The sequence below is a fragment of the Olavius algarvensis spirochete endosymbiont genome (assembly GCA_900608495.1).
Classification (GTDB): Bacteria; Spirochaetota; Spirochaetia; order DSM-2461; family DSM-2461; genus UBA2779.
On record UWYT01000239.1, the window covers coordinates 1 to 57007 of the forward strand.

The following is a 57007-nucleotide window of genomic DNA, read 5'->3' on the forward strand; positions in this document are numbered from 1 at the left end:
AGATTCGCAAAGTGCTGGTTATCAAGTAGGTTCAAGGTTAGTTCGATGCTCTAGTCCCGCGGTTATTACTGAAACGTCCAGCGATAGCCTGCAAGTTGCCTGTCCGAGCGAGTGTGAGTACTCGTGATAATTTCGGCAGGCAGGTGGTTATCCATTGTCTTCAAGCACTTGCCAGGCCCCAGGGCTCCAAAACTTTTCTAAGCGCCTTATCTCCCTGGATATAAGACAGTAACAAACCATAGTTTGTAAACGGTATCTGCAAGTTCTCAACATCTCTTATTCTCGCATTTAATTCCTGAGAGCTTATCATGCAGCCCCCGCAGTGAATAATCAGTTTATACTCACTAAGCTGCTCATTCTCCTGAAACTCCCTTCCGAAATTATGCTCCAGGACAACCCCTGGAAACTTCTCTCTGAAATAATTAGGAATCTGTACCGTACCTATATCCTCCCCTACTCTTGAGTGATTGCATGCCTCCACAATCAGAACTCTCTCTTCCTCTTCAAGTTCTTTTAAAACCTTCAATCCCTGCACAAAAAGCCTTAGCTTTCCTCTGCTGAAATAATTAATCATCGCTATCGAAAATGTGGTTAGCTTGATATCAGCAGGAACCCACTCTGCCATTATATCCATCGCCTGGGAATCGGTGATTATTGCTTCCGGCCCTTTCTTGAAATTGTCTATGAAGCTCAGAAATCTCTGCTTCTCTTCTTTCTTCCTTTCGCTTCTTGCCTTGTTTAAATCCATCCTAAAAGATACGGGATAGGCCCAATTTCTTGTTATATACTCCTCGGTCATAGCCTGCGGCCTCAGATACCTGCCAGGGGGAGTCTCAACATCCATTGGTATATTCAACACGTAGTATTCTTCCCTTTCCACAAAGGGCAGAAGTGCCTGCTTCTTGTTCCTGGATTCAAAATTATCGATTACAAAATTCAACAATCTTTGCCTGTAAGAATCATCATTTGCCTTGATGGCTATCTTCTTGTAGAATTTGAGCAGGGGAATTCCAACCTCCTTATCTTCAGAAAATAAGTTCTTGATAATGAGTATCTGCTTGTCCATATCCCTTGCTCTTTCTATCAACTCTTCCTCAACCTCAAAGCTGTAACTGGAAGGATCTATAACAACGAGGGCAAGATCGCATTCTTTCAAATCGGAATACACCTTCTTCCTCTTCTTGTTCCCCAGTTCTCCTTTTTCGTCCAGTCCAGCAGTGTCAAAAAGCTTTACGGGGCCTATCCCATGAATCTCCAGCAGGGATATTTTCGTATCCGCAGTGGTTCCAGGAGTAGCATCTACAAGCGATGTGTTCTGCTGAGTAAGCAAGTTCATCACAGAACTCTTACCCACATTCATCTCTCCAAATATCCCTATATAATCTCTCTCAACTAACATCGCCAATGTCTTGAATCCCCCCATTCATTAAACCCAATCTCCCTTCCCATGCTTCTTATCCTCTCTGACAGAGAGAGTTTGGAGTCGGCAGTCTGCTCATTTATGCACGGCCTTCCATCATAAAGTTGATAATGCTTCCTTACTTCGGCGGGAGTCACTAATGGCATTATGATATTGGCTCCAAATGCAAGCGCCTTCTCTCTGCCTATGGGGTCTATGGCCTGCAAGGCAGTTGCAGCTGCGATATTTATATTCTTCATTGCTATTCTTACAGCGGCCACCATTTTCAGACTTAGCTCTATACTGCCACTTCTGTTGTCTCTCATAGGCGTATCCTTATGCGGTATGTAAGGCCCCATCCCTATCATGTCTATGTCATACTCTTTGAAAAATTCTATATCTTCTGCAAGATCTTCCTCGCTTTGCCCGGGCAGTCCTATCATAACTCCAGTCCCCACTTGATATCCCACTTCCTTCAAGTCCACCAAGCAGGCCTTTCTCTTCTGCAGAGAAACTGAAGATGGATGTATCTTGTTGAAGAGTTCTGGATTCGTGGTTTCAATTCTCAGCAGATATCTATGCGCCCCAGCATTGAACCAGGTTCGATATGTTTCCTTGCTCTGTTCTCCGCAACTTAGGGATATCCCCAATCCCCTGGGCAATTTTTCGGAAACAGTTTTCTCCTTTGTCGTTCTGACGATATCCTCGACAAAACTTACAAAGTCCCTACTCTCTCTTTCTCCCGATTGCAGCATCAGGGAACCATAGCCTTCCCCGGCGCACCAGGAGGCAATATTCACAATTTCTTCTTTGCTAAGTTCAAATCTTTTTACATTTGAGTTACTCTTCCTTATTCCGCAATAATTGCAGTCTCTCCTGCAAATGTTCGAGAATTCCAATAGTCCTCTGTAATATACTTTTTCTCCCACAGCCTTTTTCATTACGGCATATGATTTCTTCCTCAGCTTCTCAATATCCGTTCTCAGCAAACTCAGTGTATCCATTTCAAAAATAAAGATCTCTCACTCCATTTCTTATCTTATGGAGATATTCCTCTGTCTTTTTTTTCCTTTCCCTGGGAACGTATCGCATCATCTTCTCTATGAGCTCCTCGCCCTTTTCTTTAGTTTCCGCATCGGCATAATCCTCAAGATATTCCTGCAGTGTCGTAAGAGAATTAGGCAGACAATGGACTTTGATTAAACCAGGTTTCGCAAGATCCATGAAATCCTTCCCTACTCTTCCAAGCCTGTAGCATCCTGTACAGAAAGAAGGGACAAACCCTCTATTTATCACATCCTTGATAACTTCCCCGGTACTTCTTGTATCGTTTAGGGAAAACTGCCCCCACTCTTCCCTGGAATAACCCCCCGGACTTGTCTTTGACCCGGCGCTTATCTGTGAAACCCCGAGATTAAAAAGCTCTGTTCTTAATTCCATTGGTTCCCTAGTGGAAAGTATTATCCCTGTATAGGGAACCGCCAATCTCAATACAGCAACCAGCTTCCTGAAGTCGATATCTGAAACTGGTTTCGGTATGTTCATGGAGGCAAAAGCATTGTTCGCTGGTTTTACTCTTGGGACAGAAATCGTATGAGGCCCTATGCCATAGGCGGTATCAAGGTGCTTCGCATGTTGCAACAGGGCCAATACTTCGAATTTATAATCGTACAACCCAAAGAGCGCCCCTATGCCAACATCATTAAGACCACTCTCCAACGCCATATCCATGGTGTTCAATCTACGTTCATAATCAGCCTTCATTCCCTCCGGATGCATCTTCCTATAGGTTTCTCTATGATAGGTTTCCTGAAATACGGTGTAGGTGCCTATCTTCGCCTTGTTTATTTCTCCGAACTGCTCCTTTTCCAAGGGAGCTATCTCCAAGTTCACCCTGCGTATGCCACTACCTTTGGAGTCCTTCACAGAATATATGGCCTCTATGGCTTGGATAATCAGTTCAAAGTTATTCTCATCCTCTCCGGAGAGCAGCAATATCCTTTTGTGGCCTTGTTCCAGGATAAGCCGGGTTTCAGTTTTAATTTCCTCTATAGAGAGTTCTCTCCTGACTATCTCCTTATTGTCTTTTCTAAATCCGCAATAAAGACAGTTATTGGAACAATAATTTGAGATGTACAATGGAGCGAAGAAAACAAGCCTCTTCCCATATATCTCGTTTTTTATCTTCTTTGCAGTTGTAAACAACCCTTCCAGCAGTTCCATATCCTCCATTTGCAATAGAACCGCTGCTTCTTCCAAGCCAAGTCCATCGAGCAACAAAGCCTTCCCCAGGATATCCTCTGCTTCTTTGCTGGATGCGCCTTCAGTTTTTTTCAACACCCCTACCAGCTTGCTCTCATCAATAAATCTCATCATAAGAACCTGCTCTTATTCTATTGTTTCACTGGGGCAGCATGGCCCTTGAGTTTATCATTCCCTGTTCATCCATCAATTATTCGCCAACAAAGCACGCATCTCGATATCAATTCCCTCCAGAGAACTGAATTTAGGTTGATATCCGAGTTCTCGAGCCTTGTTGTCAGTACTGTAATAATTCGATTTCCTTCCCGTAACAGCAGCATAGTCAAAATCGTCCTCAACGCGATAACGGAGGCCGAAGTTCTTCTTCATATAATTCAGCACATCAAATTTAGACACCTCACCTCGACTGTAGAGATTAAAGGAATCATTGAGTGGGGTGCGTTCCACACATAGCATAACCAAGGAGAACAAATCATATGGAGTAACGTAATCCCTAAGCATATCAGCCGGGTTTGTCTGGAACACAGAGTCTGCTCGCAGTGCCCGAACGACATCAGACAAAAAAAATCCACTTCCCAGATCAATGAATCTACTGAAATAAGAGAACACTCTGATATCGACAATATGATATTCGTGCAATGCACGATGCTTTGCCTCCGAATTGATTTTTGCTATCATATAAGAGTGCTCTACAGATAAGTTGTTAATAGGTACATGCGAAACTGTGGCTTCATCCACAGGAGAAGGAAAGTCTCTGCCATAAACCGCTCCGCTTGAGAAGTTTGTATACCGCGTCCCGGGATGGCGTTTCAGGTAGTGAATCACCCTCCGATCATACTCTTCTGTCAAAAAGAATATCTCCGATCCGGCGTGACGAAGTTTTGCAGGATCTCCAATACCTACGCAGTTTATAATCACATCATAACTTGATTCTGAGTCTTCAAATGAATCTAAATCGCGAACCACGAAAGTGACAGAGCCCCTGGACACAGCCAGCGATTCCAGGAACTTCCTCACGCCATCAGTATTTCTTGCGAACAGATGACATCTGCCTGTTAAACCCCTGTGCAGAAACGTATATACCAGCCCCTTCGCGATATGGCTTGTCGCTCCGAGTAAGGCAATTCGCATTGTCAGTCTTTTTGCAGTGGCGATACAAGCATTTCCTGCATAAACTCCTCTCGCTCGAGAAAAGGAAACATATCCTCCATTGGCTTTGACACCATGCGCCCATCATCCAGCTTGAGGGAGCTTACCGTTGGAATTATTGCCTGATTTTCAGGAGAGAGAAATTCGCAAATAACTGGGCCATCGTATCCAAGTGTAATATCTAAACCTTCTTCCAAATCTGAGACATCGTGTATCCTCACAAACTTAATCCCATAGGCTGCGGCAATCTTTTCTGTTGAAGGGAAGGAAACCTCGTTTCGATTATCTGTCCCTATGGTTCTTCCGTCAAAGAATTTGCCCTGTGTTGCCCTGATAGATAAGTAACCATTGTTATTGATAACAAAGAGTTTAACCGGGAGTCTGTTATGAACAAGTGTTTGAAACTCCTGAAGATTCAGTTGAAGTGATCCATCTCCAGTGATTCCTATCACTTCACCGTTTCCTTTTGCGATACTTACCCCCAAGCAAGCAGGCAACGTGAATCCCATATCTGCCTGAGCACCCGAGGTAATATGTTTTTGATCGCCATATATTTTAAGTCCCTGGGCTGTAGCATAATATGCCGATCCGGCATCAGAAACTACCACTGCTTCCGGTTTAATCTTTTTTGAGAGCACGTCAAGAAAGTGATAGATGTTGACTCCCTCAGTCTCCTTGCAGTATTCAGGGAGACAAACCGGCCATTTGCTCCGCCAGGTTCTACATTTTTCTGCCCATGGTTCAAAAGAACCTTCCTGCATTGATAGAGTCGAAAGGCATTTCTGCATAAAATCCTTCACATCCGCATTTATGAAGTCATCTATCGCAACAGTGTCTTTTTTATGCTCCTGCGGATCGATATCAACAACAAATACATGTGCTTCACGGGCGAATTGGTTATATTCAAATCCGGTAGAGGGTACACTCAGCCTGCTTCCCAGAGAAATGACAAGATCTGCATTCTGCAATGCGAAATTTCCAGCACGATCGCCCTTGATACCAATTCGCCCGATAGCAAGATGATGATCGCTGGGAAGAATATCAATGGTTAGAAAAGTGCACACCACAGGAATATTCCATGTCTCCGCGAATTTCCGAAATAAACTGTTCGATTTGGATAGTTTTATTCCATTTCCAGCTATAATAACCGGCCGCTTCGCACTTTCAATACAGTTCGCAAAACGCTTAATCCCATCTTCGCAGGCTTCCAGCTTGTACGATAAGCTGTTTCCCGGAGGGGTGTATCCTTTCAGGTTAGCTATTTCAACTTCAGCCCCCTGGACATCCAGTGGAATATCCAACCAAACCGGCCCCGGCCTCCCCGACTGAGCCATCCAGCTTGCCTTTTCAAAATGATAACGAATTTCGTCGGGATTGTTCACCATTGCAGCATACTTCGTTATAGGCTTTACTATAGATACAATATCTGCCTCCTGCACACCGAATTGTCGCAGTTTCGCCGCGCTATTTGCTGAAGTCTCCTTTCTTTTTACTTGCCCTGAAACGAATATGCAGCTAACACTGTCTTGCCATGCGTCAAGTAACCCGGTAAGGGCGTTGGTTCCTCCACACCCAGTAGAAACCATGGCTACCCCAAAACTGTTCCGGTACTTCGCGTATCCCACTGCCCCAACAGCGCATGCCAATTCGTGATGGTTACACAGCGCCTTAAGCTCAGGATGCTTAGCGACTCCATCGTTAAGGAACATCGCCCCCCCTCCTGTTACCATGAAAACATGGCTCACGCCCAAGCTATATATATACTCTGAAATATAATCGGCTACTCTCAACTAATTCTCCCTAATACAATAATTTATAGACTTTGCACAGCAGTTTTCAGTCGCGCCATTCCTCTGCGAATGTTACTCTGTGAATTTGCATAGCATAATCGAACAAATCCTTCCCCATACTGCCCAAAATTCGTTCCGGGCAACAACGCCACTCCTGCCTCCTCAAGGGCAAAATCAGCAAATTCCTTGCTGCTCAAACCAGTGCCTACGACACTGGGGAACACATAAAACGCCCCTCCTGGCATTAAGCATGTTACACCAGGAATATTGTTCAGTTCCTCGACAATGATATCCCGCCGTTTCCGGTATTCCCGCATCATAGCCCGTGTACCCTCTTGATCGCCGATCGCCGCCTCTATCCCCGCACGTTGAACAAAAGGAGAAACGCAAGAGGATGTCGTCTCAAGTAAAAGTGCCATCTTCTCGGCAACATCCGTCGGCGCAATAACTGCGCCTAAGCGCCAGCCAGTCATAGCAAACGCCTTACTGAAACCATTTGCCAGTATGGTTCTGCGTTTACATGAATCATACACCGATGAGCTGCAAAAGAGCGCATTCGCAAATAGCATGCGCGAGTAAACCTCATCGCTGTAGATGTATACGTCGTGCTCTTCTGCAATCTGATATATTTCGAGAATCTCCTCCGGGGTAATCACTGCTCCTGTCGGGTTTTGAGGAGAATTGAGTATGATAAGGCGGGTACGCTTAGTTATTACATCTCGAAGGTCTTGCGGGTTCATCCGAAAACCATTTTCTTCTCTAAGAGGTACGCGAACCGGCTTAACACCACAAAAATCTATCACTGAGTAGTAGGTTGGAAACCCAGGATCCGGAACAACCACCTCATCTCCTGGATTCACAAGACATCGAATTGCATAGTAAACAATGATGTTAGCTCCTGGAGTTATCACAATCTGCTCTATAGCAGGGGTGAATCCTCGACTATTCTGGGTAACACTAGCCACAACTTCACGAAACTCATACATTCCATAAGAACTTGTGTAGTGTACTTCTCCATTAACCAATGACTCTATTGCAACGTTAGTGATATTTTCAGGAGTGGAAAAATCCGGATCGCCAATCTCGAATTGTATAATCTCTTTCCCTTCTCGCTCAAGCTCCTGGATGCGCCCCAGCATTTTGAACATGGGCTGCCCATGCAGGTTATGCGCCGCATCTGATAACCGGTATTCCATAGCAAGCACCTCCACTCATCGCCTAGGCTTACACACATTTTACCGTATAACAGAGTTAATGGGAAGAATTTTACGATACACAGGCTGTGTTCTGGCTGCAGCGGGTGTTCGGCGCCAGGTGTCAAATCTGGTTATCGACAGTACATCGGCGTTCCTTCACATTGAGGCGTGGGGAGAAGAAAGCAGGAACATGGAAGCTATGAGAGCTCTATTTCAATAAGAGTCCCATCAGATTCGAGTAGTCGTTCTCCACATCACTTGCATCCAGAATCTGCGCTATCGCACCGCGATGGTGGGTTTGATGATTGAACAGATGCATTAGTATTTTTCCGAACGTGAACGTATAAACTTCTCCTTTCGGGTTCTTGAGATCGATATCACCTTCAAACAGTTCCGATGGAGCAGTTTCCACTAAATGAATAATCAGGCTGTCAGTGCCCTGACGATGTTCCCACAGTTCGGGAAGATTATCGTGCAAAATCTTCCCCCACCCCGGATGCTCAAATTGAAGAACCGGCGAGTTTAGAACCGGAAGTTCCAGATTTCCATCTCGATAAGCAGTCAGCCAGCTTAGATCTGACACCAGGACGTGATTCAGCACTCCCAGTATGTTGTCAAAATATGATCCGGCATCTTGTGTGACAAGAGTGGAATTCCGGCCTTGCAATAATTTATAGAGCGCACGATTTGTAACCTGGTTGTATAGAGCCATCAGCTTCAGCAGTTCTTTCATAACCTGATACTAGCGCTACAGTTCCCGCTAAACAACAAAAATCCAACCAAACCTTGATTCGCCCGCGATTAATCCTTTAACTCCACGATTTTTGCCTGTTGCTTCAATGATTATCTCTATCCGAACTTCTCCTCTTGCGCCCCCGAAGTAGAGAGAGGCTTCCGAAACCGGCAATCACGGCAATGTAGTAGCCAAAATCATACCACCAGCCGGTATTCACAGTTTCATAAATCCGTATTACCCTTTTGAACAAACTCACGATGAGCGTGAATGGCGCTATCCAACCATGCCAAATGCCATGTAAAAAATTTGCGGGCTCGGCATCTGTGAACTTGCCGCTTCCCGGAGCACAGGCACTCAGCACCAAAACGGCGAGGACCAACAGAATTACAAATATCTTTCTCAATTTAAATCTCCTTATAATTCCTCATTTTATTCTAAATGAGACTGTGTTGTAAGCTCTCGAAGCCCATTCTGGAGTACATTCGCTGTCGCAAAAAGCTTACTCCGATTCACCAGAGAACGGGGCCACACCTGTTTGCAGATAAAACAATGGCTGCCACTATCACAACCACAAGAATAGTGACAATCATAGATTTCATAAGTTACTCCCCCAACCATACCGCATCAGCTATCTGACAATTCCTTGAGTTGCCAGAAAATCATCGTAACTTACAATTTCAATACCGAGTTCACGGGCCTTCTTCAGTTTAGTGGTTTTGCCATTGATATTGTCAGAGACAACCTTAGTCGTATTTCCTGTTACTATGACTGCCACTAACCACCCAAGTTCTTCAAGAACCGCTGTCAGTTTTTGCCTCGGCATTGGCGCCTTACCGGTTAGGCAGATTGTTCCCAGGCGTTCACCAACCGTATCTTCCTCCTGAATCTCCAGAACTCCCGAAAGCTCCTGCAAAAACTCGAGATTGCCCGGGGTGTGTTTCCACTCGATAATCTTCCTACCCGCAGCACGGGAAGAATCAGTAAAACCAAAAAAGTCATCCAGGGTTGATATACCCAGCTGCCTGAGCGTCTTCTTCTGTATCAAAGGGATGCCAAGGCAGGCGATCAGCTTGATTGAACTCAAGCTTCTTGACGATGCCACCTGTCCGAGGAAGCTCTCAGTTTTCTTCTCAGCAAAACCCTCCAAATCCTCGAAATCAATATACTTGAGGGTGTAAAGATCGCAAATTTTTCTTAGTTTTCCCGAATCGTAGAGCGTCTCAAGTGTTTTTAGCGCAATTCCTTCGATGCCATTTTGGCGAACCCAATACAGAATTGATTGCAATACTCGCTCCTTGCAATCGATATTCAAACAAGCAATATTGACGCCGCGCTCAACTGGAATGGAACCGCAGGAATGGCAGTTTTGCGGCCAGATTCTCTCATCTCGAAAATCATCGCCTCTATTTGCAGCTTCCAGGTTATCACGGACATAGGGAATAACATCGTTCGCCCGTTCGACAATTATCATGTCGTCCAGAGCGAGCCTAAGCCTGTGCACATTCTGCGCATTATGAAGGCTGGCCCGCTCCACCGTGGCCCCGCCAATTTCAACAGAATCAAAAACCGCAACCGGTGTCAGATTACCCTGACGACTCACCTGCCACAATACATCCCTCAGTACCGTTCTCAGCATCTTTGAAGGCGGTTTGAGTGCGATGACATAATGATGATGGGCATTCACCACCCAGTGTTGGTCAATCTCATCATGGAGATGGTTGTCATCCACGGCGATGATGAGTCCATCGGTTTCGAAATTCCATTCATCGCGCAGTTTCTCTATGTAAGTCTTGTAAATTCCCCCGATTTGACTGATTAACTGATTCATTTCCTCACCCGTGGATGCGTCAGAATTATCAAGTTGCAGCAACCATTTGTCGAAGGTATAGAATTCGTTCTCTGCCAGGATGTCAATCTTCCCTGATTCAGACCACCAGCGCTCATCGCACCTCCCAGCTTCTTCATAGGCCGCGTTCCGGTGCCACAGAACCTGGTATGCAAGAAATCGTACAAAGTGCAGATCTTCATGCCCATCCTTGCGATTTATCAGGCCCCAGCAATTGTTTCGAAGCGGTTTTCCCCCAGCGTCGAAATCCGTATCTTTGGGAAGATGGAGTTCGCCTCTGATTTCAACAGTTTCCCTGGTGAAGGAAACTGTGTCCGGAATATCTTCAATGAACCTTGCGATATGGGAGATATTCTGGCCTTTCACGCCGTCCCCTCTGCTGCTTACATATCGGAGCACGCCAGATTCGTAGCAAAGACTCGCAGATAAACCATCTACCTTCGGTTGCACCACGATGGATGTTCTGGAGTCCAGTTTGAGTCGCACCAGCCATTTCTTAACCCCTTCCAGGCTCTTAACTTTCCCCATAGAGAGCATTGGGATGCTATGTTCGATTTTATCAGATTCTCCGACAGAGAAACCCACCGTTGAAAAATACGCATGCTCCGGAGCGAGTTTTCTCAGCTCCTCCTCCAGCGCATCAAATTCATCATCGCTCATCAATGGAGAATCGCTGTTGTAATAAGCCTCACTGGCTTCCTCAAGCCGAGCCGCCAGAATGTCCTCATCCAATGACATCGCTCTATTATGGGATATCTTACCCTTGATTCATAGCTAATTCTATCGGCGCCACCAGCCGACAAAATCGCGAGAGGCTAGCTTAGCGGCTTCAACAGCAGCTTCAAAAAGAGTTCCAGCCGCCACCACCATCCAAGTTATGGCTCACATTTCAGGGAGTCACGTTTTCGTCGATATCGTGTTCCTCGTCGCGGAGAATCTGATAGAGAGTGCGATCGCCATCCCCGGGAATGGGTGGAACAGGTGAGGGTTCGAGTTGACGCCAATAATCAACATCATCGAAGCTGCCTCCAGGATTCCAAGCCTCGATTACCGAAGAAGGTATTTCTGTACTTGGCTCGGGGTTGTACATCTGTGGGCTGCGCTGGCGTGCGCAGAGAAAACGGGCGACTGGGTAGTTTCTGCTGGGCAGATTGGAATACCCGGAGTCACGGGCGAGTGTGCGATCGCGGGCAAAGGCGGCGGTGCTCCATGCGAGAGCGGTTCTGCCGGCTAGATCATTCCGCCTGGATGAGTAATACGACACTAGTTTTTTTACGGAATATAAATCCGCAAGCCAGGCGGCCATCATCAGTGGGTCCACGCCCTCCTCATCTTCAATCGGAGTTGCGAAATCGGCGCTTAGCAACATGTCCAGCACCAGGCGATTTCCGGTAGCCAGGGCATAGTAAAGAGGGGAAGCTTCAAAGGAGCCGAGCCCGTGAATATCCTCTGTATTCTGCGAATCGTTTTCCCTGGAACCAGGCTCCGCGGGAGTTGTTTCTTCGATTTCGCGGCTTTCCCCGGCAGCCTCCGGTTCGGACATCAAAGCTGTGTCGGATAAAGGCGCGTTTTTCAGAGGCATCCCATCCCGCTCCAGAAGGAGTTCCAATTCGGCCGCAAAATCCTCCTCTGCAGGTAGATCGGCCGGGGCATCGAACTCACTCGCGATATCGGCGGCATCCCTGCCTAATCCAACTAGCAAGCGTCGAACGATGGCAATATCACCCCCGGCCACCGCGTAGCAAAGGGCATCCCTGCCCATAACATCTCTATCAGCGAGATTCGCTCCCCTGTCAAGTAACAGAGTCACCGCGCCTTGATTGCCATGCCAGGCGGCAACCATAAGGGGGCTAACTTTCTTCGCGTTAAGTCTATTCGGCGACTTGCCTTCCCTGATACTCCTCTCCAAGAGCTCAAAATCATGATCGCGGACAGCGCGATGAAGAATCCATTCATCATTTCCAACATCTGCCGCGGCGTCCCAATCCGGAGAATTCGCAAAATCTCTTAAGGCAAATAGATAGCGCCAAATACGGTAATCAAGTGGAATCTCCACACCGGGCAGGTTCAGTGGATTTGACGTCTCAAAATCAGTTAAGCGCGAGGCTTTTGCACCCTCTGAAATCAACAGGCGAACCACCTCATAGTCGCGGCGGTTAATGGCAAGCGAAAGAACTGAGATGGGAGTTCTCTCAGTCCCGGCCAAATCACTGACAAAATTCGCATTCGCGCCGTAATTGAGCAAGACTACCACCAAGCCATAGTTGGAAGCCTGCACAGCGGTCATCAATGGATTCAAACCCTTCGGGCCGACAAGATTCGGATCCGCTCCTGCTTCACATAGGATATCAATCAGTTCAATATGTCCCAAAAGAGTCGCAAAACCCAAAGCCGTCTGCCCCTCACCATCCGGCTCATCAGGATGAACACCCATGCCAAGCAGGGCCTTCACCTCACTCACATCTCCTCTTGAGGCCGCCTCGGCCAGCATCCCCGATTCCAAAGCGACAGCAAAGCCTTTTCGCAGGCTAAGGACCAGAATCAGAATTGACAGCCCCGAACGTAAGAGAAGCTTCATATCATAGTTATCGGTTTGGAATCTCATTAAAGCCACTTTGGGCACCGTTTCCGTCCGGGAACCAGCAAAGCATTTTATTCGTCATCTAAGCGTAATTCCCACATGCAAACCCGCCGCCCCCCCAATTACAAAAAGATGCCAGATGAAATGCGCCCAGGGGATGCTCATCTTAACGTAAAAAAACACTCCCATTGTATAAAGAAATCCACCCGTCAACATCCACCAGATTTGTCTCAAAGAAGCGACTAACCGAAGATCCTTCCAGAAAAAGACGATAAACCAGCCCATACATAGATAAGAGAAAAGGTGAAAAATTTTGAATCTGTTCCAGAAGAGAATATTTACGACAATGTTAACAGCCGCCAGCATCCAGATTATAATCAGAAGAGAGCGGCCTGAATTCCCCATTTCCGAAACGTATGGAGTATAGGTTCCGGCTATCAGCACGTAAATCACATTGTGGTCTATGAAGCGAAATACTCGCTTTGCTGTTGACGGAGACAATCCATGATAAATCGCCGAGACGGCAAACACCAGGCATATGGATAAGCTATAAACCAGAACAACCCATAAGTCTCGTCGTGATCCCACAGCCTCAAAAACCAGTGGAATAGCGGCACTTAGTGCCATTCCAAGCCCAAAAACATGGGCGAATGAACACATCACATCTTCCGAACGGCTTATTCTCTCCGGAAGAGCAATCCGAGTTTCAAACCAAATTTTGCTCATGGCTGCGAAATCAACGATGTGAAATCCAGCAGCAGTCAGTCAAGAGGAAAAATTCCACCCGAACACTGTCAATAGTTGACGAAAAAATCTATTTGCCATAGCGTGGTAAATCTATTCGCGGCAGTGGTGGAATCGGTAGACACGCCAGCTTGAGGGGCTGGTGACGGCAACGTTGTGGAGGTTCAAATCCTCTCTGCCGCACTGCTTTTTCACCTGCATTGTAAGACATTGATACCAATATAGCTAAGCAGGAACGTTGCCGCATTTTTCTGATTCCAAAGACTTGCCCGTTTGCAGATTTCAGATTTGCCGAATGATGAAAAAACCGGACGATCTATTTCACCAACACCCTTGATGTTTTGCTAAAAATCTCATTTCTCACCTCAATGGAGAATCTGCCCTTCTCGATAGGATGATAATAAGTAAATGGAGCGATCCCTTCGAAAACCTGTTTCCCATTGATACGCAATACTGCATCCTGATTCCCGATAACCCGAATAGGCATAACCTGGGATTCCTCCGGAATCGTTGGATCGAGAAAGAATACTGCTCCGTCACTGGGTTGAACAATCTTGAGTGGAGCACGGGAATCATCCAGCCTGTAATCCAAGCCATAGAAGTGAACCCATTGGGCATATTCCACCGGCAGGTATAGATTGTCTTCCCGGTGCCAGGTACATACCGGGAGCTCTGTCTCTTCGGCATATCTTTCTTGTACTGCGTATGCACATCCCGGACCGAGTTTGTATCCGCTGACGCTGCAGATTGTTTCGGTGTGGAAATCTACCTGCCAATTGAAGAAATTCTCCCGGTGAAAATCCTCAAGAAGGGAAACAACCAGACGGGCGGGAAGAGAGCTGCCGGGTTTTCCAATCACTGTTTCACCGGAAAAATTCCCCATCCAGGCACCGACAGTGATATCCTGAGTTGAACCCAGGGCCCAGATACTGTTGAACTGATTGGAGGTTCCCGTTTTAAATATGGCCTCAAAATTTACATCCAGCGGATTGGATCTTCCAAATCCCAGAATACGATTTTTCCGATTGGACAAGATACTTCGAAGGCTTTCCGCCACTGAAACGGAGTATACCTGACGTCCAACCGCTTTTTCGGTATCCAGTTTGTAACTCAATGGAATGAGTACCCCCCCCCTCGAAAACAGGGAAAACCCCCGAACCAATTCCCAAAGAGTGACTTCTCCATTTCCCAGAACGATGCCGAGTCCAAGATGTTCTTGATGTTCAAGAGAGGTAAATCCGCTAGCCACCAGCTTGCGAATGAAAGGTTTCACTCCCAACCGCTCACCCAGATAGGTGGCCGGAATGTTGAGAGAAGAGCCGAGTGCTACACTTAGACGAACCGGTCCGTTATACCTTTGATTGTAGTTTTTAGGGATGTAGATTTCCTGATGACCGAATTCCATAGGGATATCCGGCAGGGGTGTCGAGACAGTATACCCTTTTTCCAGGGCATAGGCATAAAGAAAGGGTTTAAGCGCCGATCCCGGTTGCCGAAGGATTCTAACCCCGTCAATCTGTCCCTGGATTTCATCATTGAAAAAATCTACCGATCCCTGATAGGCCAGAATCTTCCCGGTGGAATTCTCTATGGCAAGTACCGCACCGTTGCTGATTCGGTTATCTTTGGCTGATTCAACTATCTCTTCGAGCTTGTTTTCCACTGCAATCTGGAAATCATCGGCCAGGCTTGTGAGTATGGGAGCTCCCATCTGCCAGTCTTCAGGCGTTAACTCTTTTCTGATGAATTCGATGAAATGGGGAGCTTTTGACGGCCATAACGGTGCCGTCAGACCATTATAAGCCTCTTCTATCAAGGAAAAAGAGAGGTCTATATCAACTCGGGGGAGTGTTCGGATAATCGCTTCTCTGTTGGCTTCCCGATTTTCCAGGGGATTGAAATCCACCGGTTGCCGGGGAATCATCATCAGAATCATGAGCTCTTCGTTTGTCAGTTCCGCGGCTTTTTTCCCAAAGAAATAGTATGCGGCGCTTTCCAATCCTTCCACATTCCGGCCAAAAGGGAGATGGGTTATATAGCTGTTTAGAATCTCCTTTTTGCTCATCCTGGTTTCAAGGCGGAGAGCGTTTAACACCTCCAGCAATTTTCCTTTGAGTCCAGTCGATCCGGAGGAAATTATCCGGGCCAGCTGCATGGTGATGGTCGATCCACCGGATTTGAACTCGCCGCTTTTCAGGTAAAGGTAACAAGCTCTTGCAAGAGCTATCGGATCAACCCCGGGGTGGAAATAAAACCGGCTGTCCTCGTTCTTCAGTATGATTGAGATTTGCCTGTCACTTAGAGAATTCAAAGAGAGTTTCTGCCGCCTAAGTCCTTCCTCCAACGGGAGGACGGCCAGGAGTGTGCCCTGTCTGCTGTATACCGGCAGACTGTATCTGGAATCTTTGAATTTCAAGTAGTCCGGATATGGGGAAAAACGCAGGATGGAGTAGATTCCGGCCGCCAGAACAAGCAGACTGAGAGTCCACCTCTTTCTAACGGATAACAATCAACTTTCCTCTGTCCCTGCCAAACACTTCCGGTTCAAAGAGAAGATTCGCAGATGCTGGAGGTGTTGGATAGATTCCGGGAGTGGTGCACCGAAACAGGAAGGTGATTTCTCTTTGTCCGTAATAAAGGCTCGACCAGGAATATCGGATTTCATTGTTGTAAATCATCTGATTCGGGCTGAAATGGTAAAAGTAAAGATCCCTATTATGGAACCAGACATATCCTTCTGCAAGGATTTCAATCTCATCACCGTATTTGGTTTCCCGTGTCCAGGTTTCAGACTGAACGCCGCCTTTGTTTAAAAAACTAGATGAGACTGAAAAGCTGGGATCCAAAATCTCAGCTCCCGAGGGAATCGGAACGGACAGATTCACATAACTCCTGGTTTTAGATGTGTTGAGGATAACCCGCATCCGGTAGGTTTTTCCCAGATCAAGTACGTCCTCTTCAACCAAATCCCCCTCCAGAGTTTCAATTTGAGTGTAGATTGATAAACCTTCGTCCCTTGCGGGCGCCACTTCATTGGGTAGCGCATAATTGAGGGTGGTCGCATAGAACAGGGTTCCCGTTCCTTCCTTACGAAATTGGAGACTGTTCAATTCGTTCTCACCGACAATCGGGATAATCTGATTGAAAAGGCTGAAAGCTGCCTCTTCCGGTTTTTTCGAAAGCCCGGAAAAGGCCTCCTTCATCAAAGTTTGATCCTTGAGAACCACTTCGCCGGTAAAATCATTTCTCCCCGGATCTTCTTTTATCAGAAGATCATTCAATGCAATTGCCATCCAGAGGCGATCCTGGGAATCCAGCCAGTTTCTCGGCCCTTTCTGAATATCCAAACTGAAAGTATATCGCCGAATCATCTCCGAATTTTCTCTTACCATGATTCCAAGGCGGAGAAGGTGTGCGAGCTGTTGGTATCCCGAGTCAAAGTAAAATCTGGACTCATAAGTGTCCCGGATATCAACACCCCTGGTTCCAATGGATACAAAGTTTTTTACCTTACTGTAAATCGTCTTCGCCTTACTTCCCCTGCCCTCAAGCTGGTAGATTGCTCCGAGCAGACCATAGCCGCTGATTCCAAGTTCATCTTCATGAGACTCCAGCCAATTCGTTCTCTTTCGGTTGAAATCACCCCCAAGGGTGAATACGTAATGAGCGTAGAGCTGGTAATAGAGGGTCGCATGTGGAAACTTCCCGGAAATGTACTTTTTCAGTCTGCTAAGTTCTGGTGCTTTATTTTTCTCCAATCGCCCCTGATTGCTCAGGATTTGCAGCATATGAAGAGTTACGAGAGAGCAGTAAGGATCGCTTATTCGAGAGAGACGTTTCTCCGAGGAGGTAATTCCCCCGTCGGACATCTGGCGGTGAGAGGTGATTTTCAGGAAGCTCTCAAGCTTTCTTTGGGAATCCCTCTCAAATCTTCTGCCCATAAGGGCAGAAATTTCCGGAGCGACAATACCCGGAACTGCGGCATAGAGGTAATCGAACGTGAAATTGAAGTTTCTGTGGGCCGAAAGAGATTTCAACTGTTCCCGCAGGAAGGGTGCCTGGCTGGAATCCAGAGAAAGTGCCAACGATCCGTATCCTTTTCCGATATTGGAAGGAATCAGTAATCCTTCTTCGGATACCTCTTCCGACACGATTCCCGTTGTAGTGAAGCTCTCCTTGATGATGGGAGCCTCCACAAGCATGGTATCCACGAGCTCTTCGTTTAAAACTTCGCTGTTAATGGTAAAGATAATCTCTCCTTCACCGGCTGTCTTTCCTTCGAGAACAAATGGAACCTCATAGCTCTTTCCAGCCGGAACAATAACAGTCTTTTCAACCGTGCCCGGAAGCCCGATATTATCTGAGCGGATCTTTACACTGACTTCATGATCCCGATCGTCGATATTGGACAAAACCACACCGGCAAAACTGGTATCTCGAACCCGCATCTGACGGGGGAGGGCGGTTTTGACATTGATGGGATTTTTAATGTAGAGTTCATCCTCCGAATAACCGATTTTTTGACCCTTCAGGGCAATCACCGTAGATCGATAGGTAGTCAGTGTATCGGGCCACTCGACGGGAATTCGAACTTCTCCGTTCTGATTAGTGGTGAGGAAGGGTTCAAACACCGCAAGTGGAGTAAAATCTTCCCTCCTCTGCAGTTTCTTTTCTTCTCCGTCTCCACCACGTAGATTTGAAATTTCGTAAGTGACAGGAGCCATAAGAAGGCGTCTGGAATCGTCTCCTGCTCCGTACATATCGAAATTGTCGATATCATAGAAATAACTAAGTGGATTGGGAATGTGGTAATTGATGATATCCAGAACTCCTCTATCTACCGCCAGATATGTGATTTCCGCATTGGAAACAGGTATACCATCGCTGGTGACGCGGACGGTAATTTCCCCTTTGTCGCCCGGACGGTAAAGCGCTTTGTCTGAGGTGATTTCCATATCCAACTCACGGGATCTGGTTGAGATGTTGATGGCTGCTGCTCCGAATATTCCTTTAGGCTTGCCAAAATCCGGTTCATAGTAGGATTGCGGTTCCGCTGTTCTAGTCATGTACCCTGAGAGGGTGACATACATGACAGGCACCCATTCCTCTTTTATGGGGATTTCGATAATGGGGTCTGCGGGATCGAGTTCGATTAACCGTTCTTCCAGAATCCCTTCCCGTTCTATCGTCATCAGATATTTGCCCTTTTCCAACGGCGATCTGACAAGAATCCGAGCGCTGTCTCCTGGGAAGTAGATATCCTGTTCAACTTCAAGAGTGATGTCTTCTACATTCTCTCCGATCCATCTAACCCAGGAGCCTCCGCTGGCGTAGAAACTGATATCCGTGATTACTTCCCTATCGTTATTGTCCCGGCCGGTGATTCTCAACCTGTAGCTGCCCGATTCTTCCGGAGTGTACCTGAACTCGGAATAACCATCCTTCCATTTCACCTTACCGCTCTGAAGTGTTTCTTCCACCCATTCGTACCGGGTGCTGATTCTGTCGCCGATGCTCTTCTGATGTATGGCCTTGTAAGAACCCTTGATCAGTTCAACTTCGCTTTCGCCGGGCTCAGCTCTTAGCAACCCGTCCACGCCAACTTTGGCAAAGCTAATCAGCATCTCCTTGTCTATTGGGACAAACCTGCTCCACCGGTTTGTTTCCACACTGCTACCTATTCGGGCACCTATATACCAAAATGCCGGGTGAACTATCACGGAAGTAGCGGCGCTGATGGACTGACGATCTATGTCCTGAACTGTGCCTTCAACAACGTACCTGTAAGACTTCCCCTTGAGACTGTGATCGGCAGTATCAATTTCCAGGTTTGCAGTTCCCTGCAGGCTCAGTGTATCTTCATTTGAACTTAAAACCTTCTCCCGTTCCCATCCCTTGGGACCGAATACCCAAAACCTCCATCCATCTCCACTTGGACGGAAACGGACAGGTGCTCTGGTCCAGAAATAAGACATATCTCCTTCTGTGAGAGCTCCTCCTGCAAGATAATTGGCTTCTAATGGTATGGAAACCGTATCACCCAGGAAAAAGGCGCGCTCCGGGCGTTTCAGTAGTACTTGGAAATTGAGTCGCCTGAAGAAAGCCACCTGGAATTTTTCATCCCGCCTGACGCCGTATCGTTCATAGCGAATTGTATAGTCCCCCGGTTCCATATCTTCCGGAATATCATAGGTGTCGAAGAATCCTCCGGATTCGCTAGTCCGGCCGTTCCACGAGGTTAGTTCCTTCTTTTTCCAACCCTCATGTTTGAGGATAGATATATCGTGTGAACCGGAATAGGGGGTGAAGACACCCAGTCTTTGGTTCCAGTCCATTCCCCGATATGTCAGAGTCTCTCCGGGACGATATATTCCCCGGTCGGAAAAAAGGAAAACTCGGGGGATTGCTCTTTCGGCAGTCTGGGGTCGGGAAGTGCTTATACTGAACCGATAGCCACTTTGAGTGTTTGATACGGGCAGATCCACCCTGTCGCTGCCGAATTCCGCGGCAAGGCGTATTTCATAACGTTCGGTTTGAGCATTGTAAAAACCATGTCTAAACTCGCCCTTTTCCAACGCTATTTCAGCCAGTCCGTAGGAATCAGTGACAGCTTCTTTTTTGAATTTTCCGACACCCCTCAGGATTACTCTCGAATTACTGACAGGCTCCCCGGTTGACAATCGGTTCACCCAGACAAGAAACTTGTTGTAAGCATATCTCGTAGTCAGTCCGAGATCTGTCACCTGGACAGTCATAGACCGTTTATTCCAATCCTCTACGTTTTCTCCCTTCCAGTTCTTGTACTTTTCGATGAAGCTCCAGGCCAAATCTACCTTCCCGAAGCCCTCGGAATTCATGTAGGGTATCAGATCAATCAGTTTGAAGTTGGCTTGATTCCTGATAGCCTCCTTCAGTCCCGGGTCCTGGCTGATTCCATTAATCTTGAAGGTTCCTCTATCAGTATTCTGAAATTCATAAACAACAGCAGGATCAAATTGCGCTTCCAGGCTGTTTAGACCGTCATTGCCGGGAAAATGGGAGTAGGTCATGGCAGGAGGTACTTCGATTTCAATAGTTCTATCGATTCCCAGAGAACGCCCGTAGATATCCTTCAGTTCTCCGCTGATGGTGAGCTTGTATGTGGATTCATAATCTACCGGCAGGTTCGCCACACGGATTCTTGAACCGAAAATCTTCACATGATCCGACATGTTTAGCCCTTCGAATTCGGTAGATATACTTCTCTTTGAAGATTCCGGATCGACCGAATGGGAGAACTCGAGAAATATCGGGTTCATTACACCCTCAGAATCATATGAAAAATAGTAACCATAATCCTTATAGTCCAGGTATCGGAAAGATGTGAGTGTATGAAAATTCAGATACTGGTTTTCCTTCCGGGGGCTTGATTCCGAATTGGCTCTTGCTCCGGCCAGCAGCCGCACCCTATACCGGCTCTCCGTGCTTAGGTCTTCTTGCACCTCAAGCAGGACAGTCCTTTCTATGAAGCCTCTTTCCCAGAACACTTCAGGTTCTTCCGGCCTTGAAACAGTTATGGGATGAATCTTCCGCCCGTCCAGAATCTGGATGTACTCACCGACGATTTCCGGATCAACAGTCTGATTGAATGTAACTAATACCCGTTTTGCTTTTTCAGGAGGAATCTCAATCGTTGCATCATGAAGTTCTTCCCAGGTGCCGAACATCAGTGAAAGCATTTCCAGGGATTCGCTCAGAATTGTATATTCAAAATCCTCCCTCAGTTCTGAGCCGTGTATGGAGGTAGCCTTCTTGCTTATCTGGACAGAGTAACTCCGAGTGCGATGCATCGGACTGTCAGGTTCAAAACTCAAAATCTTTGTACCGTACCATCGATATGTACCGGATATTTCTGGTGTGACAGTCATGATGGAACTCTTTCGGAGAGGCTCCCCTAACTTGCTGACCGGAACCATCGGTTGATTAAACTGAACATAGATGGTGGGCTTCTTCATTTCTATGGGCAGTTCTCCGGTAGGGCCATAATCGACAATCTTCAGAGGTTCAGCCTTCCCCGATGTTTTCATCAATGAGACGTCGAAATTTCCTATATCGAAATAGTTGGTTGTGATAGAAGACAAATCCACGTTGTCTTTCAGAAGCAATTCCTGTTCGGAGGAGGTTGTTTCATAGAGTTCAATAAAAGCTTCAAGATCCAATTGAGACATCTCTGCCTGATGCAGCAGTTCCGAATCGCTTAGAACTGGGACATCGATATCCTGATCATCGGAAGATATGAGGGCTAAGAAGGAAGTTTCACTTTCAGCAACATCCTCTGTTGGAGCGCAGGCTGTAACCAGGGAGAGAATTATGAGAAAAAGAGTGCCGATACTGATTCTTTTCATTTTGTCCATCCGGATAACAGGTTTGCTATGATGTATTCACCAGTGTGTGTTTTTAAGTATACAACAAATAAGGCCTTTTATGTGAAGGCGGTTGCATCTGCACACGGAATCAAACCCGGCCGATCACGAGAGATAATTCATTCTCATACGACACCAAACTATCCCATCTTGAATACCGAAACCAGAGTGGAAGACCCACCCGAGGCACATCCGTCAGCCAAAAGAAAATGGATTGGGAATTCTCATCCGAGTATGGGAATTAACCAGAAAACAGTATGGGGCGATTTCTCCCAGTCTCCTTGGCTTTATACAGCGCCTTATCCGACTTCTCCAACAGAGCTTTCGGAGAATTGGCATGTGAAGGGCATTGAGCAATTCCAGCACTTGCACTGACTTCCACGAGAGAACTATTGTGCTCATCAAATATACTCATTGCATGAATCGCCTTGACGGCAGACTCACAGAGTCGCAGAGCTTCCTTTCCTTCAGTATTCGGTAGTACAAGGGCAAATTCATCTCCTCCGTATCGTGCAAGAATATCATTTTTCCTGAAGGTGGAATTAAACACCTCCACCACTCCCAGAATTACCCGATCCCCAACAGCTTCGCCATACCTGGTATTAAGCTCACCGAAATAATCCAGATCAAGAATAATCAGTGAAACGGGTTTGTCATTCCGATTCGCCTTTGAAACCGCATCTACCAAGGCATCATCAAAAAAGCGTCTGTTATACAGGCCAGTGAAGTCATCCGTTACGGCGCGAATTCGCGCATTCTCCCCCCATTTCAGCATATCCGAAAGAAACGAGCCTGTTTTCAGAAACCGACTCGTGGCAGTATTGAGCATGTGCTGAATCACCTTAATAGATGCCTTGGGTTGGCGAATCATGAGGGTTCTAAATCCCTTCCAATCGAGCGAAAGCATATGGCAGGAATCAAGAGCTCTGCAAGTTGCGGAGCGGACAGTTTTCTCCAAGATGGACATCTCGCCGAAGAAGCTCCCCTCGCATATTCGAGAAACCTCCACTTCCTCGCCATCGGCTGTTTTAATAGAAATCGAAACCGTGCCGGATAGAATGACATACATCAGCAGCCCCTCGTCCCCTTCCCGAAAGATTGTTTCCCCTGCAGGCACCCTGAGCTCTTTGAGAAAGCGTTGAATCTTTCTTAGTTCCCTTGCATCCAGACTGGAAAAAATATCAAGCTTGCTGATTCTATTATCCATAATCGCGGGCTTCTTCCGGAAACAAAACAACACCGCCACCACGCTGGCGGCCGTCCAGCGGAAGCGAACGAACAGCCTCAACCAAAGTCGCGACATCCTCACCATGAACAGGCGAAAGCCCTAATCCAAAACTAAAAGTAAGTGACACCATGTTGCCATCCAGGAACTCGCTCAAATCCAAATTTTGCAAACCATTTTTAATCTTCTTCGCAAGTTCAATCAAATCAAACCTGTCAGCATCCGGCAGAATAACAGCATTCTCATTGCCCATGTAGCGAAAAAGCAAATCCCTGTTGGGAACAATGCTGCTCGACTCTTCTCCGATTCGCCACAGTGTTTTATCGCCTGCCTCGTGACCGTAAGCATCATTGATTTCCTTAAAATTGTCGGGTTTGTACATTATTAACCCAACCCGTTTCCTTTCGCCTATCAGCAATGTAAGGGTTTCTTCAAAATAGGTTTTATTATTCAAGCCAGTCAGTTTGTCCAGGTAAACCTTGCGCCTTAGTTCTTGAATCAAAGGAGAATTGTCTTTAACCAAGGCGTTAACCTCTCTAATTTTTGCTGAAATTTGCACCAGAAAAGCATGTAAAAGGCGGGCGCTAACCCTGGGCTGCGAATTCAAAACGTCCCTGAATTTGCTATCCCCACCAGGAAACACGAGCAGGGAAACCTCACCAACTGCAATCGCTGAAGCGTTTCTCTTCTCTTCCGTGAACATGTCCAACTCACCAAAGCAATCACCGGAAAGGAATCTGGCAATATCAGATGAGCCTCCTTCATCATCAAATCTTCTAATAACTATTTCGCCGCTATCGATAACATAAAGCCTATCAGGTGAATCACCGGCATTGAAAACTGCCTCTCCATCACTAACCCGCATGAAGCGGCTATAAGAGGCTATTGTGGTTAAATCTTTGTCCGTACAGGTTGAGAACAGAGCTGTTGATTTTAGAAGGGCGTCTGGCTTCATAAATAAAGAGTACCATTATTTAATAACAAGTGATTACAAAGCAATCTCAATTAGCTTGTTTTTTTGGAGTTTTTACTTTATTGTGTCTAGCCAATTGGCTCATATGCCGATCTCGCAGTTACAAAACAAACATTTCGAGGCCCACTTTGGAGAAACGCAGAGTTGTCCGCTATCACCTGGAAGAATTTGTCCGGTTAGAAGGTGAGAAGGAAAAAATCCCCGCAACCATGGTGGATCTCAGTCGCAGCGGCATGCGTGTCATCATCAACAAACCAATTGATTTCAACAAGGTTAAGCGCATTTCGGTAAAACTCCCGGGTATCGGTGGAGAGGGTATCCCCTGCCAGATTAGACGCAATGTCAAAGGTGTGGGAGGTTGGGAATTCGGGCTCGAATTCTCCGGTGAAACAAATGCTCAGGTACTTCTGGTGAATCGCTGGATCGACAGCCTGGAGAAACATACAAACCAAAGTGAACCGATATCGCTTCAATCTCGACGTGCACCTAGAATGCGCTGCACCATTACGGATATCGAATGCACAAATAGAGACTTAGTTATTTACTCGGCGCAAAACATATCCACCAGGGGGGTGTTAATTCAGGGCAGTGGCGAACTGAAGAGTGGAGACATGCTCTCTTTGGAAATGAATCTGCCCGTATTCTCCTGTCCAATATCGATTGAAACACGCGTCGTCTATCTAATAGACAGCGGACCGGAAAATCCATTTCAAGCTGGATTATCCATTGTGAGAATTAACGCGACAAGTCAAGATAAACTTCAACAATTCGTAAGCGATACTTCACACAATCTTGCCATACTCGAGTATCACAAACAAATGATTAAGGATGAATCATCCGAGAGATTTCAAATAAGCGGAACTCAAGCGATAACTATGTTTCACAAGCTGCGAAATGAGGCCAGCACTGTCAATCTTCTCGATGAAGAGAACCTGTGCATTATTGAAACACACATTGAGGAATTCGAAGGCATTAATTTCAAAGTAGCTTCTCCGGAAACTGTATCCAATCCGACATTTTTCTCTTTCACTCGAGATGGCGCATCCTATTTCTTCTCAGCCAAGCGCAAGTCCTGGAACGGTGGATATGGAGAATTTCAAATTCCAGTTCGCGTCTACCGCGGCGAAAAACGCGCGGAAAAACGAAAAACCAGCAGCGACAGAATCAAACTGAGAATTCCCTCCATCAGTGAACCAGTACCCGTGCAGATTTTGAATTCAAGCCGAAAAGGCATGCAGGTGGAAGTATATTCGGAATCCTTACCTGCTATGATTCCGGTGATTGGGGGAACATTGGAAATCGCGGTAGGAGAAGAAACAATACCAGGTGAAATTCGACACATAGTGGAACACCTGGGTAACACGGAAAATCAAATAGTTTATAGAGTGGGTTTGGAAACCGGCATCAGACGCAAAACCGCAAATGCAATCACATACAGCCCAGACAATTGGATTGAAACCTGGCACGGACCGTCAAGACCTCTAAGGAATAAAAGATTGCTTCAATCCGAACGCGTTTCGTATAAGGATTATCAAGGACGGGAAATAGTTGGTTTGCTGCATGTTAACAATCCGAAATTGCCTGCCATTGTCATAATAATTCCTCCCGCCTTTGCCAGAAAAAAGGAATCATTTGCAACCCTGGCCCTTACTCTTCTCACTAATTTTGCCGCTGTCGGCGAAAATATCGCAGTACTAAGATATGATGGCACAAATCGCCCCGGCGAAAGTGCCAATTCCAATCCCGATGTCCGACCAGGTAATGAAATGGTTGGTTATCGAATCAATCAATCATATACCGATTTGGAAACCACCATGAATTGGGTTCATAACAACGGGAAAGTCCAAGTGGATAAAACCGCCCTAATAACCTTTGATATGGCCGCACTTGAAGCGAGACGCCTTCAGACATCACTTGAGAACCCACAGGCCGATCATTGGATTTCGGTTATGGGTGTTGCCTCCGCTCAAAACGCTTTGAAGAATATGCTCTGTGGCTTGGATGCAATAGCCAACCATCGAATGGGCATACCTGTCGGTACAATGAATCTGTGTGGACAGCAAATCGATATGGACAGGATGATTGCCGATATAATACATCTGGGTTATACCACGACTTCTGATGCACGAGAAGCCATGGCTCAAATCGAATCACCAATAACATGGATATATGGAACCCACGACAAATGGACTGATCCGGAAGAAATACGAGATATTATGAGTGTTGCATCTCCCGGTGAACGCGAACTAATCGAAATTCCGAGCACGCACAATTTACGCGCCAGCGACGATGGCATTGCAAGCTTCCAAATAATATCTGACGCAATTCTTCGTCAATTGGCAGGTTCCTCAGGCCCTGCGGTTATGCCGGATAATTCCGAACTCACTGAACTTATAGCCAGGGAGCGGGAGAGCGTTATTGGAGAAAAAAATCTAGATATTCCAGGCTTCTGGAAGTCTTACATGCTCGGCGACCGTATCGACGGGGGATACGACAACTATGGCGAACTCGCTGAGTTTCAAGAATTTGCGCAACTGGAACTCGCCTTGCTTAAACCCATGGTGGGCGAATCCATCGCAGATATGGGCTGTGGCACGGGTTTGATAACTCAGGCCATATTGTTCGATCTAGGAACCAGCATTACAACTCTAGCTGGAACCAAATTAATCGGTATCGATCTAATACCAGAGCTGCTAACAAAAGCCAACGAAAAATATAACAGACTGAGCAAGAAAAACCCGAAATTGAAAGAAGTCGAAATTACATGGAAATCCCTCAATCTCGAACCCTTTCCTCTAGCGGGAATCCGAGATGTACTAAACCAGCCTGGTGCAAAATTTATTGAACAGCTTAGAGGGAAGGTGCAAGGCGTTAGCTGCGAGTGCTTTGATAAATTTCGCGAACTCGATAGAGAACTCATGTCCGAGATTCTGGAAGGAAAAACAATTAATGCCTCCATCAGGCAAATTATCGAGAAGAGCATTGGGCCAAAAGAGTTGCCTCTACTCGAAGATATCAACCTTGGAGCCAGGTTCATAGTAGGTAATCTTACCCAAAAAGATCTAAAAATCAGTCTCGGCAAGGGCACAGAAGCCTTAAACGCTCAGCAACTGCAAAACCTCAGAAGCTCAGATCTTGCCCTGCAGAAATTAGATTTCGGTTCCTGGACGCGCGATGGGAAACTTCCTCTGGAAGATGACAGTTTCGACGCAATATACGGAAGCCTACTCCTTCCCTACCTCTTCGCGCCCGCCGAAGCGGTAAAAGAATTCACCCGTATGCTGAAACCGGGCGGGCGTATTCTACTTTCCACAATGAAACCAGATTTCGACATCCTCAGCATCTTCAGCAGCCATGCTAAGTCTTCAAACGGGAATTTTCACGAAAAAAACTTAGAAAAGGTACACAGTATGTTAGGCGAAGCGGCAAAACTTCTTTCGCTTGAAGAAGATGGCTGGTTCCGATTCCTCAGCGAAGAAGAACTTAGGAACATGATGGTAAAAGCCGGATTGGCCAAAATCCAGATTGTTCAAGGTCTTGGCGCACCGCCACAGGCGATAATTGCAACAGGAAAAAAGGAATTAACCTCCATCACTACGCCTAAAGCAAGCAGAGACTTCCCTTAGCACCATCACCCAATTTCCAGCTATTATAAACGACAAATGAAATTCTTACTTGGTTTTCTCGAATACGAAAATTTGGAGTTATCTCCAGCCAATCTGGAATATCTCGATTCACCGGAAAAAGATAAACTTAACCAATTTACCAATAGGCTTCTCAAGCGTCAGTTCCTGGGTGGAAGAATACTGGCCAAATCCCTGCTGTCCACGCAACTCAACATCGAAATTCGCAATGTCAGAATTGAAATTCATCCAAGTGGGCGCCCGATCAGCACAGCAACTTTCAGCCTTTCCCATTCAAGCGGGCTTACCGCATGCATCACCGGAGAGGAGTTTCTCGGCTTGGATTTAGAACGTCGGTCTCAGAGAAAACACTATATGTCGATTGCTAAAGACTTTTTTCACGAACAGGAACTGGCCCAAATAGAATTCGAAAACAAATCCCTGCAACTCTTTTACGAGTATTGGACCATAAAGGAGGCCTACATAAAGGCCAACAATATGTCCGTCTGGAACCTCAAGATGGTGCCCTCTGCCAAGTTGAGCAACAAGCCCGGTCCCAAAATAACTCAAGGCAATTTGAATGTCGTCACTAGTGATTACAATCACTCACCAATAGAAGCAATATCCTACATGCTGTCCAATGAGTACTTTCTCGCAATAGCATCCTCACCAGCTCCCCGCGAAATCGTAATCAACCCAGACTTCCCCCTCCCAGAGAGATTCAACCTCAATGAGGCTAAACACTACATTTTCGACCTCCTTCAACCCCTTAGCGATGTCAAAGGCTCAAAAACAAGTACGCAATCTCCACCGAACGCTTGACAGGCCACTCAGCTCAATCGATGCAATACCTTTACCAGACTGGATTTATTTTCACCGATATATACCTTGAGCTGCTCAAACGACTCTTTCAATTCGGAATCAGCACCCGCCAGCTCAATCACTCCTTCAATTCGTCTATACCACAGATAATGCTTTTTCACAGAACCAGCTAAAGGCGATTGGCTAAGTTTAAAATTCAACTCGTTATCCAACTCAATATGATTCCCGCTCCCCGCAATAAATCGAATCTCGCCCTCACCACCTATCACTAACACCAAACGACGAAAACCCACCGCCATCGCATCATCCGATCTAAACCCCTTCAGTTGAACATCCAACCACCCCAACTTCAGTTCCCAACCCTCTACCCTTCTTTCACGACGGAAATTAACAATCTCCTTGCGAATTCGCTTTACATTATCTCCAACGTTCTTGAATCGCAGCAAATTTGAACGCCACAGTTTAAGCTGGCTTTCATACTTTCCCAGCAATCCAGCACGGGAAACGAAGCGATCAGTATCCGACAACAATACCCACACATCCGCAAATCTCTCCCCCATTCGGGTCCGAAAACGATCAAACATTTAATTATCCCAAAAATATCCACTATAACTATAATGGATGAAGGGAACCTATGTCTCACTCACCCGTACTAGTGGTTGCCGATATTCACGGCAATTTAGAAGCGCTTGAAGCAGTATTGGACAATACCCTGGGAAGCTTCGAGGAAATCTGGGTACTCGGCGACATAGCCGGGTATGGCCCCGATCCGAACCTTTGCCTGGAACTCCTCCGCAAGTATAACGCCTTAATGATAGGCGGCAATCACGATTTCGCCGCCTGCGGAAAACTCAGCATCGATAACTTCAATTTCGAGGCAAAAAAAGCAATACAGATTCATCAATCCATTCTGTCCGAAGAGGCAAAAAGCTTCCTTCAAAACCTGCCGAAAGTAATAGTAAGGCGTTCAATAACATTAACCCACGGCAGCCTGGAAAACCCGATTTGGGGCTATATACTGGACAATGTCTCAGCCACACAAATCTTAACGGCCACACAGACTCCCCTCACCCTAACCGGCCACACACACATCCCCGCTCTATGGGCCCTTACCCCGGGAACAGGCGCGCAACTGCTGAGAATCGAGTATAACAAAGAGTTCAACTATTCGAGCACTTTCCACTTAGCCAATCCAGGAAGCGTCGGACAGTCAAGAGACGGCATACCCACCGCCCGCTACATAATACTCCAACCCGAATTAAAAACAATCCTCTTCGGAAGCTGTTCGTGGAATCGCGAAGTGACAAGAAAAAAAATGCTGAAAGGTGGCTACCCAAAATCCCTGATTAACCGAATGGTTCCACAATAGCAATTGTTCCAAACTTTTCACCTCCAAAAGACGTCGCTTCACTTGCAAAAACATCCGCTCCCAGCTACTATTTAGCCTATAAGAATCTAAAATTTGGAGGAAATCTATGAATAAGAGAATTCGCATTATACTTGCAGCGGGCTTATTACTGGTAGCCTTACCGTTCGCGCTCATAGCAAACGGCGGCGGAGAAGTACCACTTAAAGGTTCCGGAGAAATAATTGTTCTCCATACGAACGATTTTCACGGTCATCCCATTAAATTTTTTCATTACCCATCTCCCGACGTAGGCGGCTTACCGGCCATAGCAACCCTCGTTGAAGACATACGTGATGAACACCCAAACGTACTGTTACTGGATGCTGGCGATTTGAATACCGGCCGCCCCGAGTCCAACTTCTTCGATACCACACCGGACATAATCGGATACAACTACATAGGATATGATGCCTTGACGCTGGGCAACCACGAATTCGATAAACCTCTAGCGATTCTGGAAAAACAGCAGAGGTTGGCTAATTTCCCCTTTATTTCCGCCAATATCAGCTATGCCGACGGAACACCGGTTGTAGAACCTTACATCATCAAAACCTTTGACGACATTCGTGTTGGAATTTTTGGCCTAACCACAGCCGAAACCCCCACCGTCACCTCACCGAACATAACCGGCAGTCTCTTGTTTGAAGATGAAGTTGAAGCGGCAAAGCGCATCGTTGCCGAGTTGGAACCAAAAGTCGACATAATAATCGCCGTAGGGCACCTTGGTCTTTACGATGACAATACCCTTGGTTCCCGCAGGGTAGTCTCAATGGTGGACGGCATCGATTTATTCATCGATGGTCACAGTCACACAAATTTAAGCGAGGCCGTCTGGGTAAATGAAACTCCAATAGTGCAGGCCTGGCAGTGGGGACTGCATGTAGGCAAGGCAACGATAACAGTTGACAATGGCAAGCTTAGCGCCTTTGATTGGGAAGCACTTCCCGTAAACCTCAAAGAGGTAAGCGAAGATGCCGATGGAAACAATATCTACACATACATCGGCGAGGAATATACCGAAGATCCCTATCTACTAGCCGCGCTTATCCCCTATAAAAACCAAGTGGAAGTAGAACTCGGAGAAATAATTGGCAATTCAACCGCATTCTTTAACCAAAGTGAAGTTCGAATAACCGAGACGGCGCTGGGAAATCTGGTATCCGATGCCATGCTTTGGGAAACCGAAAGACTGGAGGTGGACTTCGCCATACAGAACGGCGGTGGAATTCGCGCAGATCTGCCCGAGGGATCGATCAAGAAAAAACTTATTTACGAGATACTTCCCTTTGACAACACAGTGATAACCGTGGAGATGACAGGCGTCGAAGTGCAGGAAATGTTCGATTTCTTTCCCACTATCCCCAGAGGCAAGGGTGGATTTCCGCAGGTTTCAAAAGGCGTGGAATTTACCGTGGATTTCACCTCCGGCGAAACCCGCGACATCAGCATCAATGGCGAGCCAATCGATCCAGGCAGGACATACAAAGTGGCCACTAATTCATTCCTGGCCACTGGAGGCGACAAGTATGTCATGATGACTAATGGTTACCAATATGACACCTCTAGATTCCAGCGAGATACATTAATCGATTACATACAACATTTGGGTGGCTCAATAACGCCAAAAGTTGAGGGGCGCATCACCGTAATAGAATAAAAAAAACCATGGGGTGGCTTCCGCCACCCCATCATGTCAAAACGATGCAAGCAGTCTGAACAACAGCGAAACGAAACCCTTCTTATCCAAATCAACGGCCACTTTCACATTTGCCCTATTCCCAGTTATGCCGTCCACATCCGTAATAGTCTTACCCCGCGTCAACCCACCACTAATCTCCACGTCAATATGGTATTCCTTGTAAGTTGCCAAGCCCTCGTCAATAACGCAGGCCATCGCAAAAGGATCGTGCAGTGCGATTTCAGCAATCCCCTTGCCGCGATAAAAGTCGGCATATTTCGCTAGCATTCTATGGCAGAACTTCGGGATTTCCCCTCCCATATTCCAAAGTTCAGCCATTTGTATCTCTCCAATAGAAGCTCTATTGGTAACATCAAGAGGATACATCATAATCGGAACACCCGAATTAAAAACAACAGCCGCGGCGTGAGGATCGGCAAAAATATTGAATTCCGCCGCGGGGGTGACATTCCCAGGCCCCACAGCCCCACCCATCAGAAAAATGCTTCTGATGCTCCTCGCCAATTCTGGAAAGGCCAACAAGATTCCGGCAATATTCGTAAGTGGACCGATGGCAATAATATCCAGGTTGTTTTTGTTGAGTTCTATCATCTCCCGAATGAAGTCAATCGCCAACCGGGTATCCTCACCAAAATCAGGCTCGGGCAGCCTCACGCCCCCCACCCCATTTACGCCATGAACACGAGTTTCTTCCCTCCGGGTGTGAATTAAAGGTTTTGCCGCGCCTCTGCACACCGGAATTCTCTTACCACAAAGGCTCACCAAAGAAAGCGCATTGACGCTCACCTGCGCCACATTGACATTCCCCGCAACAGTAGTTATGCCAAGAACTTCAAGCTCATCAGATGCCAGGGCCATGAAAATTGCCAGCGCATCATCAATGCCAGGATCGCAATCGATAATAATTTTTCGTTTATCAACCACTCGGCGTACCATCACAATTATCCGAAATCGCGTTCCATATCACTCTAGTCCAGCGTTTCCAAAGTCGTCACAAGCAAGTCTACAAGTACCTCTCTATCTAAATCCAATAGAACTTCGACATTGGCATCAGGATCCGGAAAATCAACCAGGCTCACTACAGTCGTTCCATTCGAATAAACACCCTCGCACTCAACCTGTACACGCCCTCTTTTTCCCTGAAAAATCTCCGGAGCCGTCAAGACGGCCACTGCGCAAAGATCGTGAAGCGGCGCTCCGAGGAAACCAGCCCTCTCATGCACCTTCCAGAAATAATCAAGCAATCCGGCAACTAACAAGGCGCTTCGACTGCCAATAGAACGAATTCGCTCAATATCCGAAGTGGTTACAAGTGCTCTATGAGTAAGTTCAAGAGGGCTCATAATAATCGGCAACCCCGAAGAAAACACTACATGCGCCGCTTCAGGATCCACTAAGATATTGAATTCGGCTGATGGACTCCAGTTACCGCCACTAAGCGATCCACCCATCAGGCTAATTCGCTCTATTCTTGACTTTAAATCAGGACGCAGCAAGAGCAAAAGGCCAACATTGGTGAGGGCGGCGGTAGCCACTATAGTCAGCGGTTTCTCGCTCTCCTCCAGAACCTTAACCATCATAGAAAATGCCGGCTGTTCTACCGCAGATATATGCACATCCGGCAACACCGGCCCATCTAATCCACTTTCACCATGCACCGACTCCGCCGTGATTAAATCCCTGAAGAGTGGTTTTGACGCCCCCCTGGCCACCGGCGCCTTCATTTTCAAGAAGCTAATAATTCTCTGCGCGTTGAGGGTGGTTTTTTCAACTGTCTGATTCCCGGCTACTGTGCTAACCAGCCTAATATCAATTTCCTTTCTTGCATGAGCAAAAAACAAGGCGACAGCATCATCGTGCCCGGGATCACAATCCACAATTACAGGAATTCGATTAGAGCTCACAAAACCTCTTTTTTGCTCTCAGCCTTAATACGCATCCTATGCATCCTCTTAGTTTTCTGAGTTGTATAGATGACAAGCCCCACAACCGTGGCAACATACGGCAGCATGCTAACAAACTCATATGGAATTTTGAGCAATTGCAGCGAATTGGAAAGAGCGTCAAAAAAACCAAAAAGCAAGGACGACAGCATTGAACCGAGCGGCGTAGCCCCCCCCATGGATTCAGCCGCCAGGGCAATGAATCCCCTGCCTGCCGTCATATCCCTGCTAAACCAGGAAATATATCCCATAGTCATATAAGCCCCGCCGAAACCAGCCATAACTCCGCTGATTATCAGTGCTATGAATCTTGTCTTGACAACACTGATTCCAACCGAATCGACAGCGTGTTCATTCTCTCCTACCGCCCTAATCCTGAGCCCAAGCGGAGTTCTATACAGAAGGAACCAAACTAAAAAAACCGAAATGAAGGCGAAATAGGTAAGAATATTGTGGCCGGATAAAATTGGTCCCAATATCGGAATGCTCTTAAGAATTGGGATATCAATTTTGGGCAGCAACTTGGAAGCCAATGATGAAGAAATTCCCTTATCGCCTGTTAGCAAGAATAACACAAACACCGTGCCGCCCGATGCGATGAGATTTATCGCAATTCCGGCCAGAATAACATCGGTTTTGAGTTTCAGAGAAACATATCCCAAACCGAATGCCACCAGGCCCCCAAAGAACAACGCCATAAAGAGTCCAAAAAAAGCACTCCCACTGATTGCCGAGAAAATCACTCCAGCCAGGGCGGAGATTAGCATTATCCCCTCAAGCGCAATGTTGATTACACCAGCTTTATCCGAGATTAGCGCACCAAGCGCAGCGAAAAGAATGGGAGTGGAAACCCGAAGCACGGAAAAGGCAAAAAGCGGATTCAAGACGATTTCGAAAACAGCATTCATGATATCGCCTCGCGAACTATCATCTTATGTCTCTGTTTTGAAAGAAAACTTGAAGCTGAAATCAGTATTATAATCATTCCCTGAATAATCGCCACAAACTCGTTAGGCATATCGGTGGACCGCGACATAATATCCGAACCAATTTTCATATATGCCAGAAATAAAGCGGCTAGGGGCACGTAAAAAGGGTTGTTGTGAGCAAGGATAGCCACAATAATTCCCGTCCAACCATAACCCGGCAGAGTTTGCCATTCAAAACGTCTATACATTCCCAATAGCTCAATGGAACCACCCATACCAGCAAGAAATCCACCCAGCACCTGACTCATCACAATGGTCCAAGTCGTATTTATTCCCGAATAACGAGCGAACTCAATATTCGTACCAAGGACACGTATCCTATATCCCCAACGAGTTCTATATGTAAACACACCCATCACAAGAACCGTGAAAACCGCTATGAATAGTCCTGTGTGGATTCTGGTTTTAGGAATAATTTTTACTAGCTTCGAGGAGTTGGCAAATGGAAAGGAAACCATCGCCCCCGCAGTTACATCACGCAGCAGATAGTTGATTAGATACAAACCCAGGAAAAAGGCGATGTAATTGAACATCAAGGAGGAAACCAGTTCTGAGCTACCCCATTTAACCTTCAAAGCGCCTGGAATTCCGCAAAAAACGGATCCGATAATCCCTCCCCAAACAATCGCCACCGCAGGGTGCAAAACTGGAGGTAAATTCCAATTCACCGCAATAAACGCCGCGCCGATAGCGCCAAAGAAAAAGGCTCCCTCGGCTCCCAAGTTGAACTGCGAAGCGGTAAACATCACAGTAGTCGCCAAGCCTGTAAAAAGCAGAGGCACAACCATTTCCACCAGGTTCCCGAAGTGCCGAAGACTATCCAGGGGGCCTGTGAGGAAAAGCTTTATTGCCAAACCAGGCATATCGCTCACCAAAACAATGATAAGCAGTGATAGCAGAACAGCGGTAATAATCACTACACCGGTGCGATAAAACTCGAAGCGCCACTGTGCCTTAGTCATGCAGGGCCCTCCCAATCTCATCCACATCTTGAGATTTCAAGCCCAGCATGTATTGCCCCAATTTTTCTTCATTGAAGTTGGAAACATCCTCGATGAACGCATTTATTTTGCCGCCATACATTACAAGAAAACTGTCGGAGAGCTCCATCACCTCGTTCAAATCGGCCGATACCAGAAGCACCGCCGCGCCTCTATCACGCAACTCCACCAGACGTTTCCTGATAAACTCAGTTGCGCCAACATCGATACCCCGAGTGGGCTGATTGGCCACAATCAGTTTGGGATTATCCGAGAATTCTCGCGCAACAATCACCTTCTGTATATTCCCTCCCGACATACACCTTACTTCCTGCTCCGTCGAAGTACAAAGAATCTGATACTCCTTCACCAATTCCGTCGAGACATCTCGGATAGTGCTCATATGCATCAGGAAAAATCGCCGATTAAATTCTCGACGGTTATGCTTGTAGGATAGTAGATTCATCCTAACACTCAGAGTTGGGGCGCAACCATAACTCATACGATCCTCAGGAATATGAGAGCATCCTAAATCACGAATCTCCTTAATGCTCAGTTGTTTTATATCCTCCCCGTCAATTAAGATGCTGCCCAATCCATAACTCCCAAAACCGGTTATGGCTTCTACCAATTCTCGCTGCCCATTACCCTCAACACCTGCCACCCCCAAAATTTCACCACGCCGCAAAGAAAAGGAGATGTCGTCTACAACTCTCTTGTTAAAACTATTGACAACAGTGAGCCTGTTAACTTTCAATACAGACTCTTTGGGTTGAGCCACATCTTTCTCCACCCGCAGTATCACATCGCGGCCCACCATAATCCGGGAAATATCCTCTTCGGTTACATCCTCCACATTGAACACTCCTTGACTTTTCCCCGCACGCATCACCGTAACGCGATTGCAAAGAGCCTTTACCTCAGCCAGCTTGTGAGAGATGAATATGATCGTATTTCCTTCATCTCTTAACTGCCTGAGTTCGTTAAAAAGTTCCACCATCTCCTGAGGAGTCAGAACGGCGGTCGGTTCATCTAGAATCAGTATTTTTGCGCCCCGGTACAGTGCCTTCAGAATTTCAACTTTTTGCTTAAGACCCACAGGCAAATCGCGAACAAGCATGTCAGGCTCCACCTTGAGATTGTACTTCTTCGAAAGTTCCTGAGTAATATGGATTCCTCTGGATTTATCGAAAATAAACCCCCGACGTGGTTCCAGGCCAAGCACCAGATTTTCCGACACGGTCAGCGATGGCACCAGCATAAAATGCTGATGCACCATCCCTATGCCCTGAGCAATAGCAGCATGGGGACTATCGATCTTGATTTCCTTGCCGTTGAAAAAAATCTTCCCCACATCTGCCTGATTCAAACCAAAAAGAATCTGCATCAAGGTGGTTTTGCCTGCTCCGTTCTCTCCCACCAGGCCATGAATTTCACCTGTCCTAACGGAAAAGTTCACACCCTTGTTGGCCACTATCCCGTTAGGATACACCTTGGTGATATCCTCCATACTGAGGACGGCATCGCTTGTCATTCTTAGCTATGGACTTATCGAATAACGCAGTTCGTTTATCGCTTCCGAGTCCATGCCGAAAGCCGAGCTCACTTCAATTTCCCCGCTTCGAATCTTCTCTTCAATTTCATCAACCAGCTCACGTATTTCCTCTGGCACAATGGCCATATAGAATTCATTTTTCGCAATTCCAACTCCTTCCTCGTCAAATCCCAGTATCTCCGAACTGCCATATGGTGCCTTGCCCTCCATATGCATATCTATCGCTCTAAGAAGCGACTTATCCACATGCTTTAAAACACTGGTAGCTATCAGATCCGCGGTAGCTTTGTCTGTTTGTACAAAAAACTCAGCCTGATCGGAATCTACACCAATGGCATAGCGATGCATGTCCTTGGCGGCATCAAGCTGACCCAAGCCCGCCTGGCCCGCAACATTGAAACCGATATCCACTCCTTGGCTGTACTGTGCCAGGGCCATCTCCTTACCTTTAGCAGTATCATCAAACGAACCAATATAAGACACAGCTATCTTTATATCGGGATCGACATAGCGAGCTCCTTCCACATAACCCACCAAAAAATCATTGATAACCGGGATATCCATCCCACCTAGAAAACCGATAAGTTTATCAGGATTTGTAAGTGGCAAATTCGATTTTGTAAGCGCCGTCGCCAAGGCTCCTGCCACAAATGAAGCCTCGTTTTGACTGTAAAGAATTGAGTAAACATTTCCCAAATCGAGTGAATAGTCTACCTCCGTATCGTAGATAATGAACCTTTTATCAGGATTATCTCTCGCCACCTCTTCCAGCATCTCTGTCATCTGCCAAGTCCCCACAATAATAATATCCCAATCCTGATCTGCGATATCCAGAAGAGTCGGCTCCCAGTTTGGCTGATCGTAAGACATCTCAATTGTCTTGGTTAACACCGCAGAGTCGTACTTAGCTTCAATCAAATCCATGCCGGCTGCGGATGAATCAAAGAATGATTTATCTCCCCGAGTACCATTAATCAAATTTACAATCTTCAAAACCCCATCATCGTCCGTTCCTGCTTCTGTCTTCCCCCGACAACCAGCAAAAAACATTGCTACAGATGCCAAAATGAAAATGGGAATTGCATAAAACCTATTCATATACACTCCTTTTGAATAAAAATTTCGGATAATGGTAAATTACAAAGGGTTTTTATTAAAGACATCTTAACAGCAGACAGTACTGGTAGCAGATGACAGAGTTATCAGCCATATGATAATCTGGATTTTGAGTGTTGCATGCTCTGTAAATCCCTGTTTTCCTCATATAGGAGTCATTTATGAACCTGAACACGAGTTCCATCAACGACGATGAGACTGTAAGTAGCGTTAGAAAGGCCATTGAACACCGGGCTACATGGATGGGCCTCATGTGTCTCGAAGCCGAGAAACATGGTGCAGACTGGGAAAGTATAGCCAGAAAGGCGGTAAGCCAAACCGGCATGCTGCATGGTAAAGCCATCTTTGAAGCTATGGCGGAGAAAACCGACATGCCGGAATTTAGCAAGGCATTCCTGTCTGAATTAAATAAAAAACTTTTTGAAATGGAAGTTACTGAGCTTAGTGCAAATAAGCTCGAAATTGAATTTAATTACTGTCCCCTCGTTAGTGCCTGGCGAAAGCTGGGCATCGATGAGGAAAGAATCAAGGTGCTTTGTGATATTGCTATGGATGGCGATCGGGAGATTGCCAGGCAAGTAGGTTTTGATTTTGCCCTCGGTGGAACCATTGCCAAAGGCAACAGCTGCTGCGAGGTTCTTTTTCGCAAACCCCCGGCATAACATTCGAATTCTGACACAATCGTGATCGGCTGGATACTTGAAAAGGATGAAGATGACACAACACCAAGTTGATTCCAGGGAAAGACGAGTGGTCGTAACTGGCCTAGGAACTGTAAATCCCATTGGAAATACCGTGCAGGAATACTGGACGAATTTAAAGCTGGGACACTCTGGCATTCGTATGATTAGAAATATCGAGCTTCATGATTACCATATTCGATTCGGCGGCGAAGTGGACTATCCTGAGAATATTCGAGAGTATTTTGAACAGCCTAAGATGATTAAACGACTTGACCGGTATATCGTTATGGCCCATATTGCAGGAATTCAGGCACTTAGAGATTCTAAACTTGAGAGCGGAGATTTGAGTGAGCGTTGCGGCGCCATTATCGGTTCCGGCGCGGGTGGCGTTCTTGCCCACCAAAACGCCACCAACCTGATTCATGAGAATAGGATGAATGAGATTTCGCCCTTTTACATCGTCAGTTGTATTCCAAGCACTGGAACTGCCTTTTTCGCAAAAGAAGCAGGCATAAGGGGGCCCTGTTTTTCAATATGCTCGGCCTGCTCCACCGGCAATCATGCATTTGGTCAGGCCTATTCATTTATAAAAACAGGGATTGCGGATATTATGTTTGCCGGGGGTTCGGAATCGGCGGTAAACGAAATGGGGCTAGCCGCTTTTGGGAATATCCTGGCCCTGTCGGGTAGAAACGAAAACCCGGAAAAGGCGAGTCGTCCCTTCGATGCAGATAGAGACGGCTTTGTTCTTGGGGAGGGCGCAGGTGTGCTCTGTCTAGAGGAACTTGAACATGCCGAACGAAGGAAGGCCCATATATATGCCGAGATTGCGGGGTTTGGATTCACCAGCGATGCTCACGATTTAGTTGCTCCACATCCGGAAGCAGAAGGTGCGGTTCGCGCAATAAAGGCTGCAATGGATATGGCTGGGCTTGAGGCAGCGGATATCGATTTAATCAACGCGCATGGCACCGCTACACCTGTTGGAGATAAAACTGAAGGCATAGCCATAAATAACGCATTGAACGAACGCGGAAGCCAGGTTCCAGTTCACAGCACGAAGTCTATGACTGGTCACTTGCTTGGCGGAGCGAGTGCAATAGAAGCAATCGCCGCTATTATGGCATTCGAAGAAAATATAATTCATCCAACCGCCAACCACGATCGCTTAGACCCAGAAATCAATTTGAACGTTATTACAACTCCAACTGATGCATCTTCGGTTAATCACATTCTTTCGAACGCATTCGGCTTTGGAGGTTTGAACGCAGTGTTGATTCTAAAACGATATCAGGGCATGCTATAGAAAGGCTACCTCCAGCAGAGCCGTCGTTGCAACCTCGCCGCGAAGCGTCACCTGACCGAGAATCTTTCCTAAATATTCATCATGCTCAATAAGCTTCGCTAAAATCACCATATCGTCACCGGGACGCAGCTCCATCCTGAAAAAAGCGCCACAAACCCGTGTAGCACGAACATCCGGCAGCTTTGCATCTTCGTTTATCAAGTGGGTGTTTTCCCCAACAAAATGGTGTAAGCAAAGACCCAGCTGCCCAATCGTTTCAACCTGAAGGCTACCAGGAAACACCGGATAGTCCGGGAAGTGCCCTTTGAAGAGCGGTAAATCAGGAATGAGGTGTTTTCGGCCTGCCAGGGTTGCATTCTCTAAATCGAGTGCGAACAGACTATCTAAGAACAGAAACGGATCGCGATGGGGAATAAGTCTCTCTATGTCAAACCTTGTATACTCAAACTGGAAGGGAAGAGCATCCGGTTTTGCCAGCACCTTCCTCCGATACAGCCTAAGCAGAGCCGATTCATTCACCGTTACCTGAAACCCTTAATTATTACATCTTCTATTATCGAAAGGGTTTCGTCCATTTCATTCCTGCTCAACTGGGAGGATATCGAAATACGAAATCGTCTGGAATAAGCGGGAACAGCCGGGAAATCCACCGGCTGCAGAAACAAACCTCTTTTCTGCATCGATTCGGCATAACCCATGAGTTTTTCGCCTGAATGTCCGATAATAATCGGTATCACTTGAGACTCGCTCTCGCCGAGATTGAGCCCCATGCCCTTCAATCCATTTCTCATATAATTGACATTTGCCCACAAGGTATCTCTGAGGGAGGAATCTCTAGTAGCCACATCCAAGGCCTTCATCAACCCCCCAATGACAGCAGGCGAGGGGGCGCATGAGAAGTTCCAGGGCGATGAATACCCCTTGAGATATCGTATCAGGGGCTTATTAGAGCAGACAAAGCCGCCTACACCGCCAAAGGACTTACTGAGAGTTCCAAAGGATATTCCGATGCGATCCTCTACTCCAAAATGCTCAGCCACTCCTCGTCCGTTCTCTCCGAATATCAGCGTGGAGTGGGCCTCATCGATATACGAACCAGCCCTGTAGATTTCACAGAGCTCAAGTATTTCCGTCAGCCTGGGAAGATCCCCGTCCATTGAATAGACTCCCTCAACAACTACCAAGGTTCTCTTGCCTTTGGCTTTCTCAAGCATCAGCTCCAGATTTTTCATATCGTTATGCGTGAAAAAAAGCATTTTGGCGCCTGAGAGATTTCCCCCGTCAATCAGGCTCTTATGGCATTTTTCATCCAGGATGAGATAGTCGCCCTTACGCATTATCCCCTGAATCGCGCCAACGTTAGCTCCCAAACCACTTGAATAAAGAATGCAGTCCTCTTTCAGCTTAAATTCAGCAAGCCGCCGAGCAAATTCAGTGTGAATATCAAAAGTCCCTGAAAGCAGCGGCGCACCTGAAGATCCCAACCCATATTTGTCCAAAGCGGCTTTTGTCGCCGCGATAACTTCCGGATGTGTTGATAGTCCCAGATAGTTATATGAAGTAAGATTGATTACCTTCCGTACTTTGCCATCCAGTTTGCTGCGAATTCGTGTCGATACTCTGGGCGCTTCCAGAATTTCCTGCTCAAAGAAACTGAAGCTCTTCCGGACGTCCGAATGGTTTATCCACTTCTCAAAATCAAGAGGCGTTCCAAGCACATCGGGATTATCGTTATAAAAGAAATCAGCCAAACTGAAATTTAGAATATTATTGGCCACATCCAATACTATGTATCGATGTATTCCATGAACTTATCAGCCAAACCATCGATATCCTGAATTTCGGCCAATTCGGCGCGAGGCACTTTGATATTGAGTTCCCTCATCGAGCAGGAAACCACCTCAATCATATCCAAACTATTCGCACCATAATCTTTCATTGATTTCTGCGGATCGATATTATCCACGTTCATATCATCTAAGTTATCTGCAATAATTCTCTTCATTACTTCGATCACTTCAAATCTAGTCATTTTATTCCTCATAATATGCTTACAAATCGCTTTCCTGGATTTCCCTGTTTCTCATATTAATATAATCCGTCATAACGTTGTCAACGAACGGAAGACCCAAATCAGCCTCTATAATCTGTCCATTCATTGCATCCAGCAACCCACTGCAGAGAGCCAGCACCACCTTACCACAATCCTCGGTACTAAGCAAATCAGACTCATCCACACCCCTGGAATCCTTGAGCCACCTAAAGTATTCATCACCGAATATTGCACTGAACGAGGCAGTTTTCACCATACCAAATCGCACAGAATTCACCCGACAATCTTCCTGATATAAATGAACCGCTAAATAGCGAGTAAAGAACTCCAGCAGTGCCTTCGATGCCGCCACATAGTCATAACCACGATAGTAGTGATCCGGACCGTTGGACGAAATTCCGACTACATATCTGGGATACCTGCCAAAACCTTCCTTTATACGCTTTGTATAGTCGATTATCGGCCATGAACTGTAATCAAAGGTTTTGTACAATGATTTCTTACGGTAATCATCCAGAGTTTCAGCCTTGAGAGCAAAACCCACATTGCTAACGAAGATATCGATACCGTTAACCAAATCTTTCAAGCTGTTCATCAAGGAAACCGTATCTTCCTCACGCGAGACGTCGGCCTCAAATAGCATTGGTTTGGGGGCATCGCAACGCTCAAAGAATTCCAATACTTCCCCTTCCTTCGAAGAGCCCCATTTGAAAGTCAAGACTGTTTGGGCCCCCGCAGCACCCAGGTTGAGGGCGCTGGCTAAACCTATCCCTCCAGTTCCACCGGTAATCAGGGCTGTTTTGCCGGATAAGTCAATCATTTTCATCACAATGCCTATTTAACATAGGCGTCCCTTATATTTTTCAAAGTTTCAGGATAATTGAAGCTTATCCGATGCATCATATCTTCCTGCATACGCGCTTCAACTAATAGTTTTTTCTTCCTTGCGCTCAAAGCATATTTTAGAAGCCGAACTGACTTCGGATTTTTTTCGGCAATCTGTCGAGCAATGTCTTTAGCAACCGGGAGAACTCTGATTTTCGTCACTATGTGGTTGATATTCGTTCCCATCCGTTCCAATTCGCTCACCCTGAAACGCTTAGCCGAAAACATCATCTCCGAGGCGACATAGGGTCCAACCAGTTCAGAAAGCAATGTAGTCATGCCCATTCCCGGCGTGAATCCCATAGACATGAAAACCGCTCCAAAACGGCTTTCGCGGGCGGCAACGACAATATCACAGCAAGTGGCCATAGCCAGTCCGCCCCCCATTGCATGTCCTTCAACCGCTGCGATTACCGGAAATTCAAGGTTTATAAGGCGTTCAGAGATAGCAATATCCCTTACTACAGCCTTGCCCCTCGTGAGCGCTATCAATGTATCTTCATCGGCTCCCGCGCAAAACACATCGTATAAGCCCTGCAACACCATCACTCTTACAGAATCCTTGAACGACTCCAATTCGTTCATAATATCGAGAAAATCCTCTACGAAATTCCTGGAAAAAGTGTTTTTGTTGTGTTCATCGCGCATCTTGATCCAGGCGATTCCATCGTCTTCTATTCGAAGTTTGATTATCCCGCTCATACTTTCTCTTCTTCCCCAGACTCGGTCAATGCCCTGGTAGGCTTGAAGCTCTTAAACCAAACTGGGGCATCACCCTGTAAAAAGTTATGAATGGAGTTCCGAATCTGTGAATTAGATGCTATCTGCACAAGTTTCCCAACCGCGATTTTCCCACGCTCTGCCAATGGTAAATCCTGGATATCAGCAACGAAGGCTTTGTACTGTGATGTTGCAAGGGGTGAAATACGTGACAATCTCCTTCCTATCCTTCTAACGGCTCTTTCCATTTCTATCTTCGGATGCACCTCCTCAACCAAACCCAGAATCAGCGCATCGTTCGCCTTAACAGCTGCAGCAGTCTGAATCAAATAAGCGGCCCGCTTGGGAGAAATGCGACAGGTAAGAAGATATGGTATCACATTGGCTGGTATCAAACCCCAATAAGCCTCACTCAATTCAAAAACTACTTCTTCGGATGCAATCACAATATCGCAGGCCGAAGCCAAACCCACTCCACCGGCCTTAACCGAACCTTCCAAAACCGCAAGAGTGGTTTTTGGGCAGTTATTCAACGCCAGGAGCAACGCCGCATAGGATGTAATTTCCCTTTCCAAAGCCTCCCTGTCCGGATTGGCAAGATAAGCTTCCAAATCCATTCCATGACAAAAATGTGCACCACGAGAGCGTAAAATTATGAAGCGGACATCCGGATTATCAACATGAGCCTCAACGGCATCCATTAAGGAATCGATCAAGCCGGGTGTCAATCGGTTTCCTCCATCGCCATCGCCCATCACTATAATCCCCGCCCCGGATACGATAAAGGTTTCCAATGCTGCAGGTGCTAACTCCACGCATAAGTCCTAACATAGTTTTCCACCTTCTCCAAGGTGAGTAGCTCCCTGCCCCTGTAGGCGGATTCCCACAGACCCCCAGGAAAACTGCGGTCAGGGTTGAAATCAGGCAATTCCACAACCTGACTTCGATGAAGTTCGATTTTCTCATACTCTTCCACCGAGGCATTCATTCGAGCATTGAGACTACTTTGAATATCCATTTTTTTCATCTCAGCCCGGGCTCCATCACATAATCTGGCACTCCAGAATTCGCCTATAGCGCCTGAACCGTAAGCATAGAAACCTATTCTATCCCCGGTTCCAAGTTTCGAATCACCGGAAAGCAGAGCCGCTATACCCACAAAATTGCTCGAACCATAGGTGGAACCCAGACGGCGCGAGAATTGCAGGGTTGGAACAACCCTCCTCTCAAAGTCTTCAATCACCTCGGATTTTCTTCGTGGTGCATTTATATTGCACAGCGTGCGATGTGCTTGAAAGGCAATGCCCGGAAATGGTGTATGATAGCAAAGCCATCGGTGATCCCCATCAAAATCAGTCCCTCCCTCGGCTCTGCTCACATAGTCTCCCCAGGCGCCCTCCAGAGCATCCATATAGGCGTAGAGACTCACCTCATTATTCCCCACTTCCGCCCTCGCACTGGGTCGAAACGTATCATAGATATCTGTTGTCCACGTACCCTTCCTCCTGGGCTCAAATTCCAACAACCTCGGAGTATCGCTTAGCAGCACCGCCGCAGCGGTTCCACCCAATACAAATTCTTCCTTGGTTCTCAAATGCTCCCGTGAAAAATCGGACGAAATAACAAGCGCCTTACGGCCATCGCCAAATCCGGAGGCCAGCCAGTTCACGGCGGCATCCATCGCTGCAATGCCGCTATAGCAGGCGTGTTTTGTCTCGTAGTTCCTGATATTAGGTGGCAAACCAAGCGCGCCGGTGATGTTCGTGCTAATCGGCTTGCCAAAGTCAACCGAACTCTCAGTGCCAACAATCAGAATACCAATGCTCTTGGGATCGATATTCTCTACTATCGGTTTGGCCGCATTTGCCCCCATGGTTACCACGTCTTCCCATAACGGATTAAGCGACCGCGTATCGATCAAAAAATCCTTAACAACTTTTTGGGGATCTTTTCCTCTAGCCTCAGCCAGTTTTCCCTGATCCAGGGCCATGCTGCAGCCATATATGTTCAGGTTTTCGATTCCAATTTTCATCATCGTTCCTTGAGCTTTACGGCACATAGGTGAGTCCACCTGTCACTTTTATTGTTTCACCATTGATGAATCCAGCTTTTTCCGTTGTAAGATAGTGTACCGCATCCGCTATTTCATCCGCCTCGCCAATTCTTCCTATCGGACAGTATTCCAGCCAAACAGATTTAAGCTTTTCCGAGAGCTGACTATTTGTCAATTCGGTTTCCACAAGGCCGACAGTTATCACATTGCAGGTGATGCCTTTGAGACCGTATTCGCGAGCCACGGTCTTTGAAAGAGCCACCAGTCCGCCCTTACTTGCGGCATAACCTGCCTGTCCGCTGGCTCCATCTTCCGCCAGCGACGAGATATTTATGATACGTCCAAACCTATTTCCAACCATATGCATTATAAACTGCCTGATGAGATAGAAAGGCCCCGAGAGATTGGTGCGAATCACTTCATCCCATTGCTCATCTGCCATAAAAGCAATCACATTGTTACAATTAGTGGCTGCATTATTAACAAGAACTTCAATATTGCCGAACGATTCCAATATACTGTTGGAGACCCTTTCCACCTGCTCCGCATATCCCTGATCCATAAGATGCGCTTCAATCTGAAGATTGGAATTAGATTTCCAAGCCAATCTCAGCGTTTCATTCGCCGCCTCCTGGTTGCCAGAATAGGTGAAGGCGCAATTATAACCCTCTCTCACCAGCTTCAGCACTATGGCACGGCCAATTCCCCGCGATCCGCCAGTTACAAGTGCATTCACCTTGCAACCTCGTATCGCTTTATTAACGAACAGCAGTTGATTCCGCCAAAACCAAAGGAATTCTTTAACATCAATTCAATCTGAAAGACACGTGGCTCGAGTACCACATCCAGATCAATTTCCGGATCCAGCCTCCGGATATTGATTGTAGGGTGTAATTCACCGTATTTCATCTGTAAGAGACCTCCAACTGTTTCCACGAGAGGAGAAGCCCAACAAGTATGGCCAAGCATCGATTTCGGAGCATTTATTCTCAAACTTCCAGCATCCTTACCGAACACATTTTTTATCGCCCTAATCTCCTGCAAATCACCCGCGGGGGTGCCAGTCGCATGGCAGTTCACATAGCTCACCTCGCCAGGCTCCACATCACTTTGCCTTAAAAGTTCAAGCATCACTCTTTCCTGATCTTCCACGCCGGGCATGGGAAGATGATTCGCATTGGCACCGGCACTAACACCTAGCACCTCACCATAAATATGTATACCCCTTTCAAGAGCGCTATCCAAGCTCTCCAAAATAAGCGTAGCCGCACCGTGAGAGTACAAAAAACCGCACCTATCGACATCAAAAGGTCGGGAAGCTTCCTCTGGCCTATTCTGATACTCCGGTTTGATTACCACCGCATTAATAATCGTAGATGCCAGGATATCGGCAGGCGAAACATCAAAGGGGGGGCCACAAACCACCGAACGCGTGCAATCACCGCTCATGATATCTCGAAAACCATCGCGAAGGGCTAAATTCCCACTTGCGCAAGCCCCTCCTAACACGAAACTTGGCCCCTTCAATTCAAGCACTTCTGCAATAATGCCAGGTATATTCGAATCAATAGCCTCAACTCCGGCCATGGCATCTATATACTCCGGTTCATCCTGGTACTGCTTGATCAGCTCAAAAATATAGTTTGAATTGAGATTATGGCCGGCCACCAACACACTGGTTTGATAAGGATCGCCATCACCAATCGTCAAACCCGCATCCAACCAGGCATCCAAAGCTGTCAGCATTCCAATCCGCGCTGAAAAAGTTGTGCGTCGAAAAAGCTTCCTTATAGCCTTATGACGATCGACACCCAAAGCGTCCTTGAAGCGCGCCAGGACAGAAATGGCATCATAATTCCCCATATCGCCGCCAATCTTACATTCTACCTTCGAAAGATCAATCGAAGTCCATCTTCTCATACCAGATTTTCCAGATATCAAATTTTTATAAAACCCTTCAAGCGTGTCACCAAGTGGATTCACTGTCCCCATGCCGGTTATTACAACCCGTCTGCTCATGTATATTCCTAATCAGTTAGCTTGTTAATCGATTCAAGAGTACCTGCAGCCACACATTTCAAACCATTCCGCAGTGATTTCCACAGCCCGCTTAACACAGTTCCCGGACCGGTTTCAAGAACACGTTCAGGAAACAATTCCATGATGCCTCGCTCCGAAGCAACCCATTGAACCGGTGAAATCAACTGCTCAAGGCAATACTTCTTCGCATCTTCCCCGCTCCTCAGCGACTTCCCAGTAACGTTGACAAAAACCGAAATAGTGGGATCGGAAAATCGAGTATTCGCTATATGCTCGGAGAATTCCTCCCTCGCCGCAGCCATCAACGGAGAATGGAAAGGGCCAGATACCTTCAAATGCACAATCTTAATAGCCCCCGCCTCATTTAGTTTAATCTCAGCAACTGACATGGCCTTGTCAGTACCCGCAAGTACCACCTGGATCGGACTGCTATGGTTGGCAACATAGACAGACTCAATGTCCGCAATGGCGGCCTCAACGCTATCAAGCTCCAAGCCGATCACCGCCATCATGCCCGCTGAGCCTTCAGAAGAATCCAAAGCGCGACTAGCCCTTTCCATTATCTCACCTCGCAGCTGCACCAACGAGAACAAATCGCCTCGTGTGATAACTCCCGACTGGTAAAGCGCCGAGTATTCTCCCAAACTGAAGCCGGCACAGATATCCGGAACAATTCCACGCTCCGAAAGAACCTGTGACGATGCCAAATTCACCAAGGTGACAGCAATCTGAGTATTATCCGTGGATTTCAACTCCTCCTCGGAGCCCTCAAAAAGAAGCTTTGCAAAATCCTTGCCGCTATTATTCGACGCTTCTTCAAAAAGCAGTCTCACTTCCGTGCTGTGTTCGTAAAGATTGCGTCCCATACCAGGATACTGGGCGCCTTGTCCGGGGAAAAGATAACAAGTCATATTTCCTCACCTTTTTGTTGGTCTCGAACACATACCTTCATCAATGGACACTCCACGCTCAATTCTCGCAATCATCCATCACATCCCTGCCCTCGCCTTAGAAATTGGCTAGTTCCAGGGGGTAATCCCTTAACGACAGGTTTTTCAAATCAGCCCTGCCTAGCGCGGGTTGCTTCAGAAGTGCTTCGGGTTTCTCTACTAAATCTTTTAGGAGCATTATAGCCCGTCCACTATATATACCGTCACAGATTCTGTCATCAAAAGTATATACAACCTTTACAACATCTCTCTGCCTCATTTTTCCACTTGAATCGGGCCGCCACTCCCGTCTAACAATTCCCAGCGAAACGAAAAGACCGCAGGTGCCGAAATCATAGAGATGATGATATGGCGCCTCCACGCCCACACTGCCAACGTTTGTGATACAAACAGAACCATGAAATGGCGAGCCTCTCATCAGGAATTGAGGCATCATATTCCACGAATCAAATTTCCTAAGCAACCAAAACAAAAATCGAATAACGAAGCGCGGAAATTTCAATAAGAGCACATTTAGATCTTCACTATTGTTTCCTATACCTCTAGTTGCCTCCCTCAGGCGTTCCTTAAATGTATCAGCTACATCCCTAAGAGCTGTAAATGGCGAATAATCTCCCAAAATCCATATCTCATCCCCATCTTCGGTTAGTCGTTTTTTCGCAATGAAATTGATACCGATGTAATTACGCTGCCACATTCGGTAACCGATGGTAAAGCGGTTTAATTTCGGCTTAAGCGCAATTATTCGCACAAGCGCAGTAATGAAAAGCTGAAAAAAAGTAACCTTGTCTTTGTTTTCCGTCGCCTGCTGCCTGTTAAACTTACGCAGAAAGGACAGAGTATCAGTTATATCGATTTCCTGCTCTGAAAAAATAGTTCCGCCAACACGCGACGGCATTATAAAGGGTGCAACTCTGGTATGTGGCGGAATATTTCCAAGATAAGTGCCATCAGAACGCTTCTTGAACATTCAAGCAAAATACACTGAAAAAGAATTACTTGGAAGACAACGGTCGAATCCGGCAATGAAATTCAAACACACCGTACTTCCAAATGTGATATGGTGAAGTGGGAGAAATGATGGCAATGAAAGTACAATTAGCCCTGCTAACCGGTGGATCTAGTGGTATAGGACTTGCTGTAGCAACTGAACTCGTAAAAAATGGCGCTTCAGTGATTCTCGTTGCACGTAGAGAAGAGCTGCTGGCTAAGGCAAAGACGGGGCTTGAGCGAATAGCAGCGCAAAATGTGTTCCGGGTGCAAATTCACACTCTCTCGTTGGATGTTTCCGACGCAAACAAGGTGAACAGGATGATACCCCCTCTTCTTGATAAAACCGGAACCCCGGATTTCTGCTACATAGGAGCCGGAATCGCCCATCCGAACCACTTCGAAAAAATAACCCGGGAAATTTTCCAACGAACCATGGATGTGAACGTTGGTGGAACGTGGAATATACTCAGCACCGTGGTTCCGCGTATGAAAACCGAGGGGAAAGGGACCATTGCAATCGTATCATCGCTTGCCGGGCTTGTGGGGACTTACGGATATAGCGCATATGCGGCTTCCAAATTCGCCCTCGTCGGCCTCTCTCAGTGTCTGCGCAATGAATTCAAATCAGATGGCATAGACGTGAAAGTGCTCTGTCCCCAGGATACCGACACGCCTCAGCTCGCTGCCGAAAACAAAACGAAACCGGATGAAACTCGGAGAATCAGTAGAAATGCCTCCATAATGAGTCCTCAGGCCGTCGCAAAAGCGCTTGTAAAAGAACTCGGAAGCAAAAAGTTCCTTATCATTCCGGGAGCGATGGGTAAGACAGGTTGGCTTACCTACAGACTTTTCCCCAGGCTAGTATACAGGAAGTTTGACAGGGAAGTTAGTTATGTCAGGAAGCGGAAGGCCACATCCTAGGCTTGTTTCGTTTGCTCAAGCTTTTTGAGCTTCCTGTGAGTGGAGTTGAGATTCTTCACAATCTTCTGGATTGATTCATCAGCTATTGTTCCCGGTGTTTTTTTCTCAATTTTGTAGACCTCCTCGCCAAGAGTGGCCATTTGTTCTCGAATTTCTCGCTTCAAGTTGTGTACATTTATCTTTCTCTGTCCCTCGGCAGACACCTCGGTGGCCTTCTTTGTAACGACGGTCACCCCATCTTTGATTCCCTTTACGATATTGTTTTCAATTTTCTTCCAATCCGGCACGATAATTCCTCCCTTGTTGTTAATAGGCCCATTCCAACTATAGATGTTTAGAGCCATTTAGACAAGATAATTCAACGCAAATGCTTTTGCAAGCCGGGCGACCCTGAAACACGACACGGCATTTCCCAGTATATCTGTATATCAGGGACTACTCGATTCAAAGAGCCCATCTATAGCATCCCTTGCCTCAACAAATCGATCATTGTAATCGCCACTGATAACTCGATAACTAACCTCATACTCCGCAAGCATTTCCTTAAGATGCACATTGTTTTTCTTTCTTGTTTCCTCAGCACCAGCAAAACGCAGACCGTCGCTAACCCATTCCAAATCAGGTTCCAAATAAAGCCAGAGATCAAATTTCTGCCGTCTGATAATTTGATCGATCAAATCACTACGTCGTCCAAAGTACATTTCCAAATAGTATTGTGTTACAACCGCCTCACTATCAATCAGCAGGAGTTTGTTGCAATTCAAGGTTAATTTCTCGGTTAACAGAAAATGCTCCATTGCCAGCTGATCGAAGTGCTCCTCAGTCAATTGATTGCTGTATCGGTAAGAATAATCCCTGCCCACTTCCCGTACATAGGGCGTATTATAAAATTTGCTGAGTTTTTCGGTGAGAGTGGTTTTACCCACGCTTTCCGTACCCACCAAAGCTATCCGCTTAACAAAAAATGCCTGCACTGTCTTAGGAAGAAGCCACCAATAGTCATAGAGATTTTGACGGATCTCGGCGGCCGAATGCGCTGCAACGACATCTCTTCGAATATCGATAACAATGTGCTCGGCTTCGGGATAATACTTATCGAAGAGTTCATCATACTCGTGTTCCGAGCTGAACACATGGGAGATAGGTTTTCCGATGGCCTTTTTCACAGCCTTCGTGCCATCATCCCAATCATCCGATTTTCCCCAATTCTCCACATTGATATGAAGTATCCGTATATTCTCAAGTTGGCTTAAACATTCACCAATCCAACTCAGTCTCAATTCTGCCGGCATAGGCTGTACTCCGTCTGTCTTACAAACCCGTTCGTCCTCATCGCTGGAGTTGAGAACAACATAAAGATTCTCCACATGATTACTCGCCTCGATGATTGCAAAAATGTGGCCACGGTGAAATGGAAGAAAACGCCCTCCGATAAAACCAACTGTTCCTTTGATATGCTCTAACGATTGCAACATAAAATCCCTCTTCGATACAAAACCCTCTTAGTCTATTATGCAATCGGAACATAGGGGAATTAACCCGCGATGAAAAGAGTTAAACGCTTTTGGGCTACCTGGGCGCTTAACGATTACGAGTTCGGCTCTTAGTGAGGACTTCAAAATATCATATATGGCAGAAAAGCCTCTGATACTACTTGCAAACGATGATGGTATTGATTCCCCGGGTTTGGTGGCGGCAGCAGAAGCATTGGTATTATTTGCCGATATCCTTGTGGTTGCACCCAAGTTTCAACAAACGGCGACTGGACGCGCGCTCCAGGGATCTCCAGAAGCCATCTTTGAATCACGCACTCTGGAAGTTGCAGGTGATGATGTTACAGCCTGGTGCCTTGATGCCTCGCCTGCAACCACGGTTCGCCATGCACTTCAATGTCTGTGCGTCAAGCGACGGCCGGATATGATGGTGTCGGGCATCAATTATGGTGAAAATCTGGGCACCAATGTCAGTGCCTCAGGAACTGTTGGGGCGGCGATACAGGCTGCTATTTGGGGCATACGAGCATTGGCGGTTTCTTTTGAAGTGCCCTATGAATATCATTACACCTACGGAAATGTGGATTGGAGAGGAGCAAAGGAAGTACTGGAGCGCGCAGTAAGGCAATTATTGGTTGCCATCTGGCCCGAGGATGTGGACATCATCAAAGTGGATATACCGGATACAGTCGACAGGACTACTTCCTGGCGGGTATGCAGGCAGTCTCGCGAACCTGGTTGGTGGGGATTTGTACCTGGTGCAAGGTTCGATACGCCAGTGGGTAAAACCATTGGACAAAAAGGTCCTCGCCCCGGCAAATCCGGACAGCCATGTGATGATTTGACTGCTCTTTACCAAAGGAAGGAGGTGGCTATCACGCCATTGAGCCTGGATATGTCATCTAGAATTCGTTTGGAAGAAATTCATAAACTGCTTTAACCAGTCGTCCAGCCGGCTCCTTCTTCCGCACGAAGGCCAGTATGCCGACTGGCAATGGCGAGGGCCTCTTTCACAAGGCACTCCACCTCATCCCATTTCTTATTCTCCAGGAGTTTCATACTCACCATCCAACTCCCACCACACGCGATTACCGCCGGGTGAGTTAACCATCGATCCAGATTACCAGCATCGATGCCACCAGTGGGCACAAAGCGAACATCATTATATGGCCCATGTAGAGCACTGAGCTTTGCTGGGCCACCGGATGTACCGGCGGGAAAGAATTTAAGCGCTTTCAGCCCCTTCGCGACGGCCATTTCGATACCAAGAGTTGAATCCACACCGGGAAGGATGGGAATTTGTTGGTCTATAGCCCAATGCACCACAGCCTCGTTGAATCCGGGACTCACTAGATAACTGGCACCCGAGTCCCGCGCCGCCCTGGCCTGATCGAGTGTTCGCACAGTACCGGCGCCCACCAGAAGATCTCCCCGTTTTGACATTATTCTGATAGTTTCAAGTGCCTCAGAAACACGAAGAGTTACTTCAGCGACAGGGAGTCCCCCGCTAATGAGTGCTCCCGCAAGCCCGTCGACGCTCCTGACATCATTGAGAGTAACAACGGGAATAATCCCATAACTCGCAATCTTTGCTAAAAAAGCCTCGTACAACATTGTCCTCCGATCAGCTATCTGCTTTCTACGAATCCAATGTTATAGTGGGATATCGCCCCGGTTAGTCAACATTGATTCGTCCTGGTTGGCCCGATGGTGCTGTCTTTATACTTCACTAAAATGAGATGACTATTAAAACTAAGTTTCAACTCCTTTCGATTGCTGAACTACTGCGGCTACTCTAAACTATCACACAAGGTGAAGCAAAGAATCATATACACGTTAACCGACGAGGCTCCCATGCTTGCAACCCATGCCCTGTTGCCGATTATACAGGCCTTTACACGCGCCGCCGGAATAGAAATTGAGACAAGAGACATATCTCTAGCTGCAAGAATTCTCGCCGCATTCCCCGAATATCTAAGTGAAGAGCAAAAAGTTCACGACGCACTGGCCAACCTCGTAACATTGGTTAACAAACCCGAGGCTAACATAATCAAACTGCCCAATATTAGTGCCTCAGTTCCCCAAATCCGACAGGCAATAGAGGAACTCCGAGAAAAAAATTACCATGTACCCCTATACATTGAAAATCCCAAGGATGAGGAAGAAAAGTCAATTCGAGCGAAATATGATAAAATCAAAGGCAGCGCCGTAAACCCGGTTCTCCGAGAGGGGAACTCCGACAGACGTCCTCCCCCCGCCGTTAAACGCTATGCCAGACAGCACCCCCATCCAATGGGGCCCTGGATTTCCACATCAGCAACCCATGTGTCCAGTATGTCTTATGGAGATTTCTACGGCAGCGAGAAATCCATTTCTGCGGAACATGAAACAGTCTTTCACATCGACTTCGTCCCAAACAAGGGTAAATCCATCCGTCTTCGCCCCCCCGCGCCCATCGAGAAAGGTGAAATAGTTGACTCGGCAGTGATGAGCCGCAAAGCCCTTAGGGAGTACTTCGAACTGGAAATGGCTGATGCAAAGTCAAAGGGTTTACTACTCTCACTGCATCTAAAGGCTACTATGATGAAAATTTCCGATCCCGTGATATTCGGCCACGCGGTATCGGTTTATTTTAAACCCCTCTTCGAGAAACACCAGGCCATCTTCAAAAAACTCGGTGTATTTCCTGAAGATGGATTGGCTCAGCTCGAAAGTAAAATCACCCAATTGGAGGCTAAACAAAGACGGGAGATTCTGACCGAACTTGCAATTGCCTACAAAAATCGCCCTCCCCTCGCGATGGTGAATTCCGAGAAGGGAATTACAAACTTCCACGTACCAAGCGATGTGATTATAGATGCTTCCATGCCGGCGTTAATCCGGGCCTCGGGGAAAATGTACGCCAGGGATGGCAGCCTTAACGATACCAAGGCACTAATACCTGATAGAAGCTATGCCTCTATATACCAGTGTGTCATCGATTTCTGCCGCAAAAATGGCGCCTTCGATCCGGTCACAATGGGGAGCGTATCCAATATCGGCCTGATGGCTCAAAAAGCTGAGGAATACGGATCGCACGACAAAACTTTCATCGCCCCTGCCGCGGGTATTATCCGAGCCGTCGATGCGAACGGAAGAAGCTTTTTAGAGCAGAATGTCGAGGATGGCGACATCTTTCGAATCTGCCAAACAAAGGATGCAGCTGTTAGAAACTGGGTAAATCTCGTGGGTTCCAGAGCTAAAAGAACCAAAACTCCAACGATTTTCTGGTTGGATAAAAAGAGACCTCATGACGCGCAGCTGATAACAAAAGTCAATCGCTATATTCAAGGCGATAGGGAGCTTGACATCAGAATAGCCAGACCCTTCGAGGCCTGTCAGATGACTTTGGAGCGTGTTGCCGCAGGGAAAGACACCATATCGGCTACAGGAAACGTACTGCGCGACTATCTCACCGATCTCTTCCCCATCCTCGAACTCGGTACAAGCGCCAAAATGCTGTCGATCGTGCCGCTAATGAGTGGCGGCGGGATGTTCGAAACCGGGGCTGGCGGCTCCGCGCCTAAGCATGTCCAACAGCTCCAAAGCGAAAATCATTTACGCTGGGATTCATGTGGCGAATATCTCGCACTGGCCGCTTCCCTCCAACACCTGGCCGATACATCGGGTAAACCCGAACCCGAGATACTGGCTGGAACTCTCGATACAGCCATTGGCAGACTCCTGGAAAACCGAAAGTCTCCTTCACGAAAATGCGGCGAACTTGATAACCGAGGCAGCGCCTATTACCTGGCCGTCTACTGGTCACGGGCCCTCGCGGAGCAGAACAAAAATACCAAACTAAGAGTGAAATTTCTCGATCCTGCTCGCAATTTGCTCGAAAATGAAAGAAAAATCATCGATGAACTCGCACAAGTTCAAGGCAAGCCCGTCAACCTGGGTGGTTATTACATGCCAAATCCAAGCGCCCTGAAAGCCATTATGCAGCCTAGTCCCACCCTTAACAGAATAATCAATGCCATGGGAACGGACAATTCCGTATCTAACCCTCTCCAAGTAGGATAAATTCTTCAATCAGCAAAATCGCGGGCCTGGAAGCGTGAATTCTGGGATACGTCGTCCGTTCAGAGGCTGGCTCTCTCCTTGGAGAACTTCCTCACCCCGCCAGTCATTGGATTCAAGCACTCAATCTTTGGCATTCCTATCCAATTAAGCAATTCACCGATTTGCACCTCTAATCCTTGAACTCAGCTGCCAGCGATTGGATGGAAGACTTGGCGTCTCCGAAAAGCATGCGTGTATTCTCGCCAAAAAAGAGTGGATTGTCGATGCCTGCAAAGCCGGGATTCATCGAACGTTTGAACACAATCACCGTTCGCGCCTTATCCACGTCCACAACAGGCATTCCATAAAGTGGTGAATTCTCATCATTGCGAGCAGCAGGATTCACCACGTCATTCGCCCCAATAACA

Annotated in this window: 46 protein-coding genes and 1 tRNA gene; 10 read left to right on the forward strand and 37 right to left on the reverse strand. The window is 46.8% G+C overall.

Annotated features, from left to right (window positions below):
• Window positions 1-160: 160 nt before the first annotated feature.
• The 11 genes from S1OALGB6SA_RS06835 to trhA all read right to left on the reverse strand — a co-directional run bounded on the left by S1OALGB6SA_RS06835 (window position 161) and on the right by trhA (window position 13685).
• The gene (locus S1OALGB6SA_RS06835; protein WP_124032965.1) at window positions 161-1423 is read right to left on the reverse strand and encodes a GTPase; all 1263 of its coding nucleotides are present in this window, start codon (window positions 1421-1423) and stop codon (window positions 161-163) included.
• A complete protein-coding gene (gene hydE, locus S1OALGB6SA_RS06840; RefSeq protein ID WP_230204484.1) occupies window positions 1393-2388 on the reverse strand; it encodes a [FeFe] hydrogenase H-cluster radical SAM maturase HydE in 996 nt (331 codons plus the stop codon). Before hydE ends, S1OALGB6SA_RS06835 begins: the two co-directional genes overlap by 31 nt.
• Before the next feature lie 16 nt (window positions 2389-2404).
• Entirely contained in the window at window positions 2405-3775 is a 1371-nt protein-coding gene (gene hydG / locus S1OALGB6SA_RS06845) for a [FeFe] hydrogenase H-cluster radical SAM maturase HydG (RefSeq protein ID WP_037564098.1), read from the reverse strand.
• A 72-nt stretch (window positions 3776-3847) separates the two neighbouring features.
• Entirely contained in the window at window positions 3848-4792 is a 945-nt protein-coding gene (locus S1OALGB6SA_RS06850; RefSeq protein ID WP_124032967.1) for an NAD-dependent epimerase/dehydratase family protein, read from the reverse strand.
• Window positions 4793-4794: 2 nt separating this feature from the next.
• Window positions 4795-6600, reverse strand: a complete 1806-nt coding sequence (locus tag S1OALGB6SA_RS06855; RefSeq protein WP_037564096.1) for a thiamine pyrophosphate-binding protein — start codon at window positions 6598-6600, stop codon at window positions 4795-4797.
• Between the two features lie 23 nt (window positions 6601-6623).
• Window positions 6624-7796 (reverse strand): pyridoxal phosphate-dependent aminotransferase, encoded by a 1173-nt coding sequence (locus S1OALGB6SA_RS06860; protein ID WP_052080268.1) that lies wholly within the window; start codon window positions 7794-7796, stop codon window positions 6624-6626.
• Window positions 7797-8004: 208 nt separating this feature from the next.
• Entirely contained in the window at window positions 8005-8529 is a 525-nt protein-coding gene (locus tag S1OALGB6SA_RS06865; RefSeq protein WP_037564094.1) for a DinB family protein, read from the reverse strand.
• A 103-nt stretch (window positions 8530-8632) separates the two neighbouring features.
• Window positions 8633-8935 (reverse strand): hypothetical protein, encoded by a 303-nt coding sequence (locus S1OALGB6SA_RS06870; protein WP_037564093.1) that lies wholly within the window; start codon window positions 8933-8935, stop codon window positions 8633-8635.
• Window positions 8936-9160: 225 nt separating this feature from the next.
• Window positions 9161-11116: a BRCT domain-containing protein gene (locus S1OALGB6SA_RS06875; RefSeq protein WP_037564092.1), complete on the reverse strand. Its 1956-nt coding sequence runs from the start codon at window positions 11114-11116 to the stop codon at window positions 9161-9163.
• A gap of 151 nt (window positions 11117-11267) precedes the next feature.
• Window positions 11268-13001, reverse strand: a complete 1734-nt coding sequence (locus S1OALGB6SA_RS06880) for an ankyrin repeat domain-containing protein (RefSeq protein ID WP_124032968.1) — start codon at window positions 12999-13001, stop codon at window positions 11268-11270.
• Between the two features lie 36 nt (window positions 13002-13037).
• A complete protein-coding gene (trhA, locus tag S1OALGB6SA_RS06885) occupies window positions 13038-13685 on the reverse strand; it encodes a PAQR family membrane homeostasis protein TrhA (protein WP_124032969.1) in 648 nt (215 codons plus the stop codon).
• Between the two features lie 117 nt (window positions 13686-13802).
• On the opposite strand from trhA, the gene S1OALGB6SA_RS06890 reads away from it, so the two are divergent.
• Window positions 13803-13886 (forward strand) — tRNA-Leu (locus S1OALGB6SA_RS06890).
• Between the two features lie 133 nt (window positions 13887-14019).
• On the opposite strand, the gene S1OALGB6SA_RS06895 is transcribed toward S1OALGB6SA_RS06890, so the two are convergent.
• The 4 genes from S1OALGB6SA_RS06895 to S1OALGB6SA_RS06910 all read right to left on the reverse strand — a co-directional run bounded on the left by S1OALGB6SA_RS06895 (window position 14020) and on the right by S1OALGB6SA_RS06910 (window position 24285).
• Window positions 14020-16212 carry a transglycosylase domain-containing protein gene (locus tag S1OALGB6SA_RS06895; RefSeq protein ID WP_124032970.1) on the reverse strand — a complete coding sequence of 731 codons (2193 nt, stop codon included), beginning with the start codon at window positions 16210-16212 and terminating at the stop codon, window positions 14020-14022.
• Window positions 16199-22087 carry an alpha-2-macroglobulin family protein gene (locus S1OALGB6SA_RS06900; protein WP_195910349.1) on the reverse strand — a complete coding sequence of 1963 codons (5889 nt, stop codon included), beginning with the start codon at window positions 22085-22087 and terminating at the stop codon, window positions 16199-16201. The genes S1OALGB6SA_RS06895 and S1OALGB6SA_RS06900 overlap by 14 nt, the downstream gene beginning before the upstream one ends.
• Window positions 22088-22346: 259 nt before the next feature.
• Window positions 22347-23312: a GGDEF domain-containing protein gene (locus S1OALGB6SA_RS06905; RefSeq protein ID WP_195910350.1), complete on the reverse strand. Its 966-nt coding sequence runs from the start codon at window positions 23310-23312 to the stop codon at window positions 22347-22349.
• Window positions 23305-24285 (reverse strand): diguanylate cyclase domain-containing protein, encoded by a 981-nt coding sequence (locus tag S1OALGB6SA_RS06910; RefSeq protein WP_124032973.1) that lies wholly within the window; start codon window positions 24283-24285, stop codon window positions 23305-23307. Before S1OALGB6SA_RS06910 ends, S1OALGB6SA_RS06905 begins: the two co-directional genes overlap by 8 nt.
• Window positions 24286-24431: 146 nt before the next feature.
• On the opposite strand from S1OALGB6SA_RS06910, the gene S1OALGB6SA_RS06915 reads away from it, so the two are divergent.
• Together S1OALGB6SA_RS06915 and S1OALGB6SA_RS06920 are read left to right on the forward strand one after the other, a co-directional pair.
• Entirely contained in the window at window positions 24432-27929 is a 3498-nt protein-coding gene (locus tag S1OALGB6SA_RS06915; RefSeq protein ID WP_195910351.1) for a PilZ domain-containing protein, read from the forward strand.
• Window positions 27930-27965: 36 nt separating this feature from the next.
• Window positions 27966-28748: a 4'-phosphopantetheinyl transferase family protein gene (locus S1OALGB6SA_RS06920; protein WP_124032975.1), complete on the forward strand. Its 783-nt coding sequence runs from the start codon at window positions 27966-27968 to the stop codon at window positions 28746-28748.
• 8 nt (window positions 28749-28756) lie between these two features.
• Here S1OALGB6SA_RS06920 and S1OALGB6SA_RS06925 read toward each other — a convergent pair whose 3' ends face one another.
• On the reverse strand, window positions 28757-29332 hold the full coding sequence (locus S1OALGB6SA_RS06925) for a hypothetical protein (protein WP_124032976.1): 576 nt from the start codon (window positions 29330-29332) through the stop codon (window positions 28757-28759).
• 50 nt (window positions 29333-29382) lie between these two features.
• Here S1OALGB6SA_RS06925 and S1OALGB6SA_RS06930 point away from each other — a divergent pair, with 50 nt between their 5' ends.
• Both S1OALGB6SA_RS06930 and S1OALGB6SA_RS06935 read left to right on the forward strand, forming a co-directional pair.
• Window positions 29383-30117, forward strand: coding sequence for a metallophosphoesterase family protein (locus tag S1OALGB6SA_RS06930; protein ID WP_124032977.1), 735 nt, complete (start codon window positions 29383-29385; stop codon window positions 30115-30117).
• Between the two features lie 106 nt (window positions 30118-30223).
• Entirely contained in the window at window positions 30224-31813 is a 1590-nt protein-coding gene (locus S1OALGB6SA_RS06935) for a 5'-nucleotidase C-terminal domain-containing protein (protein ID WP_124032978.1), read from the forward strand.
• Window positions 31814-31849: 36 nt separating this feature from the next.
• On the opposite strand, the gene S1OALGB6SA_RS06940 is transcribed toward S1OALGB6SA_RS06935, so the two are convergent.
• Genes S1OALGB6SA_RS06940 through S1OALGB6SA_RS06965 form a run of 6 tightly spaced genes read right to left on the reverse strand, consistent with a single transcriptional unit; the run spans window position 31850 to window position 38420 of the window.
• On the reverse strand, window positions 31850-32791 hold the full coding sequence (locus S1OALGB6SA_RS06940) for a nucleoside hydrolase (protein ID WP_124032979.1): 942 nt from the start codon (window positions 32789-32791) through the stop codon (window positions 31850-31852).
• Window positions 32792-32823: 32 nt separating this feature from the next.
• On the reverse strand, window positions 32824-33759 hold the full coding sequence (locus S1OALGB6SA_RS06945; RefSeq protein WP_200881570.1) for a nucleoside hydrolase: 936 nt from the start codon (window positions 33757-33759) through the stop codon (window positions 32824-32826).
• Window positions 33756-34706 (reverse strand): ABC transporter permease, encoded by a 951-nt coding sequence (locus S1OALGB6SA_RS06950; protein ID WP_037560835.1) that lies wholly within the window; start codon window positions 34704-34706, stop codon window positions 33756-33758. Before S1OALGB6SA_RS06950 ends, S1OALGB6SA_RS06945 begins: the two co-directional genes overlap by 4 nt.
• Window positions 34703-35749, reverse strand: a complete 1047-nt coding sequence (locus tag S1OALGB6SA_RS06955) for an ABC transporter permease (protein ID WP_124032980.1) — start codon at window positions 35747-35749, stop codon at window positions 34703-34705. The genes S1OALGB6SA_RS06950 and S1OALGB6SA_RS06955 overlap by 4 nt, the downstream gene beginning before the upstream one ends.
• Entirely contained in the window at window positions 35742-37301 is a 1560-nt protein-coding gene (locus S1OALGB6SA_RS06960; RefSeq protein ID WP_037560834.1) for an ABC transporter ATP-binding protein, read from the reverse strand. Before S1OALGB6SA_RS06960 ends, S1OALGB6SA_RS06955 begins: the two co-directional genes overlap by 8 nt.
• Before the next feature lie 6 nt (window positions 37302-37307).
• Entirely contained in the window at window positions 37308-38420 is a 1113-nt protein-coding gene (locus S1OALGB6SA_RS06965; RefSeq protein WP_081949864.1) for a BMP family ABC transporter substrate-binding protein, read from the reverse strand.
• Between the two features lie 179 nt (window positions 38421-38599).
• On the opposite strand from S1OALGB6SA_RS06965, the gene S1OALGB6SA_RS06970 reads away from it, so the two are divergent.
• A complete protein-coding gene (locus S1OALGB6SA_RS06970) occupies window positions 38600-39100 on the forward strand; it encodes an L-2-amino-thiazoline-4-carboxylic acid hydrolase (RefSeq protein ID WP_037560833.1) in 501 nt (166 codons plus the stop codon).
• Between the two features lie 52 nt (window positions 39101-39152).
• Window positions 39153-40427, forward strand: a complete 1275-nt coding sequence (locus S1OALGB6SA_RS06975) for a beta-ketoacyl-[acyl-carrier-protein] synthase family protein (RefSeq protein WP_195910352.1) — start codon at window positions 39153-39155, stop codon at window positions 40425-40427.
• On the opposite strand, the gene S1OALGB6SA_RS06980 is transcribed toward S1OALGB6SA_RS06975, so the two are convergent.
• The 11 genes from S1OALGB6SA_RS06980 to S1OALGB6SA_RS07030 form a co-directional block, all read right to left on the reverse strand.
• Complete coding sequence (locus S1OALGB6SA_RS06980; RefSeq protein ID WP_124032982.1) at window positions 40422-40946, reverse strand: 3-hydroxyacyl-ACP dehydratase FabZ family protein; 525 nt, start codon at window positions 40944-40946, stop codon at window positions 40422-40424. The genes S1OALGB6SA_RS06975 and S1OALGB6SA_RS06980 overlap by 6 nt on opposite strands.
• Before the next feature lie 2 nt (window positions 40947-40948).
• Window positions 40949-42205 (reverse strand): aminotransferase class I/II-fold pyridoxal phosphate-dependent enzyme, encoded by a 1257-nt coding sequence (locus tag S1OALGB6SA_RS06985; protein WP_195910353.1) that lies wholly within the window; start codon window positions 42203-42205, stop codon window positions 40949-40951.
• Window positions 42206-42213: 8 nt separating this feature from the next.
• Window positions 42214-42459, reverse strand: a complete 246-nt coding sequence (locus S1OALGB6SA_RS06990; protein ID WP_037560832.1) for a phosphopantetheine-binding protein — start codon at window positions 42457-42459, stop codon at window positions 42214-42216.
• Between the two features lie 19 nt (window positions 42460-42478).
• Window positions 42479-43306 (reverse strand): SDR family oxidoreductase, encoded by an 828-nt coding sequence (locus S1OALGB6SA_RS06995; protein WP_037560831.1) that lies wholly within the window; start codon window positions 43304-43306, stop codon window positions 42479-42481.
• Window positions 43307-43314: 8 nt separating this feature from the next.
• Window positions 43315-44067, reverse strand: a complete 753-nt coding sequence (locus tag S1OALGB6SA_RS07000) for a polyketide synthase (RefSeq protein ID WP_037560830.1) — start codon at window positions 44065-44067, stop codon at window positions 43315-43317.
• Window positions 44064-44900 carry an enoyl-CoA hydratase/isomerase family protein gene (locus S1OALGB6SA_RS07005; protein WP_037560829.1) on the reverse strand — a complete coding sequence of 279 codons (837 nt, stop codon included), beginning with the start codon at window positions 44898-44900 and terminating at the stop codon, window positions 44064-44066. Before S1OALGB6SA_RS07005 ends, S1OALGB6SA_RS07000 begins: the two co-directional genes overlap by 4 nt.
• Window positions 44891-46144: a hydroxymethylglutaryl-CoA synthase family protein gene (locus S1OALGB6SA_RS07010; RefSeq protein WP_081949856.1), complete on the reverse strand. Its 1254-nt coding sequence runs from the start codon at window positions 46142-46144 to the stop codon at window positions 44891-44893. The genes S1OALGB6SA_RS07005 and S1OALGB6SA_RS07010 overlap by 10 nt, the downstream gene beginning before the upstream one ends.
• On the reverse strand, window positions 46134-46874 hold the full coding sequence (locus S1OALGB6SA_RS07015; protein ID WP_037560827.1) for an SDR family oxidoreductase: 741 nt from the start codon (window positions 46872-46874) through the stop codon (window positions 46134-46136). The genes S1OALGB6SA_RS07010 and S1OALGB6SA_RS07015 overlap by 11 nt, the downstream gene beginning before the upstream one ends.
• Complete coding sequence (locus tag S1OALGB6SA_RS07020) at window positions 46871-48157, reverse strand: beta-ketoacyl-[acyl-carrier-protein] synthase family protein (protein WP_230204485.1); 1287 nt, start codon at window positions 48155-48157, stop codon at window positions 46871-46873. The genes S1OALGB6SA_RS07015 and S1OALGB6SA_RS07020 overlap by 4 nt, the downstream gene beginning before the upstream one ends.
• Window positions 48158-48165: 8 nt before the next feature.
• Complete coding sequence (locus S1OALGB6SA_RS07025; protein ID WP_124032985.1) at window positions 48166-49089, reverse strand: ACP S-malonyltransferase; 924 nt, start codon at window positions 49087-49089, stop codon at window positions 48166-48168.
• 97 nt (window positions 49090-49186) lie between these two features.
• A complete protein-coding gene (locus S1OALGB6SA_RS07030; RefSeq protein WP_124032986.1) occupies window positions 49187-50098 on the reverse strand; it encodes a 2-oxo acid dehydrogenase subunit E2 in 912 nt (303 codons plus the stop codon).
• A gap of 107 nt (window positions 50099-50205) precedes the next feature.
• Between S1OALGB6SA_RS07030 and S1OALGB6SA_RS07035 the strand changes: the two genes are divergently transcribed.
• Window positions 50206-51042, forward strand: a complete 837-nt coding sequence (locus tag S1OALGB6SA_RS07035) for an SDR family oxidoreductase (protein WP_124032987.1) — start codon at window positions 50206-50208, stop codon at window positions 51040-51042.
• Here S1OALGB6SA_RS07035 and S1OALGB6SA_RS07040 read toward each other — a convergent pair.
• Entirely contained in the window at window positions 51039-51386 is a 348-nt protein-coding gene (locus tag S1OALGB6SA_RS07040; RefSeq protein WP_124032988.1) for a hypothetical protein, read from the reverse strand. The two genes, S1OALGB6SA_RS07035 and S1OALGB6SA_RS07040, sit on opposite strands and share 4 nt — an antisense overlap.
• 84 nt (window positions 51387-51470) lie before the next feature.
• Window positions 51471-52517: a multifunctional transcriptional regulator/nicotinamide-nucleotide adenylyltransferase/ribosylnicotinamide kinase NadR gene (nadR, locus tag S1OALGB6SA_RS07045; protein ID WP_124032989.1), complete on the reverse strand. Its 1047-nt coding sequence runs from the start codon at window positions 52515-52517 to the stop codon at window positions 51471-51473.
• Between the two features lie 154 nt (window positions 52518-52671).
• Here nadR and surE point away from each other — a divergent pair, with 154 nt between their 5' ends.
• Window positions 52672-53475: a 5'/3'-nucleotidase SurE gene (gene surE, locus S1OALGB6SA_RS07050; RefSeq protein WP_124032990.1), complete on the forward strand. Its 804-nt coding sequence runs from the start codon at window positions 52672-52674 to the stop codon at window positions 53473-53475.
• Here the strand turns inward: surE and eda are convergent.
• Window positions 53472-54149 carry a bifunctional 4-hydroxy-2-oxoglutarate aldolase/2-dehydro-3-deoxy-phosphogluconate aldolase gene (eda, locus tag S1OALGB6SA_RS07055; protein WP_124032991.1) on the reverse strand — a complete coding sequence of 226 codons (678 nt, stop codon included), beginning with the start codon at window positions 54147-54149 and terminating at the stop codon, window positions 53472-53474. The two genes, surE and eda, sit on opposite strands and share 4 nt — an antisense overlap.
• A 198-nt stretch (window positions 54150-54347) precedes the next feature.
• Between eda and S1OALGB6SA_RS07060 the strand changes: the two genes are divergently transcribed.
• Window positions 54348-56600 carry an NADP-dependent isocitrate dehydrogenase gene (locus S1OALGB6SA_RS07060; protein WP_230204486.1) on the forward strand — a complete coding sequence of 751 codons (2253 nt, stop codon included), beginning with the start codon at window positions 54348-54350 and terminating at the stop codon, window positions 56598-56600.
• Window positions 56601-56769: 169 nt separating this feature from the next.
• Here the strand turns inward: S1OALGB6SA_RS07060 and S1OALGB6SA_RS07065 are convergent.
• A partial coding sequence (locus tag S1OALGB6SA_RS07065) for an NAD(P)(+) transhydrogenase (Re/Si-specific) subunit beta (protein WP_148084049.1) occupies window positions 56770-57007 on the reverse strand: 238 nt, incomplete at its 5' end.

Excerpts from the sequence above, each read along its gene's own strand:
- S1OALGB6SA_RS07035 (WP_124032987.1), top strand. The coding sequence starts at position 50,206 with ATGATGGCAATGAAAGTACAATTAGCCCTGCTAACCGGTGGATCTAGT.
- S1OALGB6SA_RS06970 (WP_037560833.1), top strand. The coding sequence starts at position 38,600 with ATGAACCTGAACACGAGTTCCATCAACGACGATGAGACTGTAAGTAGC.
- S1OALGB6SA_RS06950 (WP_037560835.1), bottom strand. The coding sequence starts at position 34,706 with ATGAATGCTGTTTTCGAAATCGTCTTGAATCCGCTTTTTGCCTTTTCC.
- S1OALGB6SA_RS07030 (WP_124032986.1), bottom strand. The coding sequence starts at position 50,098 with ATGTTCAAGAAGCGTTCTGATGGCACTTATCTTGGAAATATTCCGCCA.
- S1OALGB6SA_RS06910 (WP_124032973.1), bottom strand. The coding sequence starts at position 24,285 with ATGAAGCCAGACGCCCTTCTAAAATCAACAGCTCTGTTCTCAACCTGT.
- S1OALGB6SA_RS06920 (WP_124032975.1), top strand. The coding sequence starts at position 27,966 with ATGAAATTCTTACTTGGTTTTCTCGAATACGAAAATTTGGAGTTATCT.
- S1OALGB6SA_RS06865 (WP_037564094.1), bottom strand. The coding sequence starts at position 8,529 with ATGAAAGAACTGCTGAAGCTGATGGCTCTATACAACCAGGTTACAAAT.
- S1OALGB6SA_RS06955 (WP_124032980.1), bottom strand. The coding sequence starts at position 35,749 with ATGACTAAGGCACAGTGGCGCTTCGAGTTTTATCGCACCGGTGTAGTG.
- S1OALGB6SA_RS06940 (WP_124032979.1), bottom strand. The coding sequence starts at position 32,791 with ATGGTACGCCGAGTGGTTGATAAACGAAAAATTATTATCGATTGCGAT.
- S1OALGB6SA_RS06905 (WP_195910350.1), bottom strand. The coding sequence starts at position 23,312 with ATGGATAATAGAATCAGCAAGCTTGATATTTTTTCCAGTCTGGATGCA.
- S1OALGB6SA_RS06965 (WP_081949864.1), bottom strand. The coding sequence starts at position 38,420 with ATGAATAGGTTTTATGCAATTCCCATTTTCATTTTGGCATCTGTAGCA.
- S1OALGB6SA_RS06900 (WP_195910349.1), bottom strand. The coding sequence starts at position 22,087 with ATGAAAAGAATCAGTATCGGCACTCTTTTTCTCATAATTCTCTCCCTG.
- S1OALGB6SA_RS06925 (WP_124032976.1), bottom strand. The coding sequence starts at position 29,332 with ATGTTTGATCGTTTTCGGACCCGAATGGGGGAGAGATTTGCGGATGTG.
- S1OALGB6SA_RS06850 (WP_124032967.1), bottom strand. The coding sequence starts at position 4,792 with ATGCGAATTGCCTTACTCGGAGCGACAAGCCATATCGCGAAGGGGCTG.
- S1OALGB6SA_RS07040 (WP_124032988.1), bottom strand. The coding sequence starts at position 51,386 with ATGGCTCTAAACATCTATAGTTGGAATGGGCCTATTAACAACAAGGGA.
- S1OALGB6SA_RS06975 (WP_195910352.1), top strand. The coding sequence starts at position 39,153 with ATGACACAACACCAAGTTGATTCCAGGGAAAGACGAGTGGTCGTAACT.
- eda (WP_124032991.1), bottom strand. The coding sequence starts at position 54,149 with ATGTTGTACGAGGCTTTTTTAGCAAAGATTGCGAGTTATGGGATTATT.
- S1OALGB6SA_RS06995 (WP_037560831.1), bottom strand. The coding sequence starts at position 43,306 with ATGAAAATGATTGACTTATCCGGCAAAACAGCCCTGATTACCGGTGGA.
- S1OALGB6SA_RS06930 (WP_124032977.1), top strand. The coding sequence starts at position 29,383 with ATGTCTCACTCACCCGTACTAGTGGTTGCCGATATTCACGGCAATTTA.
- S1OALGB6SA_RS06960 (WP_037560834.1), bottom strand. The coding sequence starts at position 37,301 with ATGACAAGCGATGCCGTCCTCAGTATGGAGGATATCACCAAGGTGTAT.
- surE (WP_124032990.1), top strand. The coding sequence starts at position 52,672 with ATGGCAGAAAAGCCTCTGATACTACTTGCAAACGATGATGGTATTGAT.
- S1OALGB6SA_RS07025 (WP_124032985.1), bottom strand. The coding sequence starts at position 49,089 with ATGACTTGTTATCTTTTCCCCGGACAAGGCGCCCAGTATCCTGGTATG.
- S1OALGB6SA_RS06935 (WP_124032978.1), top strand. The coding sequence starts at position 30,224 with ATGAATAAGAGAATTCGCATTATACTTGCAGCGGGCTTATTACTGGTA.
- nadR (WP_124032989.1), bottom strand. The coding sequence starts at position 52,517 with ATGTTGCAATCGTTAGAGCATATCAAAGGAACAGTTGGTTTTATCGGA.
- S1OALGB6SA_RS06860 (WP_052080268.1), bottom strand. The coding sequence starts at position 7,796 with ATGGAATACCGGTTATCAGATGCGGCGCATAACCTGCATGGGCAGCCC.
- S1OALGB6SA_RS07000 (WP_037560830.1), bottom strand. The coding sequence starts at position 44,067 with ATGAGCGGGATAATCAAACTTCGAATAGAAGACGATGGAATCGCCTGG.
- S1OALGB6SA_RS06990 (WP_037560832.1), bottom strand. The coding sequence starts at position 42,459 with ATGACTAGATTTGAAGTGATCGAAGTAATGAAGAGAATTATTGCAGAT.
- S1OALGB6SA_RS07010 (WP_081949856.1), bottom strand. The coding sequence starts at position 46,144 with ATGTGCCGTAAAGCTCAAGGAACGATGATGAAAATTGGAATCGAAAAC.
- S1OALGB6SA_RS06875 (WP_037564092.1), bottom strand. The coding sequence starts at position 11,116 with ATGTCATTGGATGAGGACATTCTGGCGGCTCGGCTTGAGGAAGCCAGT.
- S1OALGB6SA_RS07020 (WP_230204485.1), bottom strand. The coding sequence starts at position 48,157 with ATGAGCAGACGGGTTGTAATAACCGGCATGGGGACAGTGAATCCACTT.
- hydG (WP_037564098.1), bottom strand. The coding sequence starts at position 3,775 with ATGATGAGATTTATTGATGAGAGCAAGCTGGTAGGGGTGTTGAAAAAA.
- S1OALGB6SA_RS06835 (WP_124032965.1), bottom strand. The coding sequence starts at position 1,423 with ATGGGGGGATTCAAGACATTGGCGATGTTAGTTGAGAGAGATTATATA.
- trhA (WP_124032969.1), bottom strand. The coding sequence starts at position 13,685 with ATGAGCAAAATTTGGTTTGAAACTCGGATTGCTCTTCCGGAGAGAATA.